This is a genomic window from Mariprofundus sp. EBB-1 (assembly GCF_003665155.1).
In the GTDB taxonomy this organism is placed as follows: domain Bacteria; phylum Pseudomonadota; class Zetaproteobacteria; order Mariprofundales; family Mariprofundaceae; genus Mariprofundus.
In genome coordinates this window covers 1-57,671 of sequence record NZ_RCFQ01000014.1, presented here as the reverse complement: position 1 = coordinate 57,671, position 57,671 = coordinate 1, and the positions used below count along the sequence as shown (strand labels likewise).

Annotated in this window: 54 protein-coding genes and 1 tRNA gene (1 of these 55 running past the window's edge); 12 read left to right on the top strand and 43 right to left on the bottom strand. The window is 46.5% G+C overall.

The genetic code is table 11. The features are described from left to right. The 8 genes from D8Y20_RS07575 to D8Y20_RS07540 form a co-directional block, all read right to left on the bottom strand. A protein-coding gene (locus tag D8Y20_RS07575) for a CotH kinase family protein (RefSeq protein ID WP_121542436.1) crosses the window boundary here: on the bottom strand, positions 1 to 499 show its beginning. Its footprint begins 4,226 nt before the window's first position; only the first 499 of its 4,725 coding nucleotides appear in the window; the start codon lies at positions 497 to 499; the stop codon falls past the left edge of the window. A gap of 1 nt (position 500) precedes the next feature. After that, entirely contained in the window at positions 501 to 1,445 is a 945-nt protein-coding gene (locus tag D8Y20_RS07570) for a hypothetical protein (protein WP_236075330.1), read from the bottom strand. A gap of 2 nt (positions 1,446 to 1,447) precedes the next feature. Further along, a complete protein-coding gene (locus D8Y20_RS07565; RefSeq protein ID WP_121542435.1) occupies positions 1,448 to 2,455 on the bottom strand; it encodes a hypothetical protein in 1,008 nt (335 codons plus the stop codon). After that, positions 2,448 to 3,980, bottom strand: coding sequence for a hypothetical protein (locus tag D8Y20_RS07560; protein ID WP_236075329.1), 1,533 nt, complete (start codon positions 3,978 to 3,980; stop codon positions 2,448 to 2,450). Before D8Y20_RS07560 ends, D8Y20_RS07565 begins: the two co-directional genes overlap by 8 nt. After that, positions 3,981 to 6,017, bottom strand: coding sequence for a glycosyltransferase family 2 protein (locus D8Y20_RS07555; RefSeq protein WP_161957595.1), 2,037 nt, complete (start codon positions 6,015 to 6,017; stop codon positions 3,981 to 3,983). Between the two features lie 50 nt (positions 6,018 to 6,067). After that, positions 6,068 to 8,539 carry a cellulose biosynthesis cyclic di-GMP-binding regulatory protein BcsB gene (locus D8Y20_RS07550; RefSeq protein ID WP_370050630.1) on the bottom strand — a complete coding sequence of 824 codons (2,472 nt, stop codon included), beginning with the start codon at positions 8,537 to 8,539 and terminating at the stop codon, positions 6,068 to 6,070. A gap of 296 nt (positions 8,540 to 8,835) precedes the next feature. Then, positions 8,836 to 9,648, bottom strand: a complete 813-nt coding sequence (locus D8Y20_RS07545; protein WP_147434040.1) for a hypothetical protein — start codon at positions 9,646 to 9,648, stop codon at positions 8,836 to 8,838. A 111-nt stretch (positions 9,649 to 9,759) separates the two neighbouring features. Beyond that, positions 9,760 to 9,835 (bottom strand) — tRNA-Asn (locus D8Y20_RS07540). Positions 9,836 to 10,104: 269 nt separating this feature from the next. On the opposite strand from D8Y20_RS07540, the gene D8Y20_RS07535 reads away from it, so the two are divergent. Both D8Y20_RS07535 and D8Y20_RS07530 read left to right on the top strand, forming a co-directional pair. Next, positions 10,105 to 12,525: a serine/threonine-protein kinase gene (locus D8Y20_RS07535; RefSeq protein WP_121542431.1), complete on the top strand. Its 2,421-nt coding sequence runs from the start codon at positions 10,105 to 10,107 to the stop codon at positions 12,523 to 12,525. Then, entirely contained in the window at positions 12,522 to 13,328 is an 807-nt protein-coding gene (locus tag D8Y20_RS07530) for a Stp1/IreP family PP2C-type Ser/Thr phosphatase (RefSeq protein ID WP_121542430.1), read from the top strand. The genes D8Y20_RS07535 and D8Y20_RS07530 overlap by 4 nt, the downstream gene beginning before the upstream one ends. Here the strand turns inward: D8Y20_RS07530 and D8Y20_RS07525 are convergent. The 7 genes from D8Y20_RS07525 to D8Y20_RS07495 all read right to left on the bottom strand — a co-directional run bounded on the left by D8Y20_RS07525 (position 13,321) and on the right by D8Y20_RS07495 (position 20,202). Then, complete coding sequence (locus D8Y20_RS07525) at positions 13,321 to 13,959, bottom strand: lysophospholipid acyltransferase family protein (protein WP_121542429.1); 639 nt, start codon at positions 13,957 to 13,959, stop codon at positions 13,321 to 13,323. The two genes, D8Y20_RS07530 and D8Y20_RS07525, sit on opposite strands and share 8 nt — an antisense overlap. 12 nt (positions 13,960 to 13,971) lie before the next feature. After that, the gene (gene msbA, locus D8Y20_RS07520) at positions 13,972 to 15,753 is read right to left on the bottom strand and encodes a lipid A export permease/ATP-binding protein MsbA (protein ID WP_121542428.1); all 1,782 of its coding nucleotides are present in this window, start codon (positions 15,751 to 15,753) and stop codon (positions 13,972 to 13,974) included. Beyond that, on the bottom strand, positions 15,740 to 16,987 hold the full coding sequence (locus tag D8Y20_RS07515; protein WP_236075328.1) for an N-acetylmuramoyl-L-alanine amidase: 1,248 nt from the start codon (positions 16,985 to 16,987) through the stop codon (positions 15,740 to 15,742). Before D8Y20_RS07515 ends, msbA begins: the two co-directional genes overlap by 14 nt. Positions 16,988 to 17,153: 166 nt before the next feature. After that, positions 17,154 to 17,486, bottom strand: coding sequence for a hypothetical protein (locus D8Y20_RS07510; RefSeq protein ID WP_121542426.1), 333 nt, complete (start codon positions 17,484 to 17,486; stop codon positions 17,154 to 17,156). Positions 17,487 to 17,573: 87 nt separating this feature from the next. Continuing rightward, the gene (locus tag D8Y20_RS07505) at positions 17,574 to 19,010 is read right to left on the bottom strand and encodes an NAD(P)/FAD-dependent oxidoreductase (RefSeq protein WP_201265580.1); all 1,437 of its coding nucleotides are present in this window, start codon (positions 19,008 to 19,010) and stop codon (positions 17,574 to 17,576) included. A gap of 35 nt (positions 19,011 to 19,045) precedes the next feature. After that, on the bottom strand, positions 19,046 to 19,741 hold the full coding sequence (locus tag D8Y20_RS07500) for a TVP38/TMEM64 family protein (protein ID WP_121542425.1): 696 nt from the start codon (positions 19,739 to 19,741) through the stop codon (positions 19,046 to 19,048). 8 nt (positions 19,742 to 19,749) lie between these two features. Continuing rightward, positions 19,750 to 20,202, bottom strand: coding sequence for a hypothetical protein (locus D8Y20_RS07495; protein ID WP_201265579.1), 453 nt, complete (start codon positions 20,200 to 20,202; stop codon positions 19,750 to 19,752). Positions 20,203 to 20,337: 135 nt separating this feature from the next. On the opposite strand from D8Y20_RS07495, the gene D8Y20_RS07490 reads away from it, so the two are divergent. Then, positions 20,338 to 20,601 (top strand): YbeD family protein, encoded by a 264-nt coding sequence (locus D8Y20_RS07490; protein WP_121542424.1) that lies wholly within the window; start codon positions 20,338 to 20,340, stop codon positions 20,599 to 20,601. Between the two features lie 77 nt (positions 20,602 to 20,678). Here D8Y20_RS07490 and D8Y20_RS07485 read toward each other — a convergent pair whose 3' ends face one another. Further along, entirely contained in the window at positions 20,679 to 22,001 is a 1,323-nt protein-coding gene (locus tag D8Y20_RS07485; protein ID WP_121542423.1) for a M18 family aminopeptidase, read from the bottom strand. Positions 22,002 to 22,117: 116 nt separating this feature from the next. Here D8Y20_RS07485 and D8Y20_RS07480 point away from each other — a divergent pair, with 116 nt between their 5' ends. Continuing rightward, a complete protein-coding gene (locus D8Y20_RS07480) occupies positions 22,118 to 22,777 on the top strand; it encodes a pseudouridine synthase (protein WP_121542441.1) in 660 nt (219 codons plus the stop codon). A 33-nt stretch (positions 22,778 to 22,810) separates the two neighbouring features. Here D8Y20_RS07480 and truC read toward each other — a convergent pair whose 3' ends face one another. The 7 genes from truC to D8Y20_RS07445 form a co-directional block, all read right to left on the bottom strand. Next, positions 22,811 to 23,539, bottom strand: coding sequence for a tRNA pseudouridine(65) synthase TruC (gene truC / locus D8Y20_RS07475; protein ID WP_121542440.1), 729 nt, complete (start codon positions 23,537 to 23,539; stop codon positions 22,811 to 22,813). Between the two features lie 248 nt (positions 23,540 to 23,787). Then, positions 23,788 to 24,516, bottom strand: a complete 729-nt coding sequence (locus tag D8Y20_RS07470; protein WP_121542422.1) for a metal ABC transporter permease — start codon at positions 24,514 to 24,516, stop codon at positions 23,788 to 23,790. Next, positions 24,513 to 25,403: a metal ABC transporter substrate-binding protein gene (locus tag D8Y20_RS07465; RefSeq protein ID WP_121542421.1), complete on the bottom strand. Its 891-nt coding sequence runs from the start codon at positions 25,401 to 25,403 to the stop codon at positions 24,513 to 24,515. The genes D8Y20_RS07470 and D8Y20_RS07465 overlap by 4 nt, the downstream gene beginning before the upstream one ends. Positions 25,404 to 25,413: 10 nt before the next feature. Continuing rightward, positions 25,414 to 26,670 carry a hypothetical protein gene (locus D8Y20_RS07460; RefSeq protein WP_121542420.1) on the bottom strand — a complete coding sequence of 419 codons (1,257 nt, stop codon included), beginning with the start codon at positions 26,668 to 26,670 and terminating at the stop codon, positions 25,414 to 25,416. A gap of 52 nt (positions 26,671 to 26,722) precedes the next feature. Next, positions 26,723 to 27,040 carry a hypothetical protein gene (locus tag D8Y20_RS07455; RefSeq protein ID WP_121542419.1) on the bottom strand — a complete coding sequence of 106 codons (318 nt, stop codon included), beginning with the start codon at positions 27,038 to 27,040 and terminating at the stop codon, positions 26,723 to 26,725. Between the two features lie 367 nt (positions 27,041 to 27,407). Then, entirely contained in the window at positions 27,408 to 27,653 is a 246-nt protein-coding gene (locus D8Y20_RS07450; RefSeq protein ID WP_121542418.1) for a pseudouridine synthase, read from the bottom strand. Positions 27,654 to 27,689: 36 nt separating this feature from the next. Then, a complete protein-coding gene (locus D8Y20_RS07445) occupies positions 27,690 to 27,869 on the bottom strand; it encodes a hypothetical protein (RefSeq protein ID WP_121542417.1) in 180 nt (59 codons plus the stop codon). A 110-nt stretch (positions 27,870 to 27,979) separates the two neighbouring features. On the opposite strand from D8Y20_RS07445, the gene D8Y20_RS07440 reads away from it, so the two are divergent. Continuing rightward, positions 27,980 to 28,696, top strand: a complete 717-nt coding sequence (locus tag D8Y20_RS07440) for an SGNH/GDSL hydrolase family protein (RefSeq protein WP_121542416.1) — start codon at positions 27,980 to 27,982, stop codon at positions 28,694 to 28,696. Here the strand turns inward: D8Y20_RS07440 and D8Y20_RS07435 are convergent. Both D8Y20_RS07435 and D8Y20_RS07430 read right to left on the bottom strand, forming a co-directional pair. Next, positions 28,666 to 31,257 (bottom strand): DUF748 domain-containing protein, encoded by a 2,592-nt coding sequence (locus D8Y20_RS07435; protein WP_121542415.1) that lies wholly within the window; start codon positions 31,255 to 31,257, stop codon positions 28,666 to 28,668. The two genes, D8Y20_RS07440 and D8Y20_RS07435, sit on opposite strands and share 31 nt — an antisense overlap. Positions 31,258 to 31,476: 219 nt before the next feature. Beyond that, complete coding sequence (locus D8Y20_RS07430) at positions 31,477 to 33,123, bottom strand: EAL domain-containing protein (RefSeq protein WP_236075326.1); 1,647 nt, start codon at positions 33,121 to 33,123, stop codon at positions 31,477 to 31,479. Between the two features lie 234 nt (positions 33,124 to 33,357). On the opposite strand from D8Y20_RS07430, the gene D8Y20_RS07425 reads away from it, so the two are divergent. Together D8Y20_RS07425 and D8Y20_RS07420 are read left to right on the top strand one after the other, a co-directional pair. Continuing rightward, positions 33,358 to 33,984: a DUF938 domain-containing protein gene (locus tag D8Y20_RS07425; RefSeq protein ID WP_121542414.1), complete on the top strand. Its 627-nt coding sequence runs from the start codon at positions 33,358 to 33,360 to the stop codon at positions 33,982 to 33,984. Between the two features lie 202 nt (positions 33,985 to 34,186). Beyond that, positions 34,187 to 35,239 (top strand): hypothetical protein, encoded by a 1,053-nt coding sequence (locus D8Y20_RS07420; protein WP_147434039.1) that lies wholly within the window; start codon positions 34,187 to 34,189, stop codon positions 35,237 to 35,239. A 51-nt stretch (positions 35,240 to 35,290) separates the two neighbouring features. Here the strand turns inward: D8Y20_RS07420 and D8Y20_RS07415 are convergent, their stop codons facing one another. The 3 genes from D8Y20_RS07415 to D8Y20_RS07405 form a co-directional block, all read right to left on the bottom strand. Then, entirely contained in the window at positions 35,291 to 36,262 is a 972-nt protein-coding gene (locus D8Y20_RS07415; RefSeq protein WP_121542412.1) for an endonuclease/exonuclease/phosphatase family protein, read from the bottom strand. A gap of 279 nt (positions 36,263 to 36,541) precedes the next feature. Next, a complete protein-coding gene (locus tag D8Y20_RS07410) occupies positions 36,542 to 37,753 on the bottom strand; it encodes a type II toxin-antitoxin system HipA family toxin (RefSeq protein WP_121542411.1) in 1,212 nt (403 codons plus the stop codon). Continuing rightward, the gene (locus tag D8Y20_RS07405; protein WP_121542410.1) at positions 37,750 to 38,049 is read right to left on the bottom strand and encodes a helix-turn-helix transcriptional regulator; all 300 of its coding nucleotides are present in this window, start codon (positions 38,047 to 38,049) and stop codon (positions 37,750 to 37,752) included. Before D8Y20_RS07405 ends, D8Y20_RS07410 begins: the two co-directional genes overlap by 4 nt. Before the next feature lie 417 nt (positions 38,050 to 38,466). Between D8Y20_RS07405 and D8Y20_RS07400 the strand changes: the two genes are divergently transcribed. Then, complete coding sequence (locus D8Y20_RS07400; RefSeq protein ID WP_121542409.1) at positions 38,467 to 40,632, top strand: multicopper oxidase family protein; 2,166 nt, start codon at positions 38,467 to 38,469, stop codon at positions 40,630 to 40,632. An 827-nt stretch (positions 40,633 to 41,459) separates the two neighbouring features. Here D8Y20_RS07400 and D8Y20_RS07390 read toward each other — a convergent pair. The 7 genes from D8Y20_RS07390 to D8Y20_RS07365 form a co-directional block, all read right to left on the bottom strand. Continuing rightward, positions 41,460 to 42,104: a hypothetical protein gene (locus D8Y20_RS07390; RefSeq protein WP_147434038.1), complete on the bottom strand. Its 645-nt coding sequence runs from the start codon at positions 42,102 to 42,104 to the stop codon at positions 41,460 to 41,462. A gap of 432 nt (positions 42,105 to 42,536) precedes the next feature. Further along, the gene (locus D8Y20_RS07385) at positions 42,537 to 45,053 is read right to left on the bottom strand and encodes an MASE1 domain-containing protein (protein WP_161957594.1); all 2,517 of its coding nucleotides are present in this window, start codon (positions 45,051 to 45,053) and stop codon (positions 42,537 to 42,539) included. Positions 45,054 to 45,314: 261 nt separating this feature from the next. Continuing rightward, a complete protein-coding gene (locus tag D8Y20_RS13600) occupies positions 45,315 to 45,464 on the bottom strand; it encodes a hypothetical protein (protein WP_153232657.1) in 150 nt (49 codons plus the stop codon). Positions 45,465 to 45,521: 57 nt separating this feature from the next. Beyond that, positions 45,522 to 46,370, bottom strand: a complete 849-nt coding sequence (locus D8Y20_RS07380) for a DUF4743 domain-containing protein (protein WP_121542405.1) — start codon at positions 46,368 to 46,370, stop codon at positions 45,522 to 45,524. Between the two features lie 124 nt (positions 46,371 to 46,494). Beyond that, positions 46,495 to 47,010, bottom strand: coding sequence for a hypothetical protein (locus D8Y20_RS07375; RefSeq protein WP_121542404.1), 516 nt, complete (start codon positions 47,008 to 47,010; stop codon positions 46,495 to 46,497). Further along, positions 46,997 to 47,278 (bottom strand): MarR family transcriptional regulator, encoded by a 282-nt coding sequence (locus D8Y20_RS07370; protein ID WP_147434037.1) that lies wholly within the window; start codon positions 47,276 to 47,278, stop codon positions 46,997 to 46,999. The genes D8Y20_RS07375 and D8Y20_RS07370 overlap by 14 nt, the downstream gene beginning before the upstream one ends. An 87-nt stretch (positions 47,279 to 47,365) precedes the next feature. Continuing rightward, positions 47,366 to 48,439 (bottom strand): DUF6765 family protein, encoded by a 1,074-nt coding sequence (locus tag D8Y20_RS07365; protein WP_121542402.1) that lies wholly within the window; start codon positions 48,437 to 48,439, stop codon positions 47,366 to 47,368. Positions 48,440 to 48,707: 268 nt separating this feature from the next. Between D8Y20_RS07365 and D8Y20_RS07360 the strand changes: the two genes are divergently transcribed. Together D8Y20_RS07360 and D8Y20_RS07355 are read left to right on the top strand one after the other, a co-directional pair. After that, entirely contained in the window at positions 48,708 to 49,256 is a 549-nt protein-coding gene (locus D8Y20_RS07360; RefSeq protein WP_236075325.1) for a hypothetical protein, read from the top strand. A 61-nt stretch (positions 49,257 to 49,317) separates the two neighbouring features. Next, complete coding sequence (locus D8Y20_RS07355) at positions 49,318 to 49,845, top strand: YgjP-like metallopeptidase domain-containing protein (RefSeq protein ID WP_121542400.1); 528 nt, start codon at positions 49,318 to 49,320, stop codon at positions 49,843 to 49,845. A 66-nt stretch (positions 49,846 to 49,911) separates the two neighbouring features. Here the strand turns inward: D8Y20_RS07355 and D8Y20_RS07350 are convergent, their stop codons facing one another. Then, positions 49,912 to 50,205 (bottom strand): hypothetical protein, encoded by a 294-nt coding sequence (locus D8Y20_RS07350; RefSeq protein ID WP_121542399.1) that lies wholly within the window; start codon positions 50,203 to 50,205, stop codon positions 49,912 to 49,914. Positions 50,206 to 50,253: 48 nt separating this feature from the next. Between D8Y20_RS07350 and D8Y20_RS14015 the strand changes: the two genes are divergently transcribed. Beyond that, the gene (locus D8Y20_RS14015) at positions 50,254 to 50,586 is read left to right on the top strand and encodes a DUF6884 domain-containing protein (RefSeq protein WP_121542398.1); all 333 of its coding nucleotides are present in this window, start codon (positions 50,254 to 50,256) and stop codon (positions 50,584 to 50,586) included. Positions 50,587 to 50,590: 4 nt separating this feature from the next. Next, on the top strand, positions 50,591 to 50,908 hold the full coding sequence (locus tag D8Y20_RS07340) for a hypothetical protein (RefSeq protein WP_121542397.1): 318 nt from the start codon (positions 50,591 to 50,593) through the stop codon (positions 50,906 to 50,908). Positions 50,909 to 51,160: 252 nt separating this feature from the next. On the opposite strand, the gene D8Y20_RS07335 is transcribed toward D8Y20_RS07340, so the two are convergent. The 7 genes from D8Y20_RS07335 to D8Y20_RS07305 form a co-directional block, all read right to left on the bottom strand. Next, positions 51,161 to 52,033, bottom strand: a complete 873-nt coding sequence (locus D8Y20_RS07335) for an HNH endonuclease (protein ID WP_121542396.1) — start codon at positions 52,031 to 52,033, stop codon at positions 51,161 to 51,163. A gap of 133 nt (positions 52,034 to 52,166) precedes the next feature. After that, on the bottom strand, positions 52,167 to 52,484 hold the full coding sequence (locus D8Y20_RS07330) for a hypothetical protein (RefSeq protein ID WP_201265576.1): 318 nt from the start codon (positions 52,482 to 52,484) through the stop codon (positions 52,167 to 52,169). After that, positions 52,481 to 54,457, bottom strand: coding sequence for a DUF2075 domain-containing protein (locus D8Y20_RS07325; protein ID WP_121542395.1), 1,977 nt, complete (start codon positions 54,455 to 54,457; stop codon positions 52,481 to 52,483). Before D8Y20_RS07325 ends, D8Y20_RS07330 begins: the two co-directional genes overlap by 4 nt. Before the next feature lie 108 nt (positions 54,458 to 54,565). After that, positions 54,566 to 55,537 (bottom strand): restriction endonuclease, encoded by a 972-nt coding sequence (locus D8Y20_RS07320; RefSeq protein ID WP_121542394.1) that lies wholly within the window; start codon positions 55,535 to 55,537, stop codon positions 54,566 to 54,568. A 282-nt stretch (positions 55,538 to 55,819) separates the two neighbouring features. Then, on the bottom strand, positions 55,820 to 56,140 hold the full coding sequence (locus D8Y20_RS07315; RefSeq protein WP_121542393.1) for a hypothetical protein: 321 nt from the start codon (positions 56,138 to 56,140) through the stop codon (positions 55,820 to 55,822). Between the two features lie 106 nt (positions 56,141 to 56,246). Continuing rightward, positions 56,247 to 56,936, bottom strand: a complete 690-nt coding sequence (locus D8Y20_RS07310; RefSeq protein ID WP_121542392.1) for a rubrerythrin family protein — start codon at positions 56,934 to 56,936, stop codon at positions 56,247 to 56,249. Positions 56,937 to 56,984: 48 nt separating this feature from the next. Then, on the bottom strand, positions 56,985 to 57,671 hold a 687-nt coding region (locus tag D8Y20_RS07305), incomplete at its 5' end, for a hypothetical protein (RefSeq protein ID WP_236075324.1).

Here is a 57,671-nt window from a genome sequence, read left to right as displayed (position 1 = left end):
TCATCTCTTGCACAACTGGCTTTGATGGAGGCACTTGCTTTTGATCTACCAAAGCGACATCAGTAGGTCCCGACACAGCAGGTGTTCCGCTTTCAAATTGTGGCGACAGATCTGCTGCAGGCTTCGGCGACAGTTTCAGATCATTATTCACGACCACGGCTGGAAGCGTTGATTTTTCAGTCCCTACATTATCATTCACAACCTTCGACGAGCCAACATTCACAGACTCACCAGAAAGAGAAGCACTATTGATCCAACCCACATCACCACTGGAAAATATTCGCACTTTTTTCCATGCACCAGCACTGTTCAACTCAATCGCCCGGGCTCCTTTTGCAGCACTACCGGTTGGTACATAAAAGCTATCAGGGCCCTTGCGCAAACTCGAATCAGCCTGCAAGCTATAAACATCTCCCTCTTTTGCATGCACCACGCCAACGGCCACTGCTATAGTTAGCAGTGGCAACAGACACAGTTTTAGAGATTTCTTTGCTTTCATTTTAGTCCATCCAACGGTAGCTAAAGCCCCAGCCTGCAGTGTAATCAACAGGTGAACTGCGGCCGAAGAATGCTTTTCCTACTCGAACATTTGTTGACCATCCAGAATTTACAAAGGCATGGCTATACCCCAGCGATAATGAGGTCGAATCACTATTGGTTAAACTTGATGGGATCTGATTATAAAAAAGTGTTTTCTGCAAGCCATTATTCGCCATAGCAAAACTATTATTGATGCGCAGTGACATAAAATTACCTGTCTGCTCAAAGTTTGTTTCTGTAAAGGCATAACTCAACTGACCAAAGGAGGTGATTGAATTTCCCTTACTGGCAAAGAAATAGGTCAGCTTCGTACCCATTTTCCACGCCCATGAACTTCGCTTACTTAAACCCGCATCAGATGCAAATTTCAGTCCTAAGGATAACCCCAAAGCACCACGCCCCAGAGTCGCTGGACTATTACCATCATAACCACCGGGAATGATCAATGCCCCTTCCCATGCAGCTGTATTGGCATGATTCAATCGTGCCCGCACACCGATTTGAATATCTCCTATACCGGACGCCTGCCCACCGAACTTTGTCGTTGCAGGTCTGATCTTGCCTGTAACCCGATTGATGCGCATAGAGCGATAAATTTGCCCACATTTACGGTAAGCAAAGGTCACATTGGCATAGACTGTATAAAAATAGGAATACCCATACTCATAACCCTGAACTAAATTCGCATTTCTACGTTTACAGACAGAAAGAATCTTATTGCGACTTGCATCCCAAATGGCATTGCCACCAGCAAAACTGAGATCTGAATTATATAGCGATTCACCGCCCGCAAGCATACCCACGCCAGCATATGCTGAAGGTGCCAGAGATAGACCTGCAATTAATATGATACATTTAATTATCTGTTGCCATAATCGAATCAAATCCACTCCTTTAATCCGCATGATCAAAATTTCCAATAACGCCGAATAACTTGTTCGGCAGGTTTATTCTGAGGTGTGTAATCAGCATCCATCCTGCCACCAATGGACGCATCACTGTACCACGCCCAAATAAAGACACCATTGATCCAAGGCTGATCCAGAGCCCTCAACCAGATATCTATTGCATCACGCTGCAATCTCAAGTCCACACGAGCATGTTTCAAACTATGCCATTCCCAGGGCTTGGCAGATGCACCAGCAGCTGAGGGCATGCCAACCTCCAGCACCCAAAGCGGCAGATGAATTCCCTGCACAGAAAGCTGTAGTTTTTTCACGGCATCGTGAACAAGCGACTGCATTTCGTCATATTGTCCGGAACGGCCAAGTGAAGGGTAGAGCGTTAGCGATACGGCATCCAACTGATTCCAATATGGAAAGGCCTGAACACCTTCCACGTTATGCGCAGCATAAGTGATTTTACCATGGAACACTGTGCGCACCTGATGAATCAATCTTGGCCAATCCACATGTCGTGAAGCCTTGGAAAGCTCCGTGCCTATCACAAATGTTTGAACCTGATGCCTTGATGCAAACTTGGCATACTCAACAATATGCGCTGAATAACTCTCAAACCACTGGTTCCAATCTCTTTGACTGTGATGAGAAATCGCACTGGCCCATGCATTACCCACCAATATTTGCGGCTTAAGAATGACTTCAAGGTTATAGTCATGGGCATATTCAATTGCATGCGTTAGTTGATCAAAGCTTACAGCATCTGAATGCCTTACCTGCAGAGACGATGCGGCATTTTGTTCAAGAAACGTAATAAGCACCACTGCATTGCTGCCTACATTACTCACTCGTTGCATTGAGCGCCGTGCCTGCGGTTCATTCCAGCCGACATTCTTATGCTGCATCACATTAAAACCACGCAGCATGGATTGATTTTTTAATTCACCAACAGATGCACATCCCGCCAAAAGACCGATAGCAGTTACGATGAACCATAATAACAAGCGCTTATGCATGTATTTTCCGATATACGCGCCAGCCAAGCTTATCATACACCAACTTATATCCACTCATGCCATGGCTATATAAATGTGGATGCCTGATATTCACGCGATCACGCTTACCCGCCAAGGTATCCGGATCAGAGACCACTATCTGCTCCACGTCAGGAATACGTTGACGCATTGCAGACTTAAATCCGTGAGAATAAGACAACAAGAGACCTTCCGCATCACCTCGAGCTACTATCGCACGATAAGCAGTTCGCTCATAAATAATGGTCGGCATGCGATGAGTATTTAACCATTTTCCCAATTGATAGTCGGCATCTTCAACAATCGCTACAGAGGTATTCTCGCCTTGAATAGCCTTGTACCAACGTGTCATTTGTGGGTTTGCAGTTTCAATAAACAACCACCAACCGCCGACAATACTGACCATCATGAAAATGACCAACAGAATAAATTCGCGTCGCGTCTGCATTTTTACATATGTAAGCTCTGCCATCAGCCCCGCACTCACCAGGGTTAAAATCTCAAAAGGATGCGTAAGATAATGCTGACTTGTCGCAATTCCGATCGCAATGAGCGGATGCAACATCAATACAAATGTTGCACGAAAGCGATGGTTATCATCGATAGTATCCAGTAACAAATAAATGGATACCGGATATGCAATCAACAAATAGCCCGTAGCCACAAGGAACGGTTGAAAGAATTCACCACCATAATCCTGCAACCACGGGTATTGGGCAATCGAAAGCATACCACCCAAAAAGTCAGAATCCGCATTCGTAATGAAAAACGAGAAGCTGCCTTCAAAAATCCAGTTCATATATGCCCATGTACCCACGGCGAAGGCAAACGGCGTACCGATAATCAGGTACAGGCTCATTGGTGATATCATGATAGCGCGAATTGGAGCGATCAATACAATCAGAGGGATCAAGGCCACAAAAATATACACTGCAGTGCCATCAATAAAAAAGAATACAACGAACACAACAGCCATCGAAATGTAGGAATGGATATCATGAACGGTAATAATGTGCTGAGCTGAACGATACAACAGATAAAACGTAATCATGGTAAGTGAAATATGTCCACCCGACGTTGCAGCCCACAAAAACGCAGGGTGCAATACAATCAATAACGCCACGATTGCCAGCCTGGTCTGGGTAATATCCACATCTTTTAAATCTCTGGCCCACATCCATAACAATAAAGATGTCGCAAGGATCGACACCAGATATGGCGCGGCACCAGTATCAAGACCTGGGATAAAATAGAATGGAATCAGCAGATACAAGGGAAGGTGCGGTGTTAACATGGTCAGATTTTCAAGCAGTACATCCTCTGAACCCAAAGCCGAAATGACAATCGACCAACTCTGCATCGCAGACTCAAGGAAAAAGCCGTTTGACAACACCCAAATAGTCAATCCAACCAACATCATGGTTAGAAAAATTAAAAGCCATGTACCCTGATGATGTGCAAAGCTCCATGACTGCGTGTGCACCCGAGATGTATTAGCGCTGTTCATTTAATGCGCACCACTCTTACTGGCAACCGGAGCTGAATGCGGTGCGCCACCTGTTTCATGATCTACTCCAAACGTAGTAAGGCCATGATGGGTTTTTTCCCAATAGAATGGATTGTGAATCAACTGCCACAAGCCTTTATAAGCCGCCCATGATTGCAACATCCAATAAAACGGCACGGTAATAGCCCATGGAATCAAATTGAAATACTTTCGCTTAAAACCACTCAACATGAACAGATAAATAAGAAAACCATTGGCAATCGACAAATTAAACAAGGTAATATAAAGCACCAACGGAGGGAATAACGGATCGAAATAGGATGTACCGGTTAATAACCAGACCGCATAAAACAGTGCCATGATAGGCATTAGAAGAGCACTAAAAATAGTACCCCCGATAAAAAACTGGAAGCCCCAAAAACCAACGTGACCAAGTTTACGATAAAACGAAATCGGGGTACGCATATGCACCAGATAACTCTGCATATATCCCTTTAGCCAGCGCGAACGTTGCCGAATCCAATTGGGAATGGAGTTATTGGCTTCTTCAAAGGTGGTAGAATTCATCACACCAACATGATATCCCTTCTGCACCAAACGCACGCCGAGGTCACAGTCCTCGGTCACATTATAAGGATCCCATCCATCCATCTCACGCAACACATCCATCTTAAAGTGATTTGAAGTACCACCGAGAGGAATAGGGATATTCAGTGCATCTAATGCCGGCAGATAAAAATCAAACCATAACGAATATTCCATGGTAAACATACGTGTTAACCAATTTTCTGTGGCATTAAAATAATTAAGTCGCGCCTGAATTACGGCAATGTTGTCAGCACCTTTCCGGAAGGCAATCACAGCTTTTTTCAGCTGATCCGGTTCAGGAGCATCCTCTCCATCATAGATCGTTGCCAATTCACCTCGACAAAAGTGCAACGCATAATTACATGCCTTGGGTTTGGTCTTGGGCAAACAATCCGGCACACGCAGAATTTCGAAAATACCCTCAAGACTCAGCTCTTTTGCTTTATCGATCGTCTCATCATCATCCTGCTCAAGAATAAGTTTGATATCGAGCTTGGACAAAGGGTAATCAATCGAACGCAATGCCTGCGCAATAGCTGGGAGCGTAGCTGCCTCATGATACATGGGTAACAAAATCGAATAGACAGGAAGCGTTCTTTCATCCAATGCAGCCACTTCTTCATCCGTCACGACATTATCAAATTCTGGATCACCCCCCACCCAGGTAAGCACCATACGCAGACCGAAATTCACCATCAAAAACAGTGAAATTCCGAAAATCAGCACAATGAACGCCTCAAGAGGCCAAAATGCGATAACGACCATGCTCAAACTCATCAGGACAAACAAAAAACGCAATTGCTTTGGAGTAATCACTTCACTGGCAGAATATTCCGGTTGTACATTGGCCAACTCATGTACAGCCCTTTCACTATAAAACATATCGCCAATGCTCTGCAAAAACCAGATTACATCGAATTTCGACGTAATAATAAAATCAAAGGGTTCGCCAACAGTGTCACCCACCAACGCAAGCAATGCCGGATTCACATCCACAACAGCAACTAGCAACAATCCATTTTCACGTCGCCAGGGTACAAACAGGTTTTCAGAATAGGTAGATAAATTATCGCGATCAATCACATCACGGTCAGGAGCTTCCTCCAACAAATTTACATTGGGTTTGCCAAAATGCTCCGCAAGCACCTGCCCTATCTGATAAGATGACACCCACCCTTTTGACAGAACAATATCACCAAAACGGGTGCCCCACTGCTGTTGAATTTCAAGCAGCTCTGCCATCTGATCCTGACTTATCAGCCCTTTTTCCAACAACAGATCACCGATAAGGCCGCGCCGGAAATGATCTGACAACACAGTGTAAAACTCTGCCGTCTTCACCCAGCCATGGGACAAAATTATATCCCCGATTCGGCCGCCTTGATTGCGCTGCTGATCAAGTGCCTGATCAAGTTGCTGTTGAGTGATCAATCGATCACTCAACAGCATCTCGCCAATTCTAGGCCTTACTAATCCTGCCTGGGTACTCATCCTTGTAATTACCGTTTCTCATCAAGGTGGTCCAAATCAGAACTTGGGTGAATCGTGTGATCTTCATGCAGGTGTGCAGCATGACCACCCTGCATCTGATCTTCATGCAGGTGTGCAGCATGACCACCCTGCATCTGATCTTCATCCGCCTGATACATAGCATCATCATCTTCACGCGCCAGTTTGTTGATTCTTGACATACGATAGAGATAAACCACTACCATTGTCATTAAGAACCACAACAGCACCATCAACCAGAATTTATACTTACCCAGCACATCAAACCAGTCTTCAACATCAGGGTAATAGACTTCAGCCAATGTCGGCTCCGATGAATCCAGGGTCTTCGCCACACCGTGTGAATCAATAAAGGCTACATCATCTTCAGACAATTCAAGCCGCTCAATTTTCGACAGATCCTCTGCATCAGAAGGTGCGATCCACAAACCGTATGCCGTTGCAGATCGGGCTATTTGCGCAATCGTAATTTTGGACAGTTGATCCACATCGAAATATGACTCGCCACTTGGCGCTGTAATTTTCACACGACCGCGATCAAAACGAACCGGTGCGACAATATCATCACTGAGCGTAAAGTGCCCCACCCCTACAAATGGTCCTTCAGGAGCCAGCACATCACCAGCTGCCATAAAGTGCAGTCGTGTATGATCAATTATCAGCGGGAAATCAGCCGATAGTCGTGACATCAAATGCAGAATCTGCTCAGGTTTATCCAAATAAGAGTCTTCCACATAGGTGTCAAATCCAGGCAAAAAATACTTGGCTAAATCAGAAAAGGCTTTCGGTGCATCAATTTCGCTGCTCTTCACCACCAAAGTACTATCCGGAGTAATTTGAACATAATCGTGCGGCATCACGCCTTCACAATTACCTTCCACAACATCATGCTGAACTACGATACGGATATCATTAAACTGCCTCTGATACTCTTCCGGCAGATTGACCGTAAAATGTTGCTTCATACCATGATTTTCCAAACGTGCCGCTTTCACCAGAACATCATTAAGGAACACATATAGCTCGTAGGTAGGGTCATTGTCCCAACGCACAGGTGCTACGATATTAAGGTTCAGCATCTCCGGTTGTGTACCCATCGGTAAAGCAAATGGATTAATCACAGTGTGCCAATTGGTTTCTTTGCTTAGCGCTCTGGTACTTATATCCATACCCAGTTTCGCCAGCGGCAAAGCAAAGAATCCTGAGTCATCACCGGCACCCTGCATTTCAACATGTGAGTGAATATTGTCAGGTCTGAACACCCGGTAACGTTCCGCAGCCGCCAGCATTTTCCATGTATCATCCAGCAGGTACATCGGCTGAATATCATATGGATCCAACAGCACTATAGCTGAACGATTTGCAAACTTAGCCAGCACAAGATTACTCGCACCATCCAAAGATTTATTTGCACCCACGCCCTGAGCGACAACAGGATCAAGTGATGCCCGGGGAGCAATCACGATATCGCCAACTTCAGGTAGTCTTGTGATTCTTACTGTCTTGTCAGCATCAACCAGCAACGCCATCAATGCCAGTGTGGAAGCAAACTGCTCCTTACTCAAACGACCTGCAGAGAGACTAATAGTCACATCCTGAGGTAACATGCGCCACGCATCACGAATAGACTTCTCGACAGGCTGGTAAGAAATAGACAAGGCACTCTCAGGCAATACATGCAGGAAAATATCACTCAAACGCCCATCAAAGCAGCGGTTATCTGAAACAGGCAAGATAGACGTCACAGTCACCTTCACCAAGCTACCTTTAAAGGCCGATGAGGGCAGACGCACATCCAGCGCATGCATTGAGCCATCTGCAGGCAAGTTAATTTGTTTTTGAGGCACATCATTGATAGACACGCGCACATTCGCCAAGGGCAGTAAATTTGGCGATGCTCTGAACATCAAGCGGAAAGCACCATGTGAAATCATGGAGTCCAGTGGTGCAGGAAAATAAAATGTCTGCGCATGCACACCATTTGCACCTTCAAACAGAATTCCTGTAGTCAACCCGATATCTTTCAGACTCAATGTTCTAGCAAGATAGGGTGCATTAGATGCAGGCGCTGCAACCTCCGGCAATGTCTTCAAGCCCACCGCAATGGGAGCCCGTTTCGACAGCGCCTTATTTTTCACTGCTTTTTTAACATGATGTTTTGACTTTACACTTTTACGCACTGCCTCACGTGTCACTGACGTCTTCATCCAGCCCTGTGCTCCGGTACGCTTCAGCGATACAAACACCCAGGAACCCCGGCGATCCATCTCAACCATCTGGTCTCCGATAGCAGCCCGAACCAGCTCTGTGGATGTTTCAGCAGGATCGGCATATAAACTTGCATTGGCTCCGGAAACCTCTAATCGGTCACCTACAGCAGCATGCGCTGCAGGAGAAACCAATATCCCGGCAAACAAAAACAGGACCGTTAGCGACAAAACCCGCTTTACATTATTTTTCACACACATATAAAAAACCATATATTCCCCACCCAATCCATTGACTCATTTCATTACAGTCTGAAAACAGCACTTAGATTTGCCCGAGCATACTCAGTGAAAAATATTTAATCAAGAAAGTAACGCATCGGAACCTCAATAAAATCCACATTATATTTACATATTTCCCTTGTGGATAAAGCGCCTTTACCTTTCCCGGAAGCGTTTCCTGCTACAAGTTAATACAAGTAGCATTTCAGGAAATCAGATGAACAATATATTCACAGTCACATCACCATTCATTAGGCACACAGAGCCAACTATTTGAGTGTATATGCATCAATACGGGTGGAGCTCGGCATGTCAGGCATGCTCTTTATCAACATTGGAGCCCCAGCCTCCATCGGCACTACCTTCGGCCGACGTAAACTCTGACTAATATAACGCGCAGCTCGCGATACAACGCGCAACAAATCATCGCGACTTTCATCTGCATGTTCCAGTAAATCATTGAAATTTTCATACGGCAAGAATTCCTGTCCTAAGGGCAATATATTACTATAGCCATTTGCCACATCCATGACTTTCACTGAAGTTAGGTCTATACCCATAGAGAACCTGTCACTATACAACACTTCTCTACTTACCGGATCAATCATCTCAACCACCACCATCAACGATGGAAAATAGCCATCATCCACTGCTTTTGACCAAAACCCCATCTGCTGCAAGCGAATATGCAGTAAGCCATCCGTCGATTCCCGCAATGACTTTTGACTTCCTTTAAAATAATCCCAAAACCTTTTATTGGATGAGTTGGCTTGAAAGCCCTGTGCCGCCAGCGCTTGCAATAATGTTTTCTCAAACAATGTTACGCACATTTGATGCACCGGGCCGGCATGCTGTTCATATCGGAAAGCATGATTAGCAACAACCACAGCATCGGCCATCAAACCTGACGACCCCATAGCAAGAAACAGTGGATTCACACGACGAACCAGCAATGAATTACCGGCCTCAATCTGCGCAACTTCAATGGTCTTCACATCTTGTACAAGGTAAGGCTTTAGCGGCACCATCCCTGCGCCACAAGAGCACAGCATTAGAACCGCCACCAATAAACAAGCTTTCATTCCCATCATTGTACGCATCACAACCAAAAAATATCTCTATCCCAAACTTTATCCCATGAAATCACGGTAACCAAAAGAAAAAAAGGGCCGGTATAAACCGACCCTTGCATATGGCTCCCTGAGCAGGACTCGAACCTGCGACATATGGATTAACAGTCCACCGTTCTACCAACTGAACTATCAGGGAAAATGTGCGCGAACCGTAATGAGCAGCAGTATGACTGTCAACACGAATTTACTGTGTAGGATGATACGATAATTTCGTAATCCTCGAACCATTTCAAACAAAACGAAAGGACAGTTGCACGCGCCCCCCATAGTTGCCAATATACATGCGTATTTCTAACGGATGCATTTTGCGTAGCCCTAACAGTTTCCTGCCATCAGCTGCCTGAAAAATAAATGCTAGCGTTGTTCAACCGTAGTATTCAAATTTTATAGGGAGGGCTGTTTCTTTTGAGTTTTGGTGCAATCTGGAAATCAAACTGGTTCGTTGGTGCCATACTGACGTTACTCTTTGTACTGGCCGTCCAACAGAAAACATCACCGATGAATACTATAGAACGCATGATTTATGATCGGTTTGCCACCCAGACCACTACATCACCTGACGATCAAATTGTCATCCTGAACATAGATGCAAGCACACTACATAAAAAAGGACTTACACCCCGACAGGCCATTAGTTCATCCATTCATACACTCACCGCAGCCAATGCCAGCTTCATTGGCATTGATGCTATTTTTAAAAAACCAACCACCCCATCAACGATAAATCCAAACAACAACAGTCATGACGCGCTGGAAGACGCCGTCCGTAATGCCGGCAACATCATATTACCTCTCTACTTTAAGATCGATGAGACCAACATTCAAAGCCAGACAACCATGCCCGATTATTTCAATGCGATGGCGCTCAAGCATGTCAATACAACTCAGTCAGAAGATCCTGTTTATGCTTCTGGCATGTCGGCCCCCTATAAAGAGCTCTCTTTAGCAGCTGCCGGCATAGGACATATGAGCATCATTAATGACAGTGACGGCGTGGCAAGATCTGAAACCATGATCATAGCCTATGGAAAGCATTATTTTCCATCAATGCCACTCCTATTGGCTGCAAAATCATTAAACATTCCCCTTGATGACATTCGCATACACCGGGGCGATGACATTGAACTGGGACCATTAAGCCTCACGACTGATACGCAAAGCCGTATATACCCGTCATTTTCTCAAGCCGGTGGCACCCCATTTTTTCAAACCTACACATTCAGTCAATTGCACGAAGGTAAAATTCCCGCCACCGCCTTCAAAAATAAAATCATCCTCATTAACAACACTGATCATGGCTCTGAGCAAACATTCCCCAGCCCGGGGAATCAGAACATGACACGCATTGAGTTTAGCGCCCATGTACTGCGAAGTATTTTGCACAAGCAACTCTTTCAACGCCCAAGCTGGACACACAGCGCCGAAGTAGCCCTACTACTTATCATAGGCCTATACCTCATCTACCTGCTACCACGCATTTCAACCCGATCAGCTGCCATTATATCGGGTCTGGCATTCATTGTATTAATAGGCAGCGATCTGATCGCACTGCAATATTATTCTACATGGTTACAAACCACTATGGCCGCCTTACTGCTTCTTATTGGGCACATTGCCGTCACATACAAACAACGCTTTGTATTCAAAAGCCCTAAGAAAAAGCCTCTAAAAAGCTTACACAACACCAACAAAATGCTGGGGATTTCTTTCCAGAATCAGGGTATGCTGGATCAGGCCTTTGAAAAATTCTTAAGTTGCCCGATTGATGATGATATGCTGACTATTCTTTATAAGCTGGGTCTTGCCTTTGAGCGCAAACGGCAATTCAAGCAAGCTACAGCAGTATATGAACATATCAGCACCCACAACCCCGATTATCAGGATGTTACAACTCGCATGAACGCTACTAAAAATAGCGATGACACTCCATCAGGCAGTTATTCAAACACTGCACTTTCGACCCTGCTACTGACAGGAAACAATATTCCTACATTAGGCCGTTATGAAATCATCAGTGAATTAGGAAAAGGTGCCATGGGCACAGTTTATCTGGGCAAAGATCCTAAAATAAACCGTAAGGTTGCCATTAAAACCATGGCACTTTCGCAAGAGTTTGAACCGGAAGAGCTTGAAGATGTTAAGACCAAGTTTTTCCATGAAGCTGAAATTGCCGGCATGCTCAATCACCCGAACATCGTTACTATTTTTGATGCCGGCGATGAACATGACCTGGCCTATATCGCCATGGAATTTCTTGATGGCATTGATCTCTCACCCTATACTAAAAAAGGTAGATTATTGCCTTTCTCCACAACGCTAAAGGTCGTTGGTAAAGTGGCTGAAGCACTGCAATACGCCCATAGCCACGGCGTCATTCATCGCGACATTAAGCCTGCCAACATCATGATATTAAAAAACAAATCTGTAAAAGTGACCGACTTTGGCATTGCGCACATTATTGATTCCAGCAAAAGCAAGGCAGGTGTTGTGCTGGGAACACCATCGTATATGTCGCCCGAACAACTATCAGGAAAACCATTGGATGGTCGCTCCGACCTGTTTTCACTTGGTGTGATGCTCTATGAGCTGGCAAGCGGTGTGCGCCCTTTCAGAGCCGAGTCACTATCCAAATTAATGTATAAAATCGCCAAACAACCACACGTTGATATTCGCGAACATAACCCAGAGGTCCCCGACTATATTTGTGAGCTTATTGATGAGCTACTCACTAAAAAAGCAGCTCAACGCATTGAAACAGCCAGTGACGTACAGGGAAAAGTATCGCGCTGTCTGAAATCGCTAAAAAACAACGGAGAAAGTCAGTGATAACAGTAGATATGTTTGCCATGACCGATGTCGGAATCAAACGCGATCACAATGAGGACTGCGTACTTATCACCCCTTCACATGGTATCGCAGTACTTGCCGATGGCATGGGCGGTTACAATGCAGGAGAAGTAGCCAGTGCAATGGCTGTGGATATCATCACCGAGCACATGAAAGATAAAATATTTAACATGCCACAAGCACAAATTGATAAGGACATAGGCTTCACGGGAGAATCAGTACTGCTTAGACAGGCCATTAAAAAAACCAATAGCTCCATCTATAAAACGGCACAAACACAAGCTGAATGCGCCGGCATGGGCACAACAGTCCTGGCATCTGCATTTTACGGCAGTCATATCACAGCAGCCCACGTGGGAGACTCACGTATGTACCGCCTGCGTGATCATAAACTTACGCATGTCACAGATGATCATTCCCTGATTCACGAACAGGTACAGCGTGGCCTGCTCACCGCTGATGATGCGCGCAATTCCACAATCAAAAACCTTGTAACCCGCGCCCTTGGTGTCGCTCCGGAAGTGGAAGCCGACATCGTTGAAGATATAGTGCGTGCTGAAGATCTTTACCTCATGTGTTCAGATGGGTTAACCGATGTTGTATCCGATGAAGATATCTGCAAAGCCCTGATACACGGTAAAAACAATTTAAAAAAATCCTGCACCCAGCTCATTCAAATGGCCAATAATGCAGGCGGCCCGGATAACATCTCTATCATTCTTATTCTGGCCAAAGATTCAGGCCGGAATAAACCGGGCATTTTTTCACGCTTGTTTAATTAAAGTAACTGTCGGCCCGCCGCTGCGTTTCATCCATACCTTGCTGCGCACGGGCAACAGCATCATCCATATCATCCTGCTCGGAGATCAAAACCTCATCCCCGATAACAAACACCCCGGATGTGAACGGCTGCGGAATATAAAACCTGTCCCAGGAATTGATGCGCCAGTGACGCTTGGTCGCATAACAAACAGGCACAATAGGCAGGCCGGACTTCATGGCCATTTGAACCATGCCTTTCTGCACCACTTCACGCGGCCCCTTCGGACCATCAGGTGTAATGCCAATATGTCTATTATCATTTTTCGCAGCCCTGAGCATCTTCAACATAGCCCTTGCACCACCACGCGTTGATGAGCCACGTACTGTCTCAATCCCCAGCAAATGCATCGTATCGGCAATAAAGCCACCATCTCTATGCGCTGAAATAAGCATATAACCATGCCACCTTCCTTTACGAGACAAGCGAGGAATCATCAACAGCCGCGCATGCCAAAAAGCATGCACATAACGCTGCGGATTACTTGATGAGTAGGGCTCACCAATCGTATGCCAGCGAATAGTCTTCTCTAAAAACAGGAAAATACATTTAATCAGGCGCGGAACCAGCCAGGCAACAAAACGGTCTTTCACGGCTGATCTCCTTTAATAAGGCCCTGACACACTCGATTCAACCTCATTCGATGCTCTCTTTAGTGAATCAAACTGAAGGTTATAAAGCTCAGAATACAAACCACCTTCACGCAATAAAGCCTCATGCTCACCCTTCTGAATCACTTTACCGTCATCCAGCACAACAATTTGATCAGCATGACGGATAGTAGAGAGCCTGTGTGCAATCACAATCACCGTACGTCCACTCATTAAACGGTCTATGGCCTGCTGCACCAGACGCTCAGATTCGGTATCCAGGGCACTGGTCGCTTCATCCAAGATAAGAATCGGTGCATCTTTCAACAGAGCCCGGGCCATCGAGATACGTTGCCGCTGCCCACCGGAAAGCATCACACCACGCTCACCTACAATAGTATTATATCCTTGCGGTAACTTTTCAATGAATTCATGTGCATTAGCAGCTCTCGACACCGCTTCAACCCTGGCCATATCAATATCCGCATGACCATAAGCAATATTACTGAGTATTGTATCGTTAAACAGAATAATTTCCTGTGTTACCAACGCAATCTGACTGCGCAAAGAGACCTGTGTTACATCACGCACATCCAGATCATCTATCAATACACGACCGGCAGACACATCCATAAAACGCGGCACCAGATTCACCAGAGAGGTTTTTCCAGCACCACTGCGACCTACCAGAGCCACAACCTGACCTGCGGTTACCGTGATATTAATATCTTCCAGTACAGGACGATTTGTACCTGAATACTGCAGACTGAGCTGTTCAAATTTAATAGCATTCGAGAATGGCGGCAAGACATGTGCATGTGCCGCATCTTCGACTTCAACATGCTCATCAAGCACTTCAAAAATACGTTCTCCGGCAGCCAAGCCCTGCTGAATCTCATTATTTGCCCGAGACAATCGTTTCACAGGTTCATAGAGCATAATCACAGCAGCAAGAAACGACACCAATGTGCCTGCGGTCGTTTCACCGGATGCCACACGCATGCCACCATATAGCAACACGCCGGCAATACCGAAGCCTGCCAGCAATTCCATAATAGGAAACGAGAGTGCATTCACTTTGAATATTTTCAGCTGATGCGACATAAAGTCACCGGTAAACTTGCGAAAACGCCCGCGCTCATACCCTTCCATACCAAAGGCTTTCACTACCCGAATACCACCTACCGTCTCTTCCAGCAAACAGGTCAAATCCCCCATCGCGGCCTGCCCATCGAGGGTGGAATGACGCATTTTTCGACCAAAACGGGCAATAGGATAAACCACAGCGGGAAATACCAGCATCGCAATCAATGCCAATAACCAGTCCTGGATCAGAATCACGCCCAGCAGAAACACAATAGAAATGGCATCACGCATTAATGCCGTCACAGCAGTACTTACAGCCGCTTGCACCAGCGTGACATCATATGAGAGACGCGCTAACAGCTCCCCGGTTTTACGATGCGCAAAAAAGGCCAGGGATTGAGCAGTTAAACGCTGATAAAGCAGATTACGCAGATCAAAAATAACCTTCTGACCAATATAACCCATGATATAAGCCTGACCAAAATAGGCCGCCCCTTTGATCAGATATAGCACGATCACCAAGAGAGGAATAATATAAATCAGATCCTCATTTTTGCCTGAAAGCGCTTCATCCAATACGGGTTTCAACATCCAGGCCATCGCGGCAGTGCAGGCAGCCAACACCACCATACAAGATACAGCAATACTTAAGCGGCCTTTGTAAGGCAACAAAAAGCCCAACAGGCGACGATAAAGATCAGTAGATGTCATTATTATTGTATGCGCTGGCGTAATCAAGCGCGCTTGCCAATGGTCGATATGGCGGTTGAACATTGCGGGCATTCGATTGCTTTAAACGCCCCATTTTACGGAAGAAACCCACACTGGCATCAAACAAGGCAGATGCCAGATCGTTTTGATGGCGTGCGCTCTTCAATTTCTTTTCACGCGCCGGGTTCGATATGAAATCGAGTTCAACCAGCACACTCGGTATCTCCATCGCTTTCAACACATAAAAGCGGGCATGCTTGGGTTCTGTATATTTGACCGGACCAACTTTTTTCAACCGCATTAACACCTCTTCAGCCAATAACTGGGAACTGTTTAAACTCGCGCGTCGAAGCATATCGCCCAGAATAAGGTTCACCAGCGGATCATTTATTTGCTCAAAGGCCACTCCACCAACATCATCGGCAGCATTTTCCTTTGCTGCCAAAGCTCTGGCAGCTCTATCCGGAGTCGCGCCCTTTTCGGACAGCGTGTAGACGCTAGCTCCCTTCACACTTCGAATGTTAATAGCATCAGCATGAATACTGATCATCAAATCAGCCCGCATTTTACGCGCCAAAGCGACCCTTTTCTGTAACGCTACAAAATAATCCCCTTCTCGAATTAAAATAGCCTTCATACCCGGATGAGCATTAATTTTTTTAGCCAGTTTTTTGGCTACAGCGAGAGTAATATCCTTCTCTCTGACTTTATGTGGCCCGGTTGCTCCGGGATCCTCTCCGCCATGCCCTGCATCAACAGCAATCACAAGTTGCTTCTTACCATCAGCTGACATAGCGCCCTTGGCCACTTTCGTTGTTTTTTCAGGCCGCATCAAATCCACCACCAGTCGATTCGGCTTATCTTTCATAGGTTTTAGTAAAAAAGAGCGCGGCTGAACCTTTTCCTTCACATCAATCACTATACGCACACTACCCGGAGTAGAAGAGCCAGAACGAATTTTCTCAATCACTGGATCAGGCAAGCTTAGTTTTTTTAAATCGGACTTCAGGGTGACCCGCTCCATATCAATGACAATACGTTCAGGTTCATGCAAGCGAAACAGCTTGTAATTCATTGTTCCACTCAGATCGAACACAAGGCGCGTATGATCAGGTGCGGTCCACAGGCGCACATCACGGACAACCGTGTTGCTCGCTGCATACGCAAAAAGCGGACACATCAATAACAACAGACCACAGCAATAGGTAAATATCGAAAATCGCAAATTCATCATCTCCAATACTCACAGCGCACGTCATCATTGCAAGGGTTGAAAGCCACAAACACCGTAAATATCAAGGCCACAAGAAGGTTTCTCTGCAAATCAGCTTCAACAATATTTTTCATCCAGCATGAAAAAGGCGCCCCATCAGGGACGCCTTTAAAGAAACAAGTTACAATTAGAATGAACGCTGATTTCTCGGATTCGCGAATGTATCCGTACCTGTAGTCGTAGAAGTAGTAGCACTGGTAGTACCATCATCGTTTTCATTACCGGAAGCAGTTGCAGGAAGATTATTCAGGTCAGTATAACTGGAACCATCTGCACGAATACAGGTTGCTACACCATCAGGACAAGCGCCTCCATATCCATGTTCATGATCATCATCATGGCCATGTTCGTTACCGCTTGCATAAGCAGCTGAAACAAGAGACACGCCAGATACGGACTGACCGCCAAATGCCACTGTCATCAACATACCAAACACACTCATCAATAATACATTTTTCATCATAAAACTCCTATTCAGTCGGGCAATATACCCGCCTGAATAAAACGGTCAATTATTTTCGCCTTGACTGTGTCGGAAATGATCACATTAAAAACGCATCAGAAAACGTACGATCCATCGTGTTGTATTAGAAAACAATTTCTCCGTATAGAAACTGCCCGCAATACGTTTATTCACTTCCGCGAGTGTCGGATAAGGTGCAATCATGGAAGCCATCGCACCAATCTTCTGTTTTTGCGTCACAGCAAGAATCCATGGATGAATCAATTCTCCTGCATGTAATCCCACAATACTCGCACCCAGAATCAGCCCTTTGGGGGTAGTAATCACTTTCACCAGACCTTCAGTGCGCCGCTCGGCCTGTGCCCTGTCATTTTCCTTGAATTGCCAACGCAACACGCGAATTTCTTTACCCGCCTTATTGGCATCTGCTTCGCTCATCCCTACATGCGCCAATTCAGGATCTGTATACGTGACCCACGGCACGGCAGAGTAATCCACCTTAGCAGGCAACTTAAACAACATATTGCGAATAATAATACCCGCTTGATAGGCCGCCATATGGGTAAACTGATAAGGGCCTGCCACATCGCCGATCGCAAAGATGCGTTTATTGCTACTGCGCAAACGCGCATCAACTTCGACACCCTTAGGACTATAGACAACGCCTGCAGCCTCCAGATTTAATCCATTCACATTGGCACGTCGCCCGGTTGCAATCAACAGATGAGAACCCACCACGCACTGCGCTCCCGCATCGGTTTGGCATCGCACTGCAATTTTCCCATCTGCATTTTTCTCTAAACGCAGATCACGTCCACCCTCATAAAAGTCCATACCCTCTGATGCCAAACGATCAATCACAATCTTGGTTAATTCGGGATCATCTTTCATCAACAGACGGGCCATCTCCATCACCGTAACTTTCGCACCCAGACGCAAATGTGCTTGCGCCAACTCCATACCAATCGGGCCACCGCCAATCACAATCAAATGTTCTATTGCTTCACTATTATCAAAAATATTTTCATTGGTGAAATAATCAATGCCCTGCAAACCATCAATCGGAGGCACAAAAGCAGAAGAACCCGTCGCCAGGACAAAATACTTTGCACGAATCAATGTATCACCAGCCCGCAACGTGCGCTCATCTTCAAAGCTTCCAGCCGCACGAATAACCGTCACGCCCAGCTCTTCAAAACGCTGTTGCGAATCATTCGGAGCAATCGCACCAATCACGCTATGCACATGATCATGCACCTGCTGCCAATCCACCTCAGGTATCTGAGATTGAATACCAAACGCATCGGCATCACGCATCGACTGGGCCGCATGGCCTGCTGCCAACAGAGCCTTTGACGGTACACAGCCAGTATTCAGGCAGTCGCCACCCATATCAGCCTTTTCTACCAGCGCCACCTTTGCGCCCATTTGAGATGCTCCGGCAGCAACACTCAAACCACCTGAACCTGCACCGATCACACAAATATCAACATGTAGTATTTTATCCATAACCTGACTCATGCGTTTCTCCTTTCGCCCTCACTCACAGGACGGTTTTAAACCTTAGTGCTGTTACTCATTCGTTTATAAATAACCGGGATCATCGCTAACAATGCCAGCCCCAACAATGCAGCCAACATTTCAGGTGTGAGAACACCTGTAAGTGTTACACCCTGCCCCTGATCCAACACACTACCAAAACCAGAACCGGCCAAGGCATAAACGAAGGTAGCAGGCATGATGCCGAAAAATGTAGCAACTACATATGTACGCAAAGACACACCTAAAAAAGCCGGCACGAGATTAACAATAAAGAACGGAAACAGCGGCACCAAACGCAATACAAACATATAACTTAAGGCATCCTCGGCAAACCCCTTTTGCATCTTATGCACCATGTCACCCGCCTTCGACAACAGATAATCACCCACGGATGTTTTCGCGATCAGAAACAGGGCTGTTGCGCCCAAGCTGGCGCCAATCACAGCATACATTCCACCAGCAATTGCACCAAACAGAAAACCGCCACTTACCGTCATCACCAAGCCGCCCGGCAATGAAAATGCGACCACAACAACATACAATAATATATATGCCAGCGGAGCCAGCATGGCATGCTGATCCACCCAGCTCAGCAAACTGACTCTATGCTCTGCCAATGCATCAAAGCTGATATATTGCGCAAGATCGAGCCCAAAAAATAGCACTAACATACCCGCCAACAACATTAATGGCATTATTCGTTTAAACATCTGTTCTCCTATTCTACGTGTAAGATATAATCTGGGGTGGGGTTCAAAGGGCAAGAGTAGATATATGTTCCCGGCACAAGTGCTACGGCATAATCTCTGCTTTGTCCCATTGCGATACCACCCCCGGAAACGCCGGGCAAACTCAATCGAGACAAGCCTGCACCACGCAACCAGAAACCCAAGGCATAAGAGACATCGCGGTTTTGCACACGAAAAAGATAATCGCCCGCCTTCAGTCGCAACACCTTTGCTTTAGCCAAACGTTGATCCGCACTCTTTTCATTCAAGCGCACACAATCATCGGAAGAGCGGCTTTGGAAATGATGATCCAAACCATTTTCAGCCTCAATAAACTGACAATTCGTCTGGGTCAGATAAACCACCTCACTTGCCAATGCATCATTCACATTGAACAAGAGCAGCGATAACAGAACCAATGCATAGTTTTGAATACGTTTCATGGCCCGTAGTCGCCATTCTCGGCATCGTATTACAAATGAACTTTCGCTGTTCTCTGATCATTGATATTGCATGATCAGCACAATTGACGATATTTAGGGCTTTTAAAGCTTATCTCAGGAACATTAGGAGTTATTGTGAGCGAAGAGACACTGTTGGAGTTCCCTTGTCAGTTTCCAATTAAGGCAATGGGAACCAATCATAAATATTTTGAAAATGATGTAGTGATGATTGTGCGTAAACATACTCCTAACCTTGGTGAAGGTGCAGTAACATCAAAACCCAGCCGCACAGGCAAGTACCTGGCCGTAACCGTCACCATTACCGCTACCAGCAAGGCACAAATCGACGCTATTTATCAGACATTACATGCGCACCCTGATGTGAAGATGGTGTTATAAACGGCATCAACATTTACGCGCCTTGTTGCACCGGCGTACACTGATGACATTTCCATCCCCATCAACCTCCTGATCAATCAGGTGTAATAGTGACGTAACACCTTATAGAGATAAAAGGCATCCTTGTATCCAGCCAGTTCACGAATCGAGTGCATGGCAAATGTCGGCACACCAATATCAACGGTGCGCACACCCAGTCCGCTCGCAGTAACCGGGCCAATCGTACTGCCACAGCCCAAATCGGAGCGCACCACGAAGGACTGCACCGGCACATTCACTTGATCACAGCGATGCTTGAACAGAGCACTGGTTTCACTATTGCTGGCATAACGCTGATTGGCATTCATTTTGATGACCGGCCCGGCATTGATGAGCGGGCCATGATTGGGCTCATGTTTATCAGGGTAGTTGGGATGCACAGCATGCGCATTATCAACAGAGATCATCATGCTGGATGCAATCATGCGCGACATACTCTCTTCACTGCCGGTCAGCCGTTTCAGCACCGATTTTAGAAAGTTCCCCTGTGCTCCGGCGGCCGAGACACTGCCAATTTCTTCATGATCGTTACAGACCAGCAAGGCATTCTGTCCAGTATCATCGCCCATAAGCGCCATCAAACCGGTATAGCAGCTAAGTAGATTATCGAGTCTGGCACTGGCGATAAAATCATCTTGCAAACCCACCACAGCCGGTGCCTGCACATCATAAAAACTCAACTCATAATCGAGCACCTGCACGGCTGCTACTTTATGATTGCCGGCAGCTTCCATTTGCGCATTGATCATATCCAACAACAGCATTTTTAAACGCGGGCCGGCTTCTTTACTATTATCCACCTCTTGCTCAGGCAGCCTCATCAATACCGGAGCCAGATGCTCTTGTTTGTTGATGGTGCGGTTTTCATTGGCTTCCCGATCCAGATGTATCGCCAGACTCGGAACAATGGCAATCGCTTTTTGCCAATCAATCAGTTGATGCGCAATCTGATCATTAGCATCGACATAACTGACACGCCCGGCGAGGGAAAGATCACGATCAAACCAGGGGTTGAGTAAGGCACCGCCATACACTTCAACACCCAGCTGCAAATAATTCTGATTCATCACTTCAGGATTGGGTTTGACTTTCAAACATGGACTATCGGTGTGCGCTCCCACCATAAACATGCCTGCTGTCAGAGGCTGGTTTAAGCGAAACGCAATGATCGATGAATCGTTCCGCGTAACAACATATTTACCACCAGCAGGCTGATCTTTCAGCTGCCACTGCTCCTTTTCCGTCAACCGCTGAAAGCCTGCAGCTTCCAGCATAGCAACCATGTTCTGCACTGCATGAAAAGGTGTCGGAGACCTTTTTACAAAATCGAGCAAACCATTCACAAAGTCGTTATTCTGCATAAGAGCCTCTACCGCCATGATATCAATTTTGCGCTATGCTCTGGATTCCACAACTTAGTGCAACATACGCCGGCTCTCTGGCGCTATCGAAAGCTGTGATTCATAGTTGGCAGTGTATGACCACGCTTCGATTCAACAAACCCTTTCAGGTGCTATGCCAGTTCACCGATGCGAATGAACGGCAAACACTGGCTGATTACATCCGTTTGCCCGGCATTTATGCGGCTGGTCGTCTGGATCGCGATAGTGAAGGCTTGCTACTGCTGACCAATGATGGCCCGTTACAGAATCGTATCTCGCATCCCGACCACAAACTTAAAAAAACCTACTGGGTGCAGGTGGATGGCCAGATCAGCGATGATGCGATACAAGCATTGCGTGATGGCGTAAAACTCAAAGATGGCATGACGCTGCCAGCCCAAGCCATCCGAATGAATGAACCTGCCAACTTATGGCCGCGCACCCCCCCCATTCGTGTCCGCGCAGAGATTCCCACCACATGGATTAGCCTACAAATATCTGAAGGACGCAACCGACAGGTGCGCCGCATGACCGCAGCAGTCGGTTACCCCACCCTGCGCCTGATTCGTTATGCCATTGGCCCGATCAATCTGGATAATCTATCAACGGGTGAATATGATGACGTGGATGAAGCACTACTCTGGTCACTGTTTCCCAAACCCTCCACCAATGCGGGCAAAACAGATCACAGGCAGGATGGGAAAAGAACGCATCGCTTCAAATCAGGCCCCGCTAAAAAAAGACACTGTAAATAAACAGACAGCCAGGCCATCACACCAGCTGCGTCTTCACCCCGAGACTGCATCACCAAGACCGATAGCACTCATAACGTCGGCAAAATCACCTTGCAGCGGTGCATGAATGTCCACCGCGCAAGCTGTTTCAGGATGCACAAACCTGAGTCGATTTGCATGCAGCAACAGACGATGGGTATTGAATTGATCACGAAAAAATTGATTCTGTTTGCCATCACCATGCGTGGTATCTCCCACTATTGGGTGAAATACGTGCTTGAGATGTCTACGCAACTGATGTTTGCGGCCTGTTTTTGGCATCAGATGGACCAATGAGTATCTTGCCGTTTGGTAGCGACCGACGGCATAAGGCAGCTCCACTGTCGCAAGACGCCGGTACGCCGTAACGGCTTCCTGGGCTTCTTTATCCTGCCTTGCCTTTCTGTCGCTCTTTTTATCCAGCTCCTCTTTGAGTGGATAATCGATGATGCCCTGCTCTTCCGTATATCCGCGCACCACAGCCAGGTACTCCTTACAGACAACTCCGGCACTGAACAGCTCGCCCATCTTGCGGGCGGTTTCAGAATTCAAGGCAAACAGCAACACACCGGAAGTTGGTTTATCAAGCCGATGCACCGGAAACACATGCTGACCGATCTGATCACGCAGCATCTGCACGGCAAAGCGGGTTTCATACCGATCAATCATCGAGCGGTGCACGAGCAAACCTGATGGTTTATTGATCGCGATCAGCCAATCGTCCTGATAAAGAATATCCAGCATGCGCGAAGCATGCATGGGAGATGTGAAAAGGAAAGCGCTGTTAACCCCATTTGTTAATTAAAGAATCGCTACCGATTGCATCCCGATTCCCTGCAGTAATATAGCGACAGGCTGGGCCAAACTCGGACAGTCAGTGATTGGCATCTATGGATCGGCTAGTGAAGCATCGCCAGACGAAAGGGGCGGTAACAGATGGTCTATTCCTAACGATGACCGGAGCCTCTCCTCTACCCGTTCAGCTTTATTCACTATCTATTTTTTATCTTCGAAATCCCACGCCAGATCAGTGAAATCGCGGCCAGAAACACAACAACGGCCGATGAAGGTGGATAATCAAAGTAGTCAGAGAAGATGATCCCACACACACTCGCCACTGCAGCAACAGCCACTGTTTGCAGTGCCGAACCATTATTACCATCACGCCATACAGAAAGCCCCGGCATCACCAGCATCGCAAAAACCAGAATCACACCCACCGCATAGATCGCAGGCACTACGGCAATCGCCAACGATCCATAAAAGATAATACGTCCAAGCAGATGATCTCCGAATCGCTGTTTAGATAATAACAGCGCCACAGCTCCCGCCACTGCCATAATCATCAACTCTGTCTCATTCACGCCAAGCACACTGCCAAACATCAACTCCATCATCTGCCCTTCGGCATGCGGAAGCATTGCTAAAACCATCATGCCAATGGAAACGGCCAAGGCATAAAGCGCTCCCATTACAGCCTCTTTGGGCAGGTCACTCTTATCCGGAAATAGAGCCAACAACACAACCACTCCGGCTGTAATCACCGCAGCGTAAAGCATGCCATTACCATCGACCGCCATACCTACGGCATAACCAACCGCAGCCACTTGAGCCAGTGCCAGATCGACAAAGATAATCCTGCGTTGAAGAATCTGCTGGCCAAGCACCGGCAAATAGAACGAGACAAGCAAACAGGCCGCTAGGCTGAACCAGAGAATCAACGCCCTACTCCAGCGCCTTTAAGCAGCGACTCAATCATGGCCAGATAACCATCAGCACCCTCACCATCCACCGCATCCGGCATGTTCACCAGTTCAGCGCCGGAGAGCGATGCTACCCGCTTAACAATACGCCCCATATGATATGGCTCCACCCAGATCTGGCCGACATGCTCACGGGCAATCACGGTTAACAGGGTATCAAGATGACGTGTCGAAGCTTCAACACCCGGTTTGGGTTCAATAAAACCGACAACGGGAATGCCAAAGCGTTGACTGAAATAGAGGTAAGAGTCGTGATAACTGACTACCGAAGTTGCCCCTGCCAATCTTGGTTTCCAGATGTTCACCAATGCCTGCAAGCGCTTGCCAAAAGCCGTTGCTCGCTGATGATAAGCTGCGGCATGATCCGGGTCGATCTTTGCCAGTCGTTCAGCAATAGCGGAGGCCACCACCGCTGCTCTGAGCGGATCCAGCCACCAATGCGGATTGCCTTCCGGATGCACATCACCCATCGACCGGTCCACCTTGTCCATCATGCCTAGCACTTCAATGGCATCAGCACCGGCAACATAACCTGCTTGCCCGGGACGAATCCTATTGTTGCGCGAAAGCGCAATCAGTGGTGGTAACCAGCCCCCCTCCAGTGCCAGCCCTGCTGTAACCAACAGATCTGCTTTGGCAAGGTGACGGGCAAGTGTTGGTTTAGGCAGTACAAAGTGAGGGTCCTGCCCCACCCTTGCCAACACTTTAACTTTTCCATCCTCTCCAGCCACTGCCGCAGCGATTTGACCCAGTGCAGGCAGTGTGGCGACAATATATGGCTCTGCATCTGCAACTACGGGAAGCAGAAGCAGCATGGTTAACATGATATATTTAAATTTATTCATAGAACTCTCCTTAGTATTGGTGTGCACGATGCGGACCAATGGCTACAACCCAGCGCAAATACCAGGCATTGGCACGACCACCAGCTGCAATGCCCAGATCGGTGGCAACTGCTGTTAAAGCGTTGCGGGTATGTTTGTATTGCAGGGTAATGCCCTGAAATTCACTGATATTCCAGACTAGACCTGCAGAGATCGCCCGCTCGGTTAATCTGATTGGTGTCGCCTGATCATAAAGTCGAGAGTAATCAAAACGGGAAAAGAGCTTCCAATTCCGATCAAGTGCAGCTGTTGCAAGCAGATAACTGCCGTCGTTCACTGCTGTTGTAACCCCTGCCCCCATCTGCTGCCAACGGCGCAACCACTCGCCCTCCAGACTGAATCCGGCTTGCGAAAGGCCCTGATATTTAAGTGCGAAATGGGTACCAGCAACGCGAGTCAACGAGTGACTTGTAGCAATACCATTTTTACCCTGCAGATAGTTTGCGCCAAGATCAAATGTTGCAGCATCACTCAGATCCCAGAGTCCACTCCAGCGCGCTATACCCGCATACTGACTAGTGCCGGTTGGATCAAAAGCCACATCGTTTTGGGTGCTAAAGAAACCGGCAGTCAACGTCTGCACCGAATCCCCTACAAAAAACGGCCGATCAATCAATACCCCATCACCAACAAAGATCTCCGGCCCGAACATATTGACCAGACCATTAGGGCGATCTGCATATATCAGCGCATGCGGATGTTTTTCATTGACCATGCCCACCGGCAAAAACTTACGACCAGCTCGCAGATTTAATCCCCATGGCAGATTGGCTGTAATAAAACCCTCTTCAACGGCCATTGTACCATTAGCTCCGGTGACAGTGACATCGAGCCGCGCATGCGGATCAATATTGGCGCCAAAGACAATTTCAGCTTCGGATAGCGGCAGGAAGCTACTGCTTCTCACACCACCACTGCCGCGAATGCGTTGCCCAGTAAAGGTCCCAACAAGCGAAAGCGATGGATTACCACTGTTCTCACCAATAGCAGCACGCACTACCTTACGGGTTGGAGTTTCAGGTTCTTTTGCTTTCTCAACAGGGTTCGCAGCCACTTTAATGTGGCTTTCTGCGGACGCTTTCGTTGCAGCTGCTTGTTCTAATTGTTCAATGCGCTTCATCATCTGCTGAAGCTGAATTTTCAACTCTTCAATTTCACTTGCAGCATATGCACTACCAGGCCCCCAAAGGACCACGGCAAGCATGATGCACAGTTGTGCATATCTCATTATTCATCTCCTGATTATGTTTGTTTGTTGTGCCTATAGGCACAGAGTTAAATCAGGAGAAAAAGGGAGGCGCGCGAATAAGGGCTGAAATGCTCGCAACGGCTACATAGGCAGCAGCTTGAGAAATTGCCGAGTCGATATGGGATAGGTTTGCTGTGGCATCAAATACCACGGAGGGCGCTGCACCGTGTGCCGCGACATCTTCAAGACTGCAGCTGATACAGGATCCACCGAGCGCATGAAGACCATCATCATGACTATGGATGCTCGCAACAGCATAGAGACAACCGACAACAGCCAGCATGGAACAGATCCACTGCAAACGGCGCATGGCACTTAAACTGCGCAAGCTATCTCCAAACGATTTCATCGGCGCAACCTAACTATATATCGAAAAAAACAGAATCTTTTATTCATATTTATAAAGCAGAGCTGAAAAATTAAAGGATGGCACTATTGTCCTCCTTTCATTCACCTCAAAAGGTTAGAAAATTTAGGAGCATTAGTTAGTTTAGCTTTTAATATCGAACAACCTAAGTGGGCTGAAATATCACAGTCACACCATAACATCACGAGTCAGCTTCACCATTATGGATGGCCGGTTTACCCCATAGTGGGTGGCTATAGCTCTCTCGACAGCCCGGAATGATGACTCTCCACATGCCTAAACATGTTATATCTATCAAACACCTTAATATTCAACAGATTACATAAATATAAGTATTACAATAGAACCATTAATTATATCTGAGATGGCGGCGAATCTGGTGTTTTCTCCCGGTTTCGGGGGTGACAGAAAGCAGCACATAGCGCTCGCTCTGATAACGACCTACCGGATAGGGCAGTTCAACCCGGGCCAGTATCCGATATACAGTTACCATTTCCTGCGCCGGCTTATTGATCGCCACCAGCCATTCGTCCTGATAAAGAATATCCAATGCCACTGTTTCAGATTGCAGAACATACTCCGTCAAAGATCCCATAATCAAAACAGTGTTGTTGAATAGTCTGAGCCAGACTTAAGCCTCAGCGCGTGCTGCGATAATCCGTTTTTTCAATGCTTTAAGAGGCACCAGATCTTCTAACAGCTCCGTGTCGGTAGCACCAAAAGATGAAACACGCACCTTGATGGCTGCGATTGCACTTTCAATAGCTTTCAGGTCTGCATCGCTTACTTCTACTAAAATCTTATCTGCCATGAACTATCCCCTCATTGATTTTTTGCAGTCATCACAAACCACATCACACCAAACAACCATAACGGCTTTAGCAACTGGATACCAGACAGAAAAGATGATTCAATACTGCCATGATAGAAAACACAAGGATCATAAAGCCGCCATCGATCAAGCTGCAACAAGCGATAAAAATCATCTTCCTCGGTGACTCCATCACCCAATCAGGGCTGCTACCCGATGGTTATATCACCCGAATCTCGAAACAGATTACCAAACAATACCCCAAGCTGGATATTGAGCTCATCGGGGCAGGCATTAACGGGCACAGAGTGCCGCACTGCCTGAAACGCCTGGATCGTGATGTACTACAGCATCAACCATCCATCGTGGTAATTTATATCGGTGTGAATGACGTCTGGCACTGGCAACATAACAGAGGCACAACAGCCGCGGATTTTGATGCCGGTTTAAGAGAGATCATCGCACGTATTCAAACAATCGGTGCACACACTATGCTCTGTACCCCCTCCCTGATTGGCGAACAATTAAATGGAGGCAACAACTACGACAACATGCTTGATCACTATGCGCAAATCAGCAGAGATATCGCCCATGAGACCGGTTCACAACTGCTTGATCTAAGAGTGGCATTCATGACCTATCTCAGCACACATAATACGCATAATGCGGCAACAGGCATACTCACAACAGACGGCGTTCACCTGAACAAACACGGCAACCAATTCCTCTCCAGACTGATACTAGAAGCCTTGCATCTACCGACTGTGGATTGCATCAATCCAGTTTCAGTTCATGATCAATTTAATATCAATTCCACTCTGGGCTGAGCTTGAAGCTTGGCCTCATCAATATTGCTTCGACAGGTAAACAGTCGATCCGTTGTCACGCCCTTTGCCTGCAATGCACTCATGACTGCATCTGAACGTAACTGCCCAACATGAAGCAAGGCGGCATCCGTTTTCGCTTGCGGTGGCTTCGCCGGAATAGCTTCACCCTCCACGGCCGGTGGTCTGGGCACAGGTTCACCTTCAATGCGTGTTGCCACGCCACAAATCTGCAGACGAAACTCATCACTCTTGATTAACAGGGCTGCAATTTTGGCAACGTAATCCTGCATATTCGGATTCAAGGTGGTTTGTAATTCCTCAAAAACTACCGGTGTCAGTTTAGGTTTAGCGGCCTCGGCAATCAGATCGCTAGCCAGATCAGCGGCAAGAATAATGCTACCGTAAGGTTGTAGTAGCAGCGTTGCATAGGTCATCGCACCTGTACTTAACGAAGAGAGCAGTGCTTTATTGATAATCGCGTTCAGGCTGATATCAGGATCATCCAATTTACCACTGACTGGCACTTCAAGGTCAATATCACCACGACCATCTCGCAACATATTCAGCGCGGCCCCGACAGGCATGCCCAGCTTCATGTCGGCCTTGCCCGGCTGTTTGGAATCACCCAACTCCAGCTGGCGAATCAACACCCTGTTCTTCGCATCCAGGCTACCCTTGGCGATTTTCATCGAACTGTTCAGATTAAACTGGCCTGTTTTAATCGACTTGCCAAAATCAGTTTCGATATAACCGGACAGGCGCGCAAGATCATAATTTTTCAGTTCCACATTCAAATCCGTTCGTAAAGCGTCTCCTGCCGCAGGTAAAAGCTTGCCTTTCACCTTCAAAGCTCCGGATTTACCCATTTGCATCTGCATATCAAGCTGTCCGGCTTGTTTGCCTGAACTATCCAAGGGTGCAAAACGAAAATGTTGAACACGCATCTCCGTATTCAATGCCGGTACCACCGACAGATCATGCAAAGCAATATGACTGCCTGCAGAAACTATCAATTCATCAATCATCACCACAGGCTCTTTAGCCGGCTCTTTTTTTACTACCACTGAATCCGGTTCTGTATCTGCTTTACCGGCACTGGATGCGGATCGTTGTTTAGATTCTCTTACGGCACTGGGGTTGGCATTACTGGCCGGCTGCGATTTGGATATAGCATCCAGCACTGCCAAGGTTCCATCTTTCTGTATCACGATTGTAGTGTTCACATCATCAAATTTCAGCTGCTTAGCACGATAGAGTCCATTGTGATCAAGCATCACCGTATCTGCCTGAATGCTGCCTATGGTGCCAAGATCCCCCTGCCCATTGGATGGAAGCTGCACAGCATCCAGTTTCAATAGCTTAAATGCACCTGTATCCACGCCACGCATCGAGAAGTGTTCAAGTGTTGTATGACCAATACTACCCAATGACTGTTTACCCTGTTTAAATTCACTGTTCTGAAGCTGCAAACTGCCCAGGGAGAGTGTTTCGTCGGCGGCGCGTGAGAATGTGCTCAACGCAAGCTGTTTCACCCGAAAGTGATCATCACCGGCAAAACCATCGGCCGAGAGTGCATCCAATGTCAACGTGGCGAGGTCAACAGACCCAGCCGGATCCACATCGATGTTCTCTGCATGCAGACGATCCAGCGCAACTACTCCGTTGCCGGTTAGCGCCTTTTCAACCTGAACCTCATGCATATCAACGGACCCAACAACAAACTGCTTTCCGCCACGTACGTCCACATCAGCAAGCTGTAACGACAGCAGCGATAGCAGCGCTTTATCCGCATCATTCGCCACCTTAAGTTCAGCCAGATCAAGAGCCAGCTTACGGTTCTGCATAGACTGCAACAGATCAGTGGAAAGCAGTGATAAGGAGGTCTCTCCTCTGCTGTTAAGATGCTGATATTTTACTTTATATTTGAAACCGGAAAACGTAGTCGGCCCCAGTTCAATATCATGCACAATCTTCTGCTGGTTTTCGTGAAGGCCTGAGAGTGAAAGCTTTAATGATTTAACCGGAAGATGCAGGGAAAAATCATTGGCGGTAACCCGCATATCCAATTCGGACAACACCATATCATCTACAATAATCAGCCATGGTTTATCACTATCATCTTCGGCCACGTTCTGTTCAACGTCCACTTCGGATGCCGGCATCTGAATATCTGCCAACTGCCATGCCTCAGTTTTCTGAGTGAGATCTACCACGGCCTTATTGATCTGTAGAGCGCGAATATGCACAACATGATTCAATAATGCCTGCCAATCAATCTGCATTGAGAAGTGCCCGACGTTCAGCCCCTCTCCTGCCCTCAACCCCTCAATGGAGCATGTGCCCCGAAACAGATTGAGATCGATATTTTCAATGGCCGCATCTTTTACGCCATGTTTTTGCAACCATGATGCTGCAGCATATTCCATAGCAGTGGGCAGTCCCCAGAGCGAGAGCAGCATCAATGACAGGATGCAAGCGAATATCATAAAAAAGCGCCGCACAAGAGACGTTTTAGCCCTGCCCGAATCTTTCTCCACAGACGTAGATACCGACTCAGACATGCATCAACAGCCTGTCTTCAACATTTAAATGTACGATTACCATCTCATCACCTCAATCGAAGAGCTATCCATGGAGATACTCATTTTCTGCATTCCCCCGGATAGCGTGATATTAGCCTAATATGCAACGACCGAATATGAATACTATTTAGCGGCTACTACACAATGGCATCGTTTATCCAGACCAACCAAAAAGAAAAAGCACTCTGCCTTGCTCAATCAAAACAGCGCGTTTCTTTCTCTCACAAAGGCTTCAAACGCATCCGCTGGTAGCGGCTTGCTGAAATAATAACCCTGAATTTCATTGCATGAACGCGCTTGCAACCAATTGAATTGGTCTTCATCTTCAACACCTTCGCAGATCACATCCAATTTTAGATTATGCGAGAGCCCGATAATAGCCTCGGCAATGGTGGCGTCATCTTCATTGGTCATCACATCATCGATGAAGGATTTATCTATCTTCAGCTTATTGATGGGGAAGCGTTTGAGATAACTCAATGATGAATATCCGGTACCAAAATCGTCAATAGCGAGGGTTAACCCCATCGCAGCCAGTTTTTCCAGTAGTGCAATCGTACCTTCAATATCCTTCATGATAACAGATTCGGTAATCTCCAGTTCCAGCAATTCCACATCAAGACCTGAGACCTGCAGGGCATTTTCCACTTTTTCCAGCAAGTGCCTGTCAGAGAACTGACGCGCCGACAGATTCACCGCCACCTTCAAATTCTTCAGGCCGCCATCATGCCATGCTCTGTTCTGGCGACATGCTTCAAGCAAGACCCAATCACCAATCGGCACAATCATGCCGGTCTCTTCTGCAACCGATATAAAATGGTACGGCGCCACCATACCACGCACAGGGTGTTGCCAGCGGATCAATGCTTCCATACCTACAACACGACCATTATTCGTATTAATCTGGGGCTGATAATGCAGTACAAACTCTTCACGCTCGATAGCTTTTCTCATTTCACTTTCAAGACTTAACCGATTTGAGGCGGAATGCTGGATCGATGCTTTATAAAACTGGTAGTTGTTGCCACCCTCTTCCTTGGCTTTGTACATCGAACGTTCAGCATGTTTGAGCAGTGTTTCACTGTCTTCTCCATCGCCGGGGAAAATCACAATACCGGTACTGATGGTGACAACAACGTCATTGCCTGCAACGTCAATGCCTTCTTCCAGTGCATGCATCAACTTCATGGTAACAATATTAGCATCTTCAGGATGCACAAGATCAGGCAGTAGAACTGCAAACTGGTTGCCCCCCAGACAAGCGATCAGATCGTTGCCACGCAACTGGGATTTCAAACGGTTGGCAATCTCTCCGAGTAACAGATCACCTCTGGCAAAACCCAGAGAATCATTGATCACCTTAAAATTATCTATATCTACAAACAGTACACCCAACTGAAACTTTTTACGTTTAGCGTTGGCCTGTTCCTGCGATAGCATCTCTTTAAACATATTACGGTTGGGCAGCTGCGTATTCTGATCATAACCCCCCTGGTGATATGTATCGAGTGTTTCGATGATATGAATATAATGCGAAAACCCTTCATCTTTATCATTGGTGGAAACAGTAGTCTGAACCCCCTTCATTATCTCACCATTCTCTTTTCTGATATTGACGTCGCCCGTCCAGATGCCCTCATTTTTCAAGGCTTCAGCTTCGATGCTGGCAAAATCACACACCTGTTCCGGCAAGACATACAGCGCAGATGACGAACACCCCTTGATCTTGTCAGATGCATATCCGGTCAGCGCACAAAATGCCGCATTCACACGAATAACGCGGGACTGCATATCAGTCACCATCAAAGCAGTTGTTGGAGCACGGTCATCTCTGTTTACCATCATTATACCTCTCCCATGCACCACATTTCTCTCTGCCTGCGTTTATCTACTTTGCATGCCCGATCTCAGATAACTATGGAATATCTATTATAGCAACATATACGCCAATAAGTATCAGGACGTAAAACCACAGGCGTAAAACATTCGGACTTTACGGAGATTAGCAAAAAGGGTTGCATTGAAGCATGCTTCTCGACCTCAACACCAGCTTCACAAGCAGGAAACAGATTCGAATATATGAATAAAGTATTGCATCAACCCTTTGTCGCATCCTGCCAGCGTAACGGCCCGCATATTTTTGCGGCACTTAAAGAGCGTCTGCCCGTCCCCGCCACAGTACTGGAAATCGGTAGTGGCAGTGGCCAGCACGCTGTAATGTTTGCCAGGGCGCTGCCAGCCATCAACTGGCAGCCCAGTGATCTACCCGATACGCATTCTGGTATTTCCAGCAGAATCAATGAAGCAGCACTTACCAACCTGAAACAACCGCTGGCGCTCGATGTCTGTAACAGGCACGACTGGCCATCGCAGCAATTTGATCTGATTTATAGCGCCAACACCCTGCACATCATGAGCAAAATGGCAGTGGCTGCCCTGTTCGCAAATGCTCCAAGCGTAATGCGACCAGGTGCTTCGATGTTCATCTATGGCCCATTTAAAGACAACGGTCAGCATAATAGTGAGGGCAACATCGCCTTTGATGCCAGACTGCGCGCCACTGATCCTGCCCGTGGCATTCGCGATATCTGCTGGCTTAAGCAACTGGCCTCAGACGCTGGCATCAACTTTGTTGAGGATATCCCCATGCCCAACAACAATCGCATACTCGTTTGGCAACGGAATTTATCAGGTGATAGCCTTTAATCGGGAGATTGATCATTCTATCGAACGATGATTTCTGCTTAGGGAGCTGCAGATTTATGCGACATTTCATTAGAGAGGGAGAATTATGAAGTATTCGATTCTATTATTGCTGCTAACGCCACTTCTCTCTGCATGTGCTATAGCCAACCAGTTATATGAGTGCAATGCAAACAAAGCTCCCGGATATTCTATAAAAGATTGCATGGTTAGTCCCAATCGCCTTCAACGTGATCAACTACCTGCAGCCCTAACACCATTGCTACAGACATGTGAAACGTTTGGAACACCGCGCAAGACAAAACTGGAAATCATTGGACATCAAGCCGGCTCCTACCGCTATTATCCCATGGGGCTGAATAGTTCAAAAGATGACATCCATGGTAATAACTGGAGTAGCCGCTGCACAGCGACGGCAAAAGATGTCACCGCGCTTATGGATCAGACATTTGAGCCCGCTAAAAAGATCGACGCGATTGAAATTGATGTTCATGCCGCCGACTTGGATAAAGCCTTGTGTGAAAAGGGTAATGATTGCATCTTCGTGATGCACAACAATCACAACACAAAAGAGTGGCAAATACTTGCTGAAAACAAAAAAGCGTATTTAAACGAAAATAGTCTGAAAAACGTACTTATACATTTCTCTAAAGCCGGGTATATCAAAAACAACAAACATCTCTATGTGGAGCTTAAATCGACAAGAGGATGTAATGCACCAAATCAAAGCATGGGCGGAAAGTGCACAAATTTGGGTGAACGTGTTGCTGCTTTGCTTAACAACATGGTTGCTAAAAATGAGTTGGACTTATCAGATCATTGGCTCTCTTTCACCTCCTTCTCTGCCTCAGCCCTGGAGGCTCTACACCATCATCTGAATACAGGTATCCAGGACAGTATAGGTTATGCACTGATCGCAGGCATGCACCCGTTGCGTCCAATCGAATGGGGGCTCGCACAAGCAAAGGGCTCGGTACCACTGTTCACCGAAGATCTACAACAATTTGCAGAACAAACAGTATGGCTGGATTCAATCTGGTTTTCAGTTCAGGGCATTCCAAAGTTCGGTAAACTCTTTCAGGAGATTTCAGACAAACGCAAGGCTTACACGAAGGACAAACCATTAAAATTTACGGTCGCCACCTATTCACTCAAATATGATCGTTTCAACCTTATGATGATCGCTCAAACCCTGTCATTTCAACAAGAACTCTCAGCCATCATGATTGATATTGATGATGCGTATTCATGCCCATAATCAAGCCCGCATTGAACCTGTCTTCGTTGAACTGAACTGCATTAAATCGGTTTAAACCATCAGCTCCACCGTAATAGGATAATGATCTGAATAACCATTGACATCGGCGCCACCTTTTTCAGATGGGCGATTGAAGCGACGCGCTCGGCCACTCTTGCCTCTCATCATATCCGGTTTATAAATCGCCACACTATCGCTATCGACCCGCACCTCACTGTCCCTGCGCAGCATGCCATAGCTGACCAGAAACTGATCGAGCATATGCCAGGTACTGGAATAGAGATAGGTGCCGGGATCATGCCCCTGCATCAACGGCCACATCAGATTGAGCATATGACCTGATCTGGAATAGCGCACCTGCCCAGGGTCACGCGTACCCAACAGATACTCCTGCATAGAACGATTAAACGGTTCATCATTGAAATCGCCCATGGAGATAATCGGCAAATTCTTATCGCCACCCTGCTCTGCATCCAGCATATTGGACACAATATAGGCATGTGTTTCACCCGCCAGCATACGGAATGGTTCAGAGGCGTACTGACCGCCGCTGCGTGATGGCCAGTGGTTGGCCACGGCTACAAACTCAGCATTGGTGGTCAACACCTTTAAATGTGCCCAGAACAGATCCCGTGTAGCTGAACGTTTAATCACCACCTGATGATCACGACTTAGTACAGACAATCTATTTGTATCAACAATAAAAGAGGTGTCGATGCCTCTGGCATCATGGGATGCATGCCCGATCACTTCATAGCCACGACCGGGTATATCGATGACATCGGCCAGACGCTTCAACACCGTTTCGTTCTCCACTTCGCAGACACCAAGCAGATCAGGGCCCTGCCCATCGAACATCTGCTCAATCACACCGGCCAGCTGCGCGATCTTTCTATCACGCACCTCTGCACTCCAGCCTTTGAGTTCTGATTTTAATTTTGATTTCAGTCGCGGATCACGCGATGCATGCTCCGCATCAAACAGATTTTCCAGATTCCACCATGCGATATTGATATTTGCCATCATAGCTCCCCTGTTCATAGAGTATAGACCAAACACAGATGGATAAAAACGTTCCTGCCAATCAGGATTATGGAGATCACATGAGCCGAACTACCATGTTTATTATCGGAGCTGTTGTCGTAGTGCTTATCTTGTGGGGATTAGAAGCCCTCATCGTCGGCCATTTCATGAATCAGTTCTCAGGCCAGCAAGCCAGCTAGTGAAACAACATCAGGGCTCAAGTCCTGAGCCCAATTTTTAGACCGATTTTCCATTTTCGGCTCATTCAGACCCGGCTTCTCAGCTTGCCCCCATACCTGCAGTGAGCTTATTCACCTGCCTCTCTATATACAGATTGAAGTGGTTGATCTCCGCAACCGGAACATCATGCTGCATACATATAGCACGCCAGTTGGTGGCAACGATCTCCACAACCTCATCAACGATTTGTGCTGCCATCGATGTATTAATTTTGAATCGGGCAGCCAACGTACCTGTAGCTTCACTGCGCCTTGGCCCAACATCGCTATGATCAAATGAAAGGGTGTGCGCATGATTCTGGTTCACATCAGGCAGCAGATCATAGGCAGGGGTTAATGCGTAACCATCACGATAGTACATCGAAAAGTTTTTCAGGTGATCATCTGTATTTCCAATGACTGCATTGAATATCATCTGCCTGAATAACGCCTGAAGATCACCCGACGGATTGCTTGATACCGTACGAACAACATCGGCCATCTGCACATACGTTGAGTGATAGAAGCCGGAAACATTGAGCAGGCTCTGCATGCTGATCATGTGTCGACAGCCTTCACCTATCCGGTCAAAACGATCAAGGCAGAGCATTTTGATTCCCCCTTCTTCCATGACAGAAAAACCGGGCACGCGCATACCGGCCATACCAGCCAGCGTAAGACAGGAAGCTTCCAGCCCTGTAATATCATAGCGATCGGAAATGCTCGGAAACTTGACCAGCTTAAGCAGCCCATCACCACCTATCACGCTAGCCTTAGGATGTGCGCCACCGGGTGAGCCGGCAGCGTTAAACAAGCGTTGAAGTGTGACGTCATCCTGCATATCCCCTTCTTCAAACGCCCTGGCTGCTTGTGCAAGTTCAACCACGGAATGGATTGACTCTTCCTCTGCCGCGTATGTCATGTGCCCTTCCAGCTCATAAGACAATGCACCAATGGCTTTATAGTCGAGATATTGTAGAAGCAGATGTGGCGATTGAGCCGCATGTGACAGCGCAAACCTCCTGGCCATCAAGCTGCGTCCCCAAGCATCCGGCAGTGAATCTTCAAACACACCAAACAGGACTTTATTGACCTCATACGCGTGCTTATCCGGCGTTAGATTTATCGGATCAATAGGGAATAAATGGGATGAGTCATTGAATTCATTACTGTAACGAAAGGCGCAACGATCACCAGTAAGTACTAAATCACCCACATGCATGATGGAGCCATCATCCAGCGTTAAGTTAACCTTGTAAAAAACGCTTTTCATGATGATCTACGTACTCTTTTTCGGGATTTCTTTTGCTGATCAAACTGCTCGAACAGACTACTTTCAATTGAAAACAGCTTATGCCATTGCTCAGTCGTACGCGTAATCTTCGCCGCCTCCAGCCAATAACCAATCTTCACCGAAGGATCTCCCTTCTCCATGCGGATATACGTTGTTCTTGAAACCCCAACCCGATCAGCCATCACTTCCTGCGTCTCATTAAGTCTGTTTACTCTCAACGATTGCAGGCTCATGCCTATCTGTTTGCAGACATCTATAATATCATCAGAAAACATACTTCATCCATACGACACAATGTATCATATTATTAACATTAATAAAGATATTAGGTTATAATATCCTATTTACAAAACATTAACTATTCTAAAAAGCATGTCCCCTGCCTCAGAATAGCGCATCGAATCATCGTAGCACAGCTACTGCTTTGGGCGCTGGAGTCTCGGATTATCGCGATCAGTTCTCCAATCAATCAACTAGCTCCTGAAAGCATCATATATCAACACTAGCCACCCATTCAATTCAACATTAAAAAGCAGATTCTCCCTGCACCATCAATACCATATTTTGACAGTTACCGAATTTCTGCTATATAACAAGGAGAGGTTTTCAGGGAGAAACTCATAGTGTGAACAATCCACTAGACCGCAATCAGGACGATTGGCTGATGAACATTATCCGAGGGGGATTAGCTCATGGCAGCAATCACAGATGTAATACATCCATTTAAAACTACATTGAAAGAGCCGAAAGTACTGGACCTACGATCCAAAAGCCGCAAAAAGATCTATATTAAAAGTGCTATCGCGACCATCTATGACGATGGCATTAACTGTATCGACATACCTGTTTGGGGATATGCCAAGCGCAGAAATGGCAAGGCAAAATATCTTGGACCTTCCATCATTGTTGCAAAAGATAAGACCATCGACATCACCTGGATCAATGCTCTGAAAGGAGATGATCCAGCGATCAATCAAAAAGCAGATCACCTGCTGTTCCCGGCAATTGCTTCTAGTTACACAGAAAACATCGGTGCAGCGATCCCACAGAACCGAATCGGCGTTGAGGCGGATGCAGAACCAACTATGGGACACGATTGCCAAGCACGATTTTCGACCCATCTACACGGCGGTAAAGTTGCCACTGGTTCGGATGGTATGCCGGAGAGTATGATCATGCCGGGTCAGCGTGAGCTCTGCCGTTATGAAAACAAACAACGCGCCACAATGCTCTGGTATCATGATCACGCCATGCATACCACCCGCCTGCACGCCTATGCAGGCATGGCCGGTGCATGGATTATCACCGATAATGAAGAGGCTAAGCTGTCATTGCCAACGAAGGGATTAGCTCTGGTGATTCAGGATCGTAACCTGACAATAAGTAATGACGGCACAACGAACCCTGGCGCACATAAAACCCCGGATGAAATCGATGCCGACTCATCCATACTGTTTAATAATTCAAATGTTCAGCTCTTGCACAAGGTGGAATCGGGCGATGGACCACTTGAATTTGCCGGCCCACTAACACTGGTGAATGGCAAAATATGGCCAGTGACGGATGTCGATGGTGACTGGTACAGACTACGCATTCTCAATGGAGCTAACTCCAGAACCTATAGCCTGCTGTTTGCCGAAAGAACAGGTGATGCCATCAATGGCTATACCTATTCAACTGTGAATGTGGATACACAGCAGATAGGTAGCGATGGAGGCCTGTTCGCTGCACCTGTGCAATTAACAGAGAATCTGATTCTTGCCCCGGCAGAGCGCGCCGATCTGCTGGTCAATTTTGCCCCCCTCGCAGGCAAAGATATTGTGGTGCTGAATGCTGCCGAAGCTCCCTTCGCTAACAGCACTCCAATTGATGTCTTTGCTCGCCTGAACAACGGCGATTATGGCACTGGGGGCACGCCTGAATTATGCACGGATAGAACGCCATACCCTGAGGTCATGATGTTCAGAGTAGCCGCCAACACAACGACAAGCACCTATGATTTTATGCAGTTGTGTGACCGATTTACTAATTTAGCTCTGCTGACAAGTGCTACAAAAACCAGTTATGAGCATGAACTACCTCAATTTGATGCTGTCAAAGATAAAGTCAGAACGGTTGCTATTGTAGAAAAAACAACGGCTATGGGGCCTGTGCTTGTATTGTGGGAGCTGTTGACTGCAGCGGAACTCAATAGTGATTCCCCGGTACTAAGGCCGGGCAAGAGTGTTATTCTAGATGGCATTTCTTATTATCCTGTGGCCGAACGATTTCAGGACCCGGTCAGTTATATTGTGAAATACGGTTCAACAGAACGCTGGCGCTTTATCAATCTGACAGCAGACACCCATCCGATGCATATGCATCTGGTGCAGTTTGTACCTGCGGCAAGAAAATCCATTGAATCTATTCTCGCGATTGCCCCGCAACACGTTATTGATGCGATTGTCACTGAATGGGGGTGTGAAGATACAGCGCTCGTGAATCAATTGATTAGCAGCTTGGCATCAGGTGATGACATTATGTTGTCTGATTATACAGGAGCCGGTATTGGCGATCTGATTCTCGCGCTGACTGGAAACCTTAAAACTGGTTATCACATGCGTACAGGCGATGCCGTAAACATTGGCAGTGCAGGTAATGGAATGGAAGACAATGAAATCTGTTTTAAGGATACCGTTCGGGTGAACCCCGGTGAGATCGTAGAAGTCGATGCCACATTTGACGGCTACTGTGGCCGTTATGTCTATCACTGTCACCTGCTGGAACATGAGGATCACGATATGATGCGTCAGTTCGTCGTGACACGCGACGATGTGATGCATCATGGCATGCCGGGCATATCAGTAGGTAATAACTAGTCCTATACAAACTGCACTGAGCATCACGTAACGCCGACAACGGGATCGGAAAATTATTTCCGGTCCCGTTTTATGCAGCAACAAGCATATCTGCTACTGTTTTACGGTCATGATCGAAACGTTCATGGATCAGCTCTCGCCCGGCCTCAGATAAGGCATGTTCGCTTAAATAATGATGATGATTTTACGCGACAGCTATCTGGCTGCCTTTTTTGCTTTCTTGGCAGCCTTTTTCTCTTTTGGTGTCATGGCCGCCTCTTTCTTGCCTTCCCTGCTACTTTTCTGTTCCTTGCCCATATCTCGCTCCTGACAATCAATGATTGTCTGCGGGAGAGTCATCACAATCCGCCATACGGCGTCTGATTGATGTGCTCCCATGATGTGTGGTAATGCCTGCCAGCCAGGACTGCTGAAGAAGAGATGTTCTCTTAAGCGTCAGCCGTATCTTCCAACTCGCTGACAAATCAGAGCGTACCCCTGCCTTCCGCTGATAGCTATCTATTCCAACGGAACAGTCGGATAGAAATTGATGTTTGGATATACAAAACGACTTTCCCCCTAATGAGGTGTAAATGGTTGGTTTCATGCCACACTTCCATGTGTAGCACCCTTTGAGCGTAATCCGAGCAAGCCTTTTAGGTGCATAGCACCAACCCTTGCGCTTTACGCCACCATAAGTGATTGATGGTTTTTATAGATTAATGTGTTAAGTATTTTATAAGGGCGATCTACATATTTTGGTTGTATCCACCGCACTTCAGTAAATGACATCAATTGGTGAAAGGGAGCGTTATGGCGCCGTTACCGGGCATTCACTCCTTAAAAAACTATTTTTTCGTGGACTCTGGCATGTTTTCAACAAACCCCTTGAAAATATCATCCAGTACCTCTGTTTGCGTAGGCGGTTCAGGGTAACCGCTTTGATCTAAGCCAATCAAAGTATCAACAAACGCATCCACCAACTCTTCCCGCCAACGCTTATCCTTACTGAATGTTCGCGATGAGTCGTTGCTGTTGGTTTTTGTCTTGCTTACATAACCAGACCAGACATGCAAATTCTGCTGTAGGTCATAAATTGTCAACGATACGCCCATCTCGTGTGTAGTCTCTAATGATACATCCACGCGCACCTGTTCATATTCACCCTTTTTCTTATCTTGTTCAGAATCTGCCAGATTGGATTCGGTCTGATTGCTTTTCTCACTAATGTGATCTTGCTCAATCCGGGACAAAACAAGGTAGCGAGCCGATGGAACGGCATGGCGAACATCTTCTACATCCTGACTGTTGATCGCACCTGCCACCCGGTAACTATCAAGTAATGTCATCAAAGAAACATTACCAACCTCTTTGGCCAATAAGCCAGTCCGAATCACCTTTATGTTAGGTTTTTCTTCATGAAACTGCCGACCAAGCTGGTCTCCAAGCCGAATACGTGTGATATCATCCAGCTTCTCTACAGATGAAGTCACTCCAGCAATTACAAATTGGTTCTGTATAGTTTCCAAGTAAGTAAAAGAAGGGTCTTGATGCAATCCAACTACTGGGGTCTTACAGGCCACCAGCACCAACATAGATATTAGAACGACCAAAGGTAATCTCATAAATTATTACTCCTCTCATTAGCGATGTGAATATTTACTGGTTAAATTCGTTAAAGCAAGCTTAACAGCCAAGGTATGTAGTGGTTCTCGGTACTTATCGCTTAATATGTGGTCTGATGATTTGAGCGTAGTTCCACGATATTCAGTCGGTCCACAGCCTGCTATTCCGATTCTAATACACATCATTACGGCATAGATTGCATTATACCCCAAAAAGAAACGTTAAAGCGGAGGAAGAATAGAGATTTCTCAATCCCGGCAATTCGTGAGTTTGATAGGGATCGCGGATTATAGTTAAAGCTAACTATTATCATTTAGAAGCTTCCTAATGAGTTGGCTAACTCTAGCTACTCTAAATGGTTTAAGCAGTATTTCTTCTGAGTCCATACTACCCCCTTTCTGAAACCGTTGCGTGCGATCATAGCCAGTAGAAAAGATTATTTTTGCATGATGATTGATCTTCCGGATCTCTCTAGCAGCCTCAACTCCGCCCATTACTGGCATCACCACATCGAGAATCGTTAAATCAACAGGGCAATTATGATTTTGATATTTCTCAATAGCCTCTTTGCCATTGGAGGCCGTTACTAATTTATATCCAAGACTTTCCAGCACACCTTTTTCTGCATGAATAACAGAATCTTCATCATCAACTAAAAGGATGGTTTCGCCTTTTCCACGCAGAATTGCCTCTTGAGAAATCATGACCGCATCTGCCTGTGCCTCGGTTAGCAGAGGAAGGTAGATTTTAAAAGATGTACCTGAACCCAGTACACTTTCAACTTCAATTGCACCACCATGGGATTGAATTGCACCATAAGACATAGCAAGCCCTAGTCCAGTCCCTTTGCCGACTTCTTTGGTCGTAAAGAATGGATCATAAATTTGTTTTATGTCTTTGGCATCAATTCCTGATCCATTGTCGATTACGATAATGCAACAATAACTATCAAGAAGCATGTTTTGGTGCCTTTCCTTAAAAGCTTGATCGGCTTCGTATGTTTCTAGTTTGATTGTAATGCATGGCCTGTTTTTATGAGCCACAGCATCACGAGCATTGTTGAGTAAATTCATAATCACTTGTTGAAGCAGGTTGATATCACCCCTTATCTGAAGGTCGCCATCAGGGATTTCATATACCAAGTGAATATCTTTTGGCAGTGAAATCTTCTGAAAATTAGCAGTTTCCTTAAGGAAAAATGGTGCATTAATTGGATTCATGGTTCTCATATCTTTGCGTGCGAAGGTCAGCATCTGACTAATCAATTCCGCTGTTCTGAATGACACCATCTCTATTTCATCAAGGCATTTGTAGGCGTCAGAATCAACCGCAATATCCTCTTTTGCCAAAAAAACATTACCTGTAATTCCAGCCAAGCAATTGTTGAAATCATGCGCGATGCCACCAACAAGGGTGCCAATAGATTCCATCTTCTGTGATTGATGAAATTCATCCTCAAGGCTTTCGTAAGAGGAAAGATCTTGTTGTATTCCAATGTATTTTTCGATGATGCCATGCTTGTTTTTGATTGAAGAAACAGTCAATAGAGCCGGATAAAAACTATCATCCTTCCGTTTGTTGATAACCCTTTTTTGCCAGCGATTGCCACTAGTTATTACGCTCCACATCTCTGTGTAAAAGAGTTGGCTTTGATGGCCGCTTTTGAGGATTCCTGGAGTGCAACCTACGGCTTCATCTATCGTATAACCTGTTAGATTTGTATATGCCGGGTTAATATATTTAATTTCGCCATGCTCATCGGTGATGACGATAGCTTCGCCGATTTGTTCAAAGGCAGCTGCAAAAGTTGCAACCTCTTTTGTTCTTTCTTCGACCTTATACTCAAGTGTCTCTTTATATTTATTAAGGTCGCTGTTTAATCTTTCAGCTTCAAATAGTCGCTGCTCGGATTTTCTGACTAATATTGAAATAATCATTGCGGTAATCGCAGTTATAAAAATAAAAAGCTGTAGCATAAGTAGTGAGTGGTTAGGTGTTCCCAGAATAAAGGGGCCAACACCATGAGATGTTTGCCAAGCAGATACTCCGGATAAGATTAAAATCCCGATGCTTACTTCTCGAAAGGTGAAGTGTAGAGCTAGCCATAGCAAGCAAGGCCAAACAATAAATTCGAGAGGGAGATGTTGTTGACTTTCTGAAAAAAAGGCACCGAAGCCAATAAACCCTGATGCAATCAATATTGAATATATTATCAGAAGCTTCAAGTTTACCAGTGCTTTCAACTGTTGTTCCTTTACGTTCCACCAGACCAATAGCAAGGGCGTAAAAATAAGGACTCCGAGACTGTCTCCCAGCCACCAAGTGAGCCACAACTCGGCGACTTGATCAAAAGATGCAACCCCTCCCAGAAGTAGTGATGATACACCGATTGATGAACTTATCAGGCACATTAATGGGATAATTAGCGCGAATGTTAGCACTTCCTGAATTCTTGCAATCTGGTTTTTCGTGCCGATAAGCCGATGGAAAAGCTTAGCGCCTAATATTGGTTGAATTAATGATCCAATGGCGATGCCGATGCCGGTCACAATGGAATAAGCGACTGTATCCAGTGTTGAGTGATCAAAAAATGTAGCGGTGTTGACGATCAATGCACCTAGAAAAATGCCCGGCCAGCTCCTTCGGCCGAGCAGAAGAACCATTGCTAAAGCAAACCCTGAAGGTGGCCAAAACGCACTCACGTTGGTAAAGGGGATTGCTACCGATAGTCCAATTTTGCCTAATAGGGCATAAAGCATGGCTATAGCAATAGTATCTATAGCAAACCTTTTTAAAAAATATCTTGTGCCGGTCATGAAATTAATATCTCCTCGCATGACATTGATATATTAAGCAGATGGGAACCCTTGAGAAGGTTTCATATTGAATATTTTCGGACTATAGATATCTCCCGTGATGCATTCAACTAAGCTATGCGCGGTTAATAACAGTCCCCTCTTGTGACTAACTTGTAATGACTTTATCGCAGTTTCCTGTTGAAACATATAAAAACAGGTCACCACCCATAGTCGGAGGCACCAATGACACCAGGGGACTTATTTCGCCCATCTTCATTGTCAGATTTTATAATCCGGTTTACTGTTAAATGGTGCAATCGACTGAATATCGAGGCCATTTCCCCCCCATGGTGAAGCAGCTTGATCTTCCCCAACAAAATCGACATGCGCCGCTTGGGCAAGTTCTCTAACGTGTCCAAATTGTGGCAACAACTAGCCAACATCAAAAAGTAGGGGTACACAAACACCACCAGTTGTTGCAATGATCTAGAGTGATTGCAGCCCGGAACTAAGCTCTTTGAACTGATGATGATCAGGTGTGATCAGGCCATGCCGTAACAGAAAGTCGATCATCACCAGATTACAGTTGGGTTTAAACGCATCGCTCTCAGCCACCATGCGCGCCACACTCTCTATATGCCATAGATAAAACTTGGCCACCTCACCATCGGTGCATACAGGATTAAATGAAGCGGGCAGATTAAGGTCATAACAGTAGATCGTATCCGAGCGCAGTCCGGTTTCCGTTTCGCAACGATACGTGATTACACCTGTAGCCATAGCCTGCGCAGCCAGTTCAGGGGAGATGCCCGCCTCTTCCCCACATTCCTTGGCCAGATTCTCTTCAGCTGAAATGCCAAAGGGAAAACCACCTGCCACCATCTGATCGAGTAGATCGGGAAACGTGTATCTGTCCGCAGCTCGCCGCCCTATCCACATGGAGAGCCCATCTTCACCCTCCACATATCCATTCACATGCTGACCAAATGAACGCACGCCAAACAGAGAAACAGCAGCCCGATCCAGCAAAAACGCAGGCGACGCGCTTCTATCGTTCAGCACTGGATAGAGCTCTCCCATCAGATGATCGATCAGACCAATGCGCACCAACTCGATCAACACCGCTGCCACCGCACCATTACGTTCCTCAAAACGTTGTAGAGCCGGATGCAGTGCCACCTGATGATCATCCACCACAAACACCGCAGGAAAGCGCCGTAGCTCCTCTGCAAAGGCAGGGCGCATCCATCCATAACCAATCGTCCCCACCACAAAGGGAATATAGTGCTCCGGGTTCCACCGGTTACAGAACGCGATATGACGCAAATAATTCATTCAGACTCACACCTTCGGGACAGATTAAACTCACCCGTTATTTTTTCATCGAACGTAGAATACAGCACAACAGCTTTTACCCGCTCGTCATAGCACCGGAGGAGTATCCCGCCAGTCATACGATTTACGACAGATAGCGTTGTTGCAAGCGACGGTCATCCAGCCATGACTCCAACGTTGCCAGGCAGCGATAATGAGCTGCACAATCTCGACTAAAGGCTTCAAGCTCGGGCTGCATTAGACATATCGCAGCTATATCGTGCATGTCCTGCTGCCCTGCTGCTATGCACTTGCTGGTAATAAAGTCCCTTATATCAGCAACGCGAAGGCCTGCCCTGATCTCAAACATTCCGCTCGAAATTCCGGTTTCCGAGGCTGGCAACACCTGAAAATCGATATTTTCAAACTGTCCATGCACACCCCAGCTCAAGTCGCCCGGTTCACTACTTCGCCGCACATTGGAATCGATGCCGGCATGCTGCAGACGCTGCATAATCACCTCGGGATCGAGGTCAGCAGCAATATCGACACCTCTGGTAAAGCGTTCCACACCATAAACAGCTCCGCAGATGCCACCGATCAATACACCTTCGGGATCGAGCAAGGCTAACAGTCTGGCGGCTGCCTCACTGAGCTGCATCAAGCTTCACCTTGAACGCGAACATATCATCGAGCCGTTGCAGCCGTTGCTGATAGATACTCTCGACAATAGAGACTTGCCGTCCATTGCGAATGTCGGGACGGACATTGACCAACCCGGCGGCGGCAAGTTCTTTCACATGATCAAAGACACGCCGGTAGTTACGCCCGCATTGATTGGCCAGCTGATAGATCGAAAGCGGCGGCGATTTTTCAATCTGCGCCAGCAACTCAGCTTTCCTTCGTGTCATTTTTGTCATATATGACATATTGGTGAAAAAGGTAACAAAAGCAAGCACAAGCTACTGCCACGCTTCCCCCGCTTTCAATGATCAATGAACTGCTTCTATGTCTTATCAGGCCGCGCAGATGCCGTATTTAGGCAACACATCGTGCAGAATATCAAAGCGGTATGCTTGCAGTGCATCGTGGAATAGTTTCCAGTCGGATTTCAGAAATGTTTTCTTAAAGGGAAAGACTTCACGCCCTGTATCTGAAGCTGCAAGTTGGCTGATGGATTTATGTTTCCATGAGCCTCTGCCCTTAGCAATGTATGCCACCTGTTCAGCACCAAATGAGAAACTGCCATTCTCGATTTCTGCTAACCACAGTTTATGGCGCTCTTCCCCTGAATCACCCTGTATAGATTGAATCAGCGCTTCTATTGTCGCCCTATCACCAGCCGGCAAACCGGCTTTAGCATCAAGATCCATCTTCAAATCTTTTGCAATAAAGCACTGCATCGCGCGGCACATATAATCAACGGCTTCCAGAAAGATTGCTGCATTGTTCCGCGTAATGACTTGACCAAGGCCATTTTTATATTCCCAGCTCAGTGATGGACGATCAGGATGGCTTAAAGCGGCACCATGTCCCAGCGGAAACGATTCACTAATAAAAAAGTTGGCGATCTTATTTATCCAGCTGTCATCCAATGCCTGATCACTACTTCCCATACTGTGAACTTCATTGATTTTATGGTTTACGCCGGCAAACCCCTGATGGGCCCAGGTATCGGCATACACATGCATACTGATGCCAAGGCGATGCAGGGCATATGGTTTTTCATGATCGGCAACACACAGTCGAAGCATATCCTTAGCAACAAAACTATTGGGTTTACAGACCAGTTTATTAATGAATTTACCTTCCGGGTTTTCTCCAGCTGGTTTACCACCATTGCCGGGCAAGAAGTGATAAGGGATCCACACCTGATGGTTGGCCAATTCTTCAGAATTGCGATAATCCAGCATTTTATGCGCCGAAGAGATGCGACTATACATCGCACCATTTTTAAAATGAATCGTACCCGAGTTCGTAGCGTCATCCACATATTGGGCGCTATAAGCAATGATTGAAGCTTTTTTCTTATTAAAGCCCGCCAGGCGTGCTGCAATATACGTTAACGTATGATGGCCATCGATTTGCATAATCCCCTCCGCTTATCCTATTAGATATATAGAGCAATCATGCACGAAGGTCAAACAACGCTTCTTCAACATGCGTGGCAGATAGCTGTTTTAGCTCCAGCAGGATCAGCTCAATCTATTTAGCCCCCACGCTCGGATTATAAGAACAATTCCGAAGTCTGGCACCGTCATGATCTGATCTGCTGAATGAGCGTCACTGCCTGAAACAACTTTCACTAGTGTGATTAGGGTCGTATTTTAAGCCGCAGGGTTTGCTACGCTCCAGTCAATGGAGGAAATGACCATGTCCGAATCGCATCCGTTCTCAATAACAGAGCGCAACAGTTTTCATTTCAGGGATAGAGATCTTGAGCTTGAGCTCTCTCATCACCCGCTCTCAGGCAGAGTCACGGTCACATTCAATGGTGAAATCGTATCGGATGAGCGCATTACTTTGCCTGGCTTTGGTTATGATTTCAATTTCGATGGCCATGCTTACACCCTGATTCAAGCCCGGTCCGAAGACCGCAGCTGCACAACTTATTATCAGTTAAGTTGTGACGGTGAAGTGATTGAGCGCTATGAGATTGTACCGACACGAAAATTCGCGCCCGCCATCGGCCTTGTCGCCCTCTGTGTGGTAATAGCTTTTCCGGTAGCCGCCGGTGAACTCTCTGAGGCATGGATGGGTATTTCAGTGCTCGATTGGAGCATAGGAGTGAAACTTGCTACCAGTGTTGCGGCAGCATTGAGTGCCATAGGGCTATGCGCAGTAGCCTTCCATCGCGGAGTTTTCGGACAACTGAACATCAAAAACCTTATGGGCCCCGACCTTTAAACATCGCTCGCCTTTTTGCATAGACTTAGCCATGGTCATCACTATGCATTAAGCTGCCGGGATGCTTCCTAAACCACCACCAGACTACCTTGCCGGATATCCCGCAGAACAGACAGAGAACATCACACAGCAGATAGAGCAAGGCCTGCTGGCTGAGGAACTGCTGCAAAAGTACCCGCAAACCCACACGGTGCGTACGAACAAGGCGCTTTATGCCTATGTTATGGAAATCAAAAACAGCCACCTGCGCAAATCAGAGCAACTCGACAGAGTAGCTTTCGACAGCAAACCGCACATCACCCACAAGGCACTGGGGCTTCACGCCCACAAGTCCAGGTTACAGGGGGCAAGTCTCAGGGCAAAACGTGAAGTGATCGTATCAACGCTGTTTAAAGATATGCCGCCTGAATTTTTGCGCATGATGGTTGTGCACGAACTTGCACATTTAAAAAGCCGCGAGCATGACAAAGGGTTTTATCAGCTCTGCTGCAATATGGAACCGGACTACCACGAGCTGGAGTTTGATCTACGGAGCTATCTCACCTTGCTGGAGATCACCAATAAACCACTTTGGTCCAGCCTTTCGTAGCCATACAAACCGCAGGCGGTTTGATTGCTCACGCCTAAACGGCAGACAGGTTCAGATCAGATAAAATCAGATAGCTGTTTTATTATTGGTTCTCACTATTTTCCAGCCTTTATCGGTTTTAATGCGGGTCCATTTCGCTGGTTTTTTGTTCTTTTTATTCTCTTCCGACCATGCCTTAAAATCTTCAGCACCCTGCTTTGTCATGTTCCAGAGTGTTTTAGATGTTGAGACAGTCCAGTCGGCGGCACTACTGATACCGGCCTTAGCTTTATCTCCAACACTCGCCTCAGAAGCTGATACCAGCGCCGGTGTAGCCATCAGGGTAATTAGAGCAGCAATCGTAATTATTGTCTTTTTCATTGTGACCTCCGTTCTGGAGGCAATTAAAACGATTCCCCTAAGCGATGAATGTGCCCGCCATCACATTGCGCGAAAATTCCACACCGCCCTCTTCCCCTGAAACAACTCAAGATTCAAGACCTGGCACCGCCACTTTTTCTTTCGGTACTTCATGGTCTTGTTAATCCTGATACGATGCTGGCTCCTTACGAGATGGCTCTGAACAATATGAATGTTGCCGAGCGCAAGGCATGGGCGGATACCGTTCGTCCAAACCTTCCTCCTGGCCACTTGGTCTATTTCGCAGGAGAGTGCTACAGGAAATACCTGCCCGATGGTGAAGTCCCAATGAAATCAATGGGCATTGGAATGCAGCTACAATGGCTAACAAATAAAGGATGAGAACATGAGCTATCAAACACAACACCAACATTTCACCATGCCCGATGGCGTAGTTATCCCCGAAGGATTTGAAGATACGTCCTGGATCGACGATGCAATGCCCAGCTTTTACAATAAAGCACTGAATGCATCTCTATGGATAGATTATCCTAAAGAAGAATCCGAGATGAATGCTGACAATGACTGGATGCAGTTCAATGTAGATACCAGTTCAATGACTAAAACAGGCGATTACAACGACACTGCCAAAGTACACCCATTCAAAACATGGGAAGAAGCGAATGCTTTCATTAAAAGTCTGCCGGCCATTAAGAGGAGATAGACTCCCTCAAAACAGAGTTGCAGGATAACTCTGGCCCACCAATCCATTATCCCCTTAGCTGATCCCCACACCTATATGAACGGAGCCCATGTTTCTGTTGAATATGCACAGGAGCATATTGCTCATATCTATGCTCAAGTTTCATCAAAGTTGGATAAGAAATCTAAGGCCAACAGAGCATCGACATTGATACCTTGTAATGGGCTCAGGTATATCTCCAACCGAATACCGAGCCCGCCTGAGCTAATGCTACTACACCTTACGCATAACCTTCATCAAACAACTCAATAACTCATGCCTGAACCCGTTATTAACAACAATACCGAAGCCTGGCACCGTCATTTTATGATCGACAAACACCACATCTCGGTGTCGCTCCAGAAAACCTTTATCAGGCACAAAACGCTCGGGCAGTGTAATCGCCTGCCCCGCCAGCGGATGAAAGAACTGTTGCACAAAGGCTTCGTTTCGCTTTTCCAAATCTCTTGAAAGCATCACACGAAATTCGTCATCCAATGTAATCAGGCCGCGATCAAAGGCTTTGTCGTGCAGGGCGGATAGACAGAGGCCGTTGCGCGGATTAAGTCGGTTCTCCTTATCCTTGCTCCACGGCACGATATGACTGGCTATCAACAGGCGCGAGTCCGACAAACCGGACATGCAACAGCGACCCCTATAACTACTCAGTACAGCCCTGCGAAAGAAGTTTTGGCGAATACGCTGCTCAGTAACCACGCGCCGTGTCTCACCCGTAAAATCATCAACATCTTCCGGCTCCGCATCTTCTATCGCGTCACTTTGAGCTATCCCCTTCTCTGCTCGCAACTGCTCATGAATATGCAGGCACTCCAGCGCCAACCGATCCCAATCAGCATGGAACTCGTCCCAAACCTCGCGATCTAGTTTTGATGCCCCTATCAGTCCAACTCGTCCAGTACTGGTAATCGCCGGATCAAGGCTGGCGATATTACTCAGCTTCATCGCCACTGCACCGGGCGACCGCCCAATCAACTTAGCAAGCTCAATAATCTCCGGAGTCCGCTGATCCAGCTTTCCAAACGGCAGCTGGCAATAAAGGTTGAAGCCAAGCTTAACTTGCTCTTTCGTCCAATATTTAACTGTCATAACACCATTACTGTTTGCATCAGGACTCTCCCATTAAACAGTTAGCTTAGAGCAACAGCTTGATCATTGCATCTGATGATTCGATCAAAACGCGCAAAACAAACTCAGGCAGCGCCCCTCGCGCAGTCCAATATCACAGGCCTCGTTTTAACACCCAGATGTCAAGCCAGGCACCTTCACATTTGGAACTGAATTTCACGCCAGTCGTGCGCCACCTCCGTAACCAGATAACAGACCCGATAACGGTGTGGATACCAGCCAGAATCCACTGATTGCTGTCATCGCCATCCACCACTGTCCAAAGATGCGAAGTAGGTAATGATTTCACCAACTCCAAGTCAGCACCATAGGCTTCCAGTCCGATTCCGCCCCAAACATCGCAACTAGCTTGCGGGTGCAGATAAGGCCGAAAGAATTCGTAGAACGCATCTTCGTGCAGTGTCAGCATCATTCAATCACCTGTAAGCCAATCGACACCAAATAATCAAACGTATCGTCATAAAAATCTGAATCTCGCGTCGGATCTTCGGCATCGCCCTGCGGCACTACAATCACCATTCCCTGCCTTGCTCGCGTAAGCAGCACCCGATAGGCATTCTTCAAATACATCTGCCGCTCAGCTTTGTTGATGCGCTGCCACTTATTGCCCCGGAAAGAGAAATGCTTCCAACCCTCTTGGCTAAATCGGAAATCCGCATCCCAAGTCACGCAGGCCCAATCAAGCTCCAAACCTTGAATATGGAACTCGGTTGCCACGTCTTCGAGATAGTAGGACGAGCGCACATCGTCTTTCCCCTCAAGGAACCAGTGTACCGGATTCATTGGCGACTTCACATCAATCGCATGCGGTTTAAGACGGGATGCTTGGGATGAAACAACTATGCCATACCGCTCTGAGCCGCGCGCTTTTTGCTTTAGCCACGACTTCGCTGACTTCATGCATCGCGTCACTACGATTGGATACTTGTCTTGTAGTGAGCCCAATGTTTGCCGAGCTGAGTCTACATCCAGATCAAGAATTTGCTTCACCAATGCAGACACATTCTCAGCGCGATAAGAGCGCATCGAGACAGCAAGGTGCAGGTGTTCGATATAGGTCACATCGCGATGAGGCCGAAGCATTCCGACCGCTTCGCCCGCAGCATATTCGCTGTCATGTATTTGCGGAGAGATATACACATGCCAATCGGGATATGAACGGTTAATTGCTTCGATCCACTCGCTAATGCCAGCTTCGCCCGTGTTAATTTCTTGCCCGCCACCGACCAAGCAAACGATAACCGCCCAGTCTTTGTGCCGGTCCATACAAGAGATAAGAAATTCGGGCTCTGACATATCAAAATCAGGAACGCCTTTTTTCTGGCGCATAAAGGCTGTGGTCTGCTTCATATTCCACGCCCGCTGCGCCTCATCAAACAACACTACATGCTCAATGGGCGGCACATTGCTTTGCAGGCAGTCATCACGGAAATGATGCACATTCTGTATCAGTGCTTTGACCGCGCTCCTAGCTTCACCCTTCTTGATTTTCTCGCCTTCAAGAATCGATCGCTTCACCCGATCTCTAGCCAGCGCCTCGGTTAATATGGCGACCAAAGGACCATTACCCGAGAGGAATACACTGTAAAGCTCACTGGCTTTATCCATGTGCTTATTTGCGATGTTCAACCCAACAAGCGTTTTACCCGCACCGGGCACGCCCGTGACAAAGCAGATACATTTCTGATTTGATGAACGAGCATAATTGATGGCCGCTGAAATGGCATCCGTCGTTGCATCCAAATTGATCGCGTCTGCGTCCTTTCGAGATATGTCCTCCACCGAATGACCTTGATAGAGCGACATTGCCGCCTCGATGATGGTGGGGGTCGGCAGATATCTTCCCTGCTCCCAAGCAGCCGGCTCCATGGCCTGCTCTTCGGCAAACTCCAAAACGCCTGTGATCACTTCCGGCAAGATTTGGGCATTACACAGAATCGGAAAAAGTAGGTTATCGTCATGGGGCGTCATTAAGATGTTTATCGGCCCCTGCTTGGCCTTGGTTGCAATCAACACCGGCGCAATCAACAGATCATGGCTCGTCTCATGGAAATTTTTCAGGTCTAACGCGTAATCCCAAACTTGATCGATGTCGTGTCGATGAAATGCGCGCTCACCAACTTTGAATTCGAGAACAAAGATGACGCCATTGATTAGCAACAACACATCAATGCGCCGGCCCATGCGCGGAATCGAATACTCAAAGTAAACCTTCCCGACATAACCAGCGAGCATGTTTTGCAAGAGCACAATCTGTTCTTTCCATGCGTTTTTCTGACTCAGCTCCAAGCTGAACTGATTGTTATCAGCTAACTCGCCAAGCACTTCTTCGACAGAAGAAGCTACAAACTTTTGGATCAAACTAGAATAGTATTCTCTGGCCACTTTCACCTCGTTCCAAAATCAATCTAAATAAATATTTTTGTTATACATTTTTGGTGAATCGTAATAATAATCATAAAAAAATGCGTAAAATAAAGGCCCTTTTCTTAATTACATGCAGTTACCTTGCTTCATATTAAGTTTGCCTTTGCAGCGTGGATAGCTACGGCATCCCCAAAATTGTCTACCTGATCTCGAAACTTTTCTAGCAATCAGTTTCTGACCACATACTGGGCAAGTCGGGGTTGTGTAATCACCTGCTGTTGCAAGTTTAAGTAGTGCAGAAGCTTTATCTGGCGAACGAGACTCAATCAATTTGAGAACGGTTCCGCCATCAATCAATGTAACTTTACTCTTCTTAGAGAATTCTATGGCATCTACGGTAAACGACGAGGTGGTCACAAAATATCCTTTACTAATCCTGGATGCAGCCATGACACCGTAAAATTCTCTGATATGTTTTACCCCTACTGGGTTTGACCACGCCTTGCATTGTGCAATCGCAAGCAGGTTCTTAGGAGACTTTTTATCATAGAGTTCTATATCTATGCCTCCATCCGCACCCAGTTGTGTATTTCGCGCAAGCAAATTGATCTCATTGAACACAGCTTCGCATAGCTCTTCGAAACGTTTCCATTCAATCGACTGCAACAGCTCAAGGCTCCAGCCCGCTGGCTTACTCTCTGATTCAACTCTTGAACCCCACACCGGCTCCTTCACCTTTGATTTAGTGGGGCAACTATAAGTAGAAGGTACGCTCACTTTATTATCCCAAGGGGCTTTAACTGAGCCTCTTCGCTTGGAAGCCCTCGTTGCAGGGATATTTTTTCTTTTTTTATACGTGTCTTTTACCAGAACTATGAGAGATATAATTAGTAAAGCAGTGGCCACAAAGGGAGAAAGAGTGTCGGACATAATTATAAAACTATTTTGAACCGCCGCACCATATTGAGAATTACTGACAGGGGAAATTAACCTTATAATATCAGAAGAATAAAATACTCCTGTAGCAAGAACCCCGCTCACCCACCAGGGCAGGGTAAAGAGGGCTTCAATTGTAGACTCTTTTCTTCTTCTCGCCATATCTAGCTTACCTTACAGACAAAATAAACAGTGAGAGAAAGGACATCGCGCCCCTTTTCTGACATTGAAGCATAATGATTTTAACAACCCGATGAAATTGCTCATAAGCTAAACCAAAAAGGGTAATTCGCTCCTGCGCCCCAGTGCTCCATGTACAAGAACCGAGCTTACGCCCAATCAGGGACAAATAAAGAGTTGTATGCTTGGGCTTGCCTTACCCTCTATTCATGTAAAAGCATTCCAAATAAAAATGCAGATTCAAATTTGAATAATACAGCGGGATCACTGTTGTTTCTCAGTTCGCCTTTTCTCAACGTTCCGTTGCACAGAGCTATGAACCTTTTTTCGTACCTTCATTGTTTTTCGTGCCAGAGCAACTACGGCAAAGAGCGCAAAACCTATCGTCAGATAGAGCGACAAGCCCTCTGCTGTGTGCACAATATCATTATAGATAGGCAGACCCTCTGGACTCTTCTCAGGTGGATAAATCTGCTTGGTGATATTGGGGGCAAAAAAAGCTGCATCCGCTAATACCGCACCTACCCACCAGGGCAGGGTAAGAAAAACAGTATCCAACACAGATGTACTTTTTTCCTGAGCCATATCGCTTACTCCCGAAATGCACGCACTGCTTCTCTTAGCATAGACGGTAGAAGTCGCGAATTAAATCCACTATTTTTTTATGGTATTCATGTCGTGCAGAATAAGCTTAAAGCTCGGGTTTAGGAATTTCCCGGTAGGTAATAATCGGATTATGGCAGATTGGGCATTTATCTTCAGGCATTTCAGTCACTGTCGCACCGCAGACATCATTCACATAATAATGGGTGGGGTTTTTGCGGAAATATTTAAGTAACATGCCGAAAAACATACCTGTACCACCCTTGATTTCCTTGATTAGTGCCCGATGTTGTTTTTCGGCCTGCCAGGCAAATTCGATGTTTCGGATCGCCTCGGCATGGCCCTCAGGCTTAATGCGCTTAAGAAACAGCGGGTACTCTTTATCAATTTCACTTAACTCCACTTCAGTGGCGAATTTCAGGTTATCCTTGGTTTTGGATGCATTGATCGCGCTCAAATCAACTTCGGCCGGAACAACATCCATCAATGACAATAAATATTTAAAACTTTTGGCATGCACCGCTTCCGACACAGCCATCGCGGACAACAGATGGGCGATATTGTCATGCCCTTCAACAAGCGCTGCCTTGGTATAAAGTTGATAGCGGTAACCCGCTTTAACTTCACTGGCATATAGCATCGATAATACAGCAATGGTTTCCGGATATTGAGGCGCCTCTTTTTCGGCAGCTTGTACAATGGCTGAGTTGCCGAAACCGGTAACCAATGCAATAAGAACATACGCCTGGAAAGTGGCGCAAAATCTGGCACTACCCATGAAAAACAAGATACACCTGTTTTCTTATTAATGCATCACTTTAAAACATTATTTCGGATCAACATCCGCATAGATGATGATACCCGCTTCTTTATTTTCATAAATAGCGATCCAGGCATTTACCCCATAATTGGCTTCGGAGAGTACCGCTGATTTAACAACCGCCCGTACTTTTCGTGTACCGTCTGCCTCACCATACATCATATTGCACAGACCAGAGATAGAATAGAACTCTGAATCTTCATCAGAAAGATTGGTGAAACTGAATGTGCAGTTCAGACCGTCATTAGAGAGATGATCACCAGCCATACGTAACGCATCTTCCTGAATATTCAGTACATCGCCATCCTTAATGACAGGCGTGCGGTTGAGAAATATCACATTCGCTTTGCCTTCAAAGGCCTGAAACAGTTGTGCATATGTACCAGTAATCAAATGTTCAAAGGTAAAGTTTTTCTCATGGGTTTCAAATGCAACAATGTTCAGTCGTACTGCATCATGCACAATACCACCGCTATCTTCTTCGTCATCCTCTTCATTGCTGCCCAAAAGAACACCGCCGGAAGCAGCTGCAAAAGCAGTGTAAGAGAGCGAACTGCTAAGACCAATCAGCAGTAATATAGTCATCACACATTTCAACATCGATTGAATCACATCATCCTCACAAAACAATAGTAGAGGATCGTTTGATCCTCTGAGAACAATAATTAACTGATTAATATGACATTGGTGTGA

What these genes read in the sequence shown, in the direction of transcription:
- D8Y20_RS07570 (WP_236075330.1), bottom strand. Translation starts at nt 1,445, where the DNA reads ATGCGGATTAAAGGAGTGGATTTGATTCGATTATGGCAACAGATAATT.
- D8Y20_RS07565 (WP_121542435.1), bottom strand. Translation starts at nt 2,455, where the DNA reads ATGCATAAGCGCTTGTTATTATGGTTCATCGTAACTGCTATCGGTCTT.
- D8Y20_RS07560 (WP_236075329.1), bottom strand. Translation starts at nt 3,980, where the DNA reads ATGAACAGCGCTAATACATCTCGGGTGCACACGCAGTCATGGAGCTTT.
- D8Y20_RS07555 (WP_161957595.1), bottom strand. Translation starts at nt 6,017, where the DNA reads ATGCTGTTGAGTGATCGATTGATCACTCAACAGCAACTTGATCAGGCA.
- D8Y20_RS07545 (WP_147434040.1), bottom strand. Translation starts at nt 9,648, where the DNA reads ATGAAAGCTTGTTTATTGGTGGCGGTTCTAATGCTGTGCTCTTGTGGC.
- msbA (WP_121542428.1), bottom strand. Translation starts at nt 15,753, where the DNA reads ATGACATCTACTGATCTTTATCGTCGCCTGTTGGGCTTTTTGTTGCCT.
- D8Y20_RS07515 (WP_236075328.1), bottom strand. Translation starts at nt 16,987, where the DNA reads ATGATGAATTTGCGATTTTCGATATTTACCTATTGCTGTGGTCTGTTG.
- D8Y20_RS07510 (WP_121542426.1), bottom strand. Translation starts at nt 17,486, where the DNA reads ATGAAAAATGTATTATTGATGAGTGTGTTTGGTATGTTGATGACAGTG.
- D8Y20_RS07505 (WP_201265580.1), bottom strand. Translation starts at nt 19,010, where the DNA reads ATGAGTCAGGTTATGGATAAAATACTACATGTTGATATTTGTGTGATC.
- D8Y20_RS07500 (WP_121542425.1), bottom strand. Translation starts at nt 19,741, where the DNA reads ATGTTTAAACGAATAATGCCATTAATGTTGTTGGCGGGTATGTTAGTG.
- D8Y20_RS07495 (WP_201265579.1), bottom strand. Translation starts at nt 20,202, where the DNA reads ATGAAACGTATTCAAAACTATGCATTGGTTCTGTTATCGCTGCTCTTG.
- D8Y20_RS07485 (WP_121542423.1), bottom strand. Translation starts at nt 22,001, where the DNA reads ATGCAGAATAACGACTTTGTGAATGGTTTGCTCGATTTTGTAAAAAGG.
- D8Y20_RS07480 (WP_121542441.1), top strand. Translation starts at nt 22,118, where the DNA reads ATGACCACGCTTCGATTCAACAAACCCTTTCAGGTGCTATGCCAGTTC.
- truC (WP_121542440.1), bottom strand. Translation starts at nt 23,539, where the DNA reads ATGCTGGATATTCTTTATCAGGACGATTGGCTGATCGCGATCAATAAA.
- D8Y20_RS07465 (WP_121542421.1), bottom strand. Translation starts at nt 25,403, where the DNA reads ATGAATAAATTTAAATATATCATGTTAACCATGCTGCTTCTGCTTCCC.
- D8Y20_RS07460 (WP_121542420.1), bottom strand. Translation starts at nt 26,670, where the DNA reads ATGAGATATGCACAACTGTGCATCATGCTTGCCGTGGTCCTTTGGGGG.
- D8Y20_RS07455 (WP_121542419.1), bottom strand. Translation starts at nt 27,040, where the DNA reads ATGAAATCGTTTGGAGATAGCTTGCGCAGTTTAAGTGCCATGCGCCGT.
- D8Y20_RS07450 (WP_121542418.1), bottom strand. Translation starts at nt 27,653, where the DNA reads ATGGGATCTTTGACGGAGTATGTTCTGCAATCTGAAACAGTGGCATTG.
- D8Y20_RS07445 (WP_121542417.1), bottom strand. Translation starts at nt 27,869, where the DNA reads ATGGCAGATAAGATTTTAGTAGAAGTAAGCGATGCAGACCTGAAAGCT.
- D8Y20_RS07440 (WP_121542416.1), top strand. Translation starts at nt 27,980, where the DNA reads ATGATAGAAAACACAAGGATCATAAAGCCGCCATCGATCAAGCTGCAA.
- D8Y20_RS07435 (WP_121542415.1), bottom strand. Translation starts at nt 31,257, where the DNA reads ATGTCTGAGTCGGTATCTACGTCTGTGGAGAAAGATTCGGGCAGGGCT.
- D8Y20_RS07430 (WP_236075326.1), bottom strand. Translation starts at nt 33,123, where the DNA reads ATGATGGTAAACAGAGATGACCGTGCTCCAACAACTGCTTTGATGGTG.
- D8Y20_RS07425 (WP_121542414.1), top strand. Translation starts at nt 33,358, where the DNA reads ATGAATAAAGTATTGCATCAACCCTTTGTCGCATCCTGCCAGCGTAAC.
- D8Y20_RS07420 (WP_147434039.1), top strand. Translation starts at nt 34,187, where the DNA reads ATGGTTAGTCCCAATCGCCTTCAACGTGATCAACTACCTGCAGCCCTA.
- D8Y20_RS07415 (WP_121542412.1), bottom strand. Translation starts at nt 36,262, where the DNA reads ATGGCAAATATCAATATCGCATGGTGGAATCTGGAAAATCTGTTTGAT.
- D8Y20_RS07410 (WP_121542411.1), bottom strand. Translation starts at nt 37,753, where the DNA reads ATGAAAAGCGTTTTTTACAAGGTTAACTTAACGCTGGATGATGGCTCC.
- D8Y20_RS07405 (WP_121542410.1), bottom strand. Translation starts at nt 38,049, where the DNA reads ATGTTTTCTGATGATATTATAGATGTCTGCAAACAGATAGGCATGAGC.
- D8Y20_RS07400 (WP_121542409.1), top strand. Translation starts at nt 38,467, where the DNA reads ATGGCAGCAATCACAGATGTAATACATCCATTTAAAACTACATTGAAA.
- D8Y20_RS07385 (WP_161957594.1), bottom strand. Translation starts at nt 45,053, where the DNA reads ATGACCGGCACAAGATATTTTTTAAAAAGGTTTGCTATAGATACTATT.
- D8Y20_RS07380 (WP_121542405.1), bottom strand. Translation starts at nt 46,370, where the DNA reads ATGAATTATTTGCGTCATATCGCGTTCTGTAACCGGTGGAACCCGGAG.
- D8Y20_RS07375 (WP_121542404.1), bottom strand. Translation starts at nt 47,010, where the DNA reads ATGCAGCTCAGTGAGGCAGCCGCCAGACTGTTAGCCTTGCTCGATCCC.
- D8Y20_RS07370 (WP_147434037.1), bottom strand. Translation starts at nt 47,278, where the DNA reads ATGTCATATATGACAAAAATGACACGAAGGAAAGCTGAGTTGCTGGCG.
- D8Y20_RS07365 (WP_121542402.1), bottom strand. Translation starts at nt 48,439, where the DNA reads ATGCAAATCGATGGCCATCATACGTTAACGTATATTGCAGCACGCCTG.
- D8Y20_RS07360 (WP_236075325.1), top strand. Translation starts at nt 48,708, where the DNA reads ATGGAGGAAATGACCATGTCCGAATCGCATCCGTTCTCAATAACAGAG.
- D8Y20_RS07355 (WP_121542400.1), top strand. Translation starts at nt 49,318, where the DNA reads ATGCTTCCTAAACCACCACCAGACTACCTTGCCGGATATCCCGCAGAA.
- D8Y20_RS07350 (WP_121542399.1), bottom strand. Translation starts at nt 50,205, where the DNA reads ATGAAAAAGACAATAATTACGATTGCTGCTCTAATTACCCTGATGGCT.
- D8Y20_RS14015 (WP_121542398.1), top strand. Translation starts at nt 50,254, where the DNA reads ATGTGCCCGCCATCACATTGCGCGAAAATTCCACACCGCCCTCTTCCC.
- D8Y20_RS07340 (WP_121542397.1), top strand. Translation starts at nt 50,591, where the DNA reads ATGAGCTATCAAACACAACACCAACATTTCACCATGCCCGATGGCGTA.
- D8Y20_RS07335 (WP_121542396.1), bottom strand. Translation starts at nt 52,033, where the DNA reads ATGACAGTTAAATATTGGACGAAAGAGCAAGTTAAGCTTGGCTTCAAC.
- D8Y20_RS07330 (WP_201265576.1), bottom strand. Translation starts at nt 52,484, where the DNA reads ATGATGCTGACACTGCACGAAGATGCGTTCTACGAATTCTTTCGGCCT.
- D8Y20_RS07320 (WP_121542394.1), bottom strand. Translation starts at nt 55,537, where the DNA reads ATGGCGAGAAGAAGAAAAGAGTCTACAATTGAAGCCCTCTTTACCCTG.
- D8Y20_RS07315 (WP_121542393.1), bottom strand. Translation starts at nt 56,140, where the DNA reads ATGGCTCAGGAAAAAAGTACATCTGTGTTGGATACTGTTTTTCTTACC.
- D8Y20_RS07310 (WP_121542392.1), bottom strand. Translation starts at nt 56,936, where the DNA reads ATGGGTAGTGCCAGATTTTGCGCCACTTTCCAGGCGTATGTTCTTATT.